Here is a 54,560-nt window from a genome sequence, read left to right as displayed (position 1 = left end):
ACTGAGGCATTGGACTGAGGCATTGGATCGTCAGACGCCAAGAAACAACTGCATCCGGTTCCGTTGAACCTCCCGATTTTGCACTTAGACCGGGATCGTAGTGACCCGCCCGGCGTTGAGAGGCGCGGCCTAGCCTACGGAAAGTTCAAATGACCCGCATCGCAACCTTCAATGTGAACGGCGTCAACGGCCGCCTGCCCGTGCTGCTCAAATGGCTGGGTGAAACCGCGTACGACATTGTCTGCCTTCAAGAGCTCAAGACATCCGACGACAAGTTCCCTGCCGACGCGATCAGGGGCGTCGGTTACGGCGCAATCTGGCACGGCCAGAAATCTTACAACGGGGTAGCTATTCTCGCTCGGGGGGCAGAACCACTGGAACGTCGGCGCGGGCTGCCCGGGGATCCAGACGACACGCACAGCCGCTACATCGAGGCCGAGGTGAATGGGCTTGTCGTGGGTTGTCTCTACCTGCCCAACGGCAACCCGGCGCCAGGTCCAAAATTCGACTACAAGCTCCGCTGGTTCGATCGCCTGATTAGCTACGGCCGGCTGCTGGTCACAGACGGCGCTAGCATTCTCTGCGGCGACTACAACGTCGTTCCAACCGCAATCGACGCCGTCGTGCCCCAACGATGGCTAGGGGACGCCGTGTACTTTCCGGAGAGCCGGCAAGCCTACGCCGAAATGCTCGGGAATGGTTGGATCGATGCCGTCCGGCGCATCCATCCCGAGAAGGGCATCTACACCTACTGGAACTTCTCATACCGGGGCGGCTACGATCGAAGCTCCGGCCTCCGAATGGACCATCTGCTCGTGAGCCCTTCCCTTTCGGACAAACTCCGCAATGCCGGTGTGGACGTCGAGTTGCGCGGGTGGGAGAAGCCAAGCGATCATGCGCCAGCTTGGATCGAGCTCGATTGAGTACTAAGGCAATTCCAGGAGAAGTGCGCTGCGCGCCACCACCCTCACGCTCCCGCCGGGCTCTTCACCGGCCGCCGTGCGCGCGTCGCCCGCTTTGCCTTCTTCGCACTCGCCAGCTCATGCATCGCATCGAGCTGCATCTGCTGCATCTCGGCCAGCCGCGTCCATTGGCGCGAGATGAGGTAGTCGAGTTTTTCGTGCAGGTGGCGCACTTCGAGCTCGGCCTTGAGGTTGACGCGGTAGTCGTTGAAGGAGCGCAGGCGGTCTTTCACCTCCTGGCGCTTCTGGCTCATCATGATGATCGGCGCCTGGATGGCGGCGATGCAGGAGAGCAGGAGGTTGAGCAGGATGAAGGGGTAGGGATCGAAGGCGCCGGTCGTGCCCTCGAACAGGTTGATGCCGATCCACACCAGAAGCACGCTGCCGAACGAGATCAGGAACCACCAGCTGCCGCCAAAGGCGGCCATGCCGTCGGACACGCGGTCGGCGAACGTCCGGTGCTCCTCGAATTCTTCTTCACTGTTTTCCGAAATCGTGTCTTGCCGGGCGATCGATTCCACCACCTGGCGGTCGAGCTCGGAGAATTCGCCGTGCTCCTGCTGCAGCAGCTCCTCCATGTAGCGCATGCGATATCGGCCGAGCTCCTCGCGGCTGATGCGCGCGCCCTTGGGTAGGTCCGGGTGGTCTGCATGGATGCGGTCGGCGAGGCTCGGGCGCAGCGTGTCGATGCGCACAAGGTCGCGCTTGCGGAACTTGCGGCCTGAGATCGCCGACGGCTTTTTCTTCGGCTTCAGCCGCGATGCGCCGGGGCCTGATGGTTCGGAGTCCGGCACTTCTGGCGTGTCGAAATGCTCGTCGGAAACCTCGTGCAAATCCTCCTGCGTGGTCGGCGACTCGAAATACTCGCCGCCGCTGTCGTTCTCATTGTCGGCCGACTTCTGCTCGGATGCCTTGGGAACGGTGCTCATGATGGGCTCCTGCTGTCGTGCTTGGTTTAGAATACGCCATGGCGGCGGGGCATATCCACTGTCGGATTTCTCAGCCTATGCCACGTCTTCCGCACGATTGCGTGACAGTCGCAAGACGATAGCCGGCTGCGGGTCTTTTGGATGACGAAGAGATGGGGAGGCCCCTCACCTCACTGCTGTTCGGCGAACATCAGCCTGGTCTTGGTGTCGGCCATGGTGGGCGACAGGCTGCGCTGGATCAGCGCTTCGACATGGTCGTTGCGCTGGCGGGCGCTGTCGGCGCCCATCACCACCACGATCAGCTGGCGGCCGTCGGCATCGTAGGAGGTGACGATGTTGAAGCCGGAAGCCCTGATGTAGCCGGTCTTGATGCCGTTGACGCCGCGCACGCGGCCGAGCATGTCGTTGTGGCCGCGCACCAGCCTGCCGCGGAACATGAAGTCGCTTTCGGAGAAATAGTGGAAATGCTGCGGGAAGCGCCGCTGCAACGACATGCCGAGCACCGCCATGTCGTGCGCGGTCGTCATCTGGCCGTCGTCGGGCAGGCCCGACGCATTGCGGAAGGTGGTGCTGCTCATGCCGAGCTGGCGCGCCTTGGATGTCATCATGGCGGCGAACTGGTCTTCCGAGCCGCCAAGATATTCGCCCACCGCCACCGCCACGTCATTGGCGGATTTGACGACGATGGCGCGGATGGCGGAATCGACATCGATCGTCTCGCCGCGCCGGAAACGCATCTTGGTCGGCGGCTGCGAGGCTGCGTGGTCGGAAACCGGGATCTGCGTCTCCTTGGTGACGCGGCCGGTTTCCATCGCCTCGAACAGCAGATAGAGCGTCATCATCTTGGTCAGCGAGGCCGGATAGCGCTGCGCCGTCGAGTTAACCTCGAACAGCTGCTTGCCGCTCCGTCCATCGACGACGATGGCCGCGTATTTCTGCGGCGGCGCCGGCACGGCCAGCACGGAGTCCGGCGGGGTTATGGTCGAGCAGCCGGCAGCCATGGCCGCCAGGGTGAGGACAGCCAGGATTTTCTGGAGGAGCGGAAAGAGACGCGGGAAGGACAAGGGCTGAACTGTTCTGGCGATGCTGTTGCTGAGATAAGGCGAAGCTAACGTAACGCGGCGGATGCGTCCATTTGGTTAATGGCGGTTAGCCCTGGTAATGTCGAGTGCCGGCGGGGCATGTTTCCTCGCCCCTGCCAAAGGCGGGAGGAAACCAAGCTTCAAAGGCCGCTCATTCGCCCCGAAATCGCCCCGTTTTCTGTCTTTCCTTGCCAAAGCCGCGTTTCCCGTGGGAAGGAGCGTGGCATCTGGGGCTTGGGGGCTTGCAAAATGGCTGACATTGGGGCTGGCGCCGCGCCGTCATTGATCAGGGCATCGCTCAGCCGCACCGGCAAATGGGCCGGCAGCATCGCTTTCATCGGCGGCGCCGTTTCCGACATCCTCAATCCGCTGGCGCCGTTCGCCGCTTATATCGCGCTGGTTGCCTCGATCGCGGCCGTCATCATCGCCATTGCCATCGTGCTCAGGCTCGTGCTGGCGGCCAAGGCTCTGCCGGCGCTGGTGTTCGCCACAAGTGCGGCGGCGGTTGCCGGCGGCATCTACGCCGTGCAGAAGGAGACCAATTCGCAGAACGGCATCATCGCCGGCCTGGTGCCGGCGATCGCGCAACTGCAGCAGTCGATGGGCATCGTCGCCGAAAAGGTGGCGAAGATCGAGCAGACGGTCACGCAAACGCAGAAGACCGTCGAAGAGGTCAAGAAATCGACCGACACGGTTGCCCGGAAATTCGATCAGATCGCGTCCGCCCAGCAGCAGCAGACCGCGCAAGGGGTCGAGACGCAGCAGACCGTTGAAGCGGTCAAGCAGACCACGGAAACGCTCGCAGCCGGCCAAAAACAGCAAGTGGCCCAGGCCGAAAAGCTGCTGGCGACGACCGAGCAGATCGCCGCCTCGATCGACACGATCGCAAAGGGGTTTGCCACCCTGGCCGCGCAAGGCGGCGCCATCGCCGAGCCGAAGCGGCCGGACGAGTTCTACCACAATGCCCGTGTCTATGAGCTGTCGGGCGACATGCTCAACGCGCGGCGCTCCTACCTCGCTTTTGCCGGCTTCGATGTCGATGCCATCGATCCCTACGCGCGCTTTGCCACGCTGCTCAGGGTCCAGGACGGCAAGGCCGGCGCCCGCGAAGTGTTCGGCCAACTGGCCGACAAGGGCAAGGCGCTGTCGATCAAGCTGGTGCACATCATGCAGTTCGACGATGCGCAGCGGCCCGATAAGCTCAGCGCCTTCATATCGGCCAATCCGGACTTCGCGCCGGCCTATTACCTCCAGGCGCAGGAGTTTTCGGAAGATCGGCTGGGCAGCCAGACGCTGGCCGACAAGCGCAGCGAAGCCCAGGCGCTGATCAAATTCGTCTCCTACGAAAAAGAAGGTGGGCTGCTCAAATATTTCGTCGACCAGACCCAGCTTGCCGACTGGCTGGAGCGCGGCCGCAGCCGGCTGGCGGCCCTTGGCGACGTGCTCGACCCCGCCCGCTTCGCGCCTTCGCTGACGCCGATGCGCTCCAACCAGGGCTGGTCGATGACGATTTCGCTGCCCGAGCCGGCGACCGCGATATCCTGGCGTCTTGGCGGCACCGGCCCCTTCACCGACACCGGCCTGCTGGCGCTCAACGACCAACGCACCGGCAAGCCGATGCCCAATCCGAGTTTTGAATTGCCCGACAGCACGGCGGCAACCACGATCGGGATCAAATATCTCGACATCAGGGGCCGCGAGACCGGCCCGTTCGACATCCGCTTCGATCCGGATGCCGCCCTGCAACAGGGCAACAAGCAGATCCTCGACCAGTTCTGGACGTCGTGGATCGCCTTCGACGCCAGCGGCAATCATGGGCTGGTCTATTTCACGCAGATGCTGTCCTACCGCTGCGCCATCAAGGAGGTGCATTACAGCCTGAACGGCGCCACGCTCGACAAGGCGCTTCCCATGCCGCCTTGCAATGCCAAGGATCCCTACGCCGTCCCCAGTGATTTCCGGCCCTATTTCAAGGTCGCCGACAGCGTGAAGTCGATGTCGGTGCAGGTGACCTATACCGACGGGACAAAATCGCCGGTACGGGACTACAAGCGGCAATAGGGCTGGCACCTTCGGCGTGTAGGAAGGTGGACGCAAATCTGATGCAAAATGCGCGCCCGCGCGCTTGCGCGGTGCGCCGAACGGGTTCTTGTTGGCACCGTCAGATTCGGGTGAGAACGCCATGGATACAGTCACGATCAACGCCAGGGGCATTTCGGTTTCGCTCGATCTCACGGTCGGCCACATCGCCGACATGACAATCGAGAGCGGCGGGCGCCAATTGCGGCCACTGCACCGCGCACCCTGGGTCGACGCAAACGAGACGCTGCCTCCAGACCTGCCGCAGGGCACCGTCCGGCTCTCTGGCGACTTTCTCTGCGCGCCGTTTTCGCGCAGCGATGTCGAGGAGGCGCCGCTGCATGGCTGGCCGGCCAACAGCGCCTGGGATGTGGTGGACAGCGGCGCCACGGCTGGCGGCTGGCGCGCCATCTTCCGCCTGCGGCACAAGGTGATGGGCGCCAGCGTCGACAAGATTCTCACGCTGCGCGACGACCATCCTTTCCTCTATCAGGAACATGTATTTTCCGGCGGATCCGGCGCGATCTCGGTCGCCCATCACCCGATGACGGCGATGAAAGGCGGCGGCAGGCTGGCTTTCTCGCCGAAGCGGTTTGCCGCCACGCCAGCCGATCCGCTGGAGCCGGACCCCGCGCGCGGCCGCTTTATGCTCGCGTATCCGGCGCGGTCGTCCGATCTCGACCATTTTCCTGCTGCCGGCGGCGGTACGCTCGATCTCACGGACTACCGCATGGAGGATCGGCGCGAGGACTTCCTCACCCTGGTCGAGGCCGACCATGGCGGCCCGGGCTGGACAGCACTTGCGCGCCACGCCGAAGACGATCTGGTGCTGGTGCTCAAGAACCCGGCCGAACTGCCGGTCACCATGCTGTGGTTCAGCAATGGCGGGCGCGACTACGCGCCGTGGAGCGGCCGCCATCTCGGCGTGCTCGGCATCGAGGATGGGCGCACCGCGATTGGCCACGCCGCCTCGCTCGGCGACAACTGGCTGAAGCGCGAGGGCGTGGCGACGGCATTCGCGCTCGGCGAGCGCCGCGGCGTCTCGTTCCGCCATGTCATCGGTGCGTTGCCGCTGTCGGGCGGCGAGCCCCCGCGGGAGATCACCACGGCGGATGGCCGCCTGCGGCTGGCTGGCGCCGCGGCATCGGAGGTCCCGTTCGACAGCGAATTCCTGCGTATCGGCCTGCCACCGGCAAGCTGAAGGGCAAAGCCGTAAGGGATTAATCGCACTCGCCAGCGCTGACTTCCACAATTGTTCGCTCTAAATCGTGCAAATCGCGATTTGAAATCTCGTGCGACTGCCGACAAGATGCGTCCAAATCCTGCGGAAGGAGCCAAAAAAATGTCCGAAATCGCCCACCTCGCCGCCACCATCTTCAAGCGCGCCGGCAAGGCGAAGCGCTTCATCGTCGCCATTGCCGGACCGCCGGGCGCCGGCAAGTCGACACTATCGGCAAGCCTGCATGACCTTTTGCCGGAAGGCGCGGTGGAAGTCGTGCCCATGGACGGCTTCCACTATGACGACATCGTGCTCAACGCGCGCGGCCTGCGCGCGCGAAAGGGCGCGCCCGAGACGTTCGACTTCGACGGCTTCGAGGCGCTTTTGAAGCGCATCCGCGCCGGCGAGGCCGAGATCGCCATTCCCGTCTTCGACCGCGGCATGGAATTGTCGCGCGCCGCCGCGGCGATCGTCGGTGCCGAGACCAAGTTCATCCTGGTCGAAGGCAATTACCTGCTGCTCGACGAGGAGCCGTGGTCGCGCCTGGCACCGCTGTTCGATTTCTCGATCTTCGTCGACGTGCCGCGCAATGAGCTCGAACGCCGCCTGATGGAACGCTGGCACGAGCATGGCCGTTCCGAGGCGGATGCGCGCGCCTGGATCGCCTCCAACGACATGCCCAACATCGAACGGGTGCTGGCACGGCGCCGGGCGGCCGACCTGGTCATTGGTGAACCCGGTTAAGCTCGATTAACCTGTTTAATTTTCAGTATTTTTCGGCGGGAACCTTAAGACTTACAAGACGTTATCCCGATCAGGCAATCATGCCAGAAGAGGGATTCCGTCCGATGGCAACCAAGGCAAAAAAGCCCAGGGGCAAGTCAGCCCAACCGAAGGCGCCGCAATCTACGGCCGGGGCCGGCCCGGCGGTCGCCCAGCGCTCCAAGGATACAAAGGCCTTCGGCAAGGCGCCGCCGAAAAAAGTCGTGCCAGGTAGCGCGTCGAAAGCGGCCGCCAAGTCCGCCCACCCGAAGAAGCCGGCCGCCAGCGGCGGCTCGAAGGTTCGCGCCGCAGCCAATGTTGCCGCCGGAGCGGTGGTGGCCACGGCCCGGGGTGTGGCGTCTCTTGCCGCCTCCGTGGTTGGCAGGGGCGGACCCAAGGCGAAAGCAAAGTAGAGACGCGCTTCCCCAAGGGCCCGAGGTTCAGCTCCGCGCCGGAATGGTCAGGCCCTTCTGCACCGCTGGCCGCGCCAGGCCGCGCTCGAGCCACGCTGCCAGATTGGCGAAATCATCGAAGCCGACCAGATCGCGCGCCTCGTAAAAGCCGATCAGGTTGCGCACCCAGCCGAGCAGCGAGATGTCGGCGATGGTATAGTCATTGTCCATGATCCACTTGCGGCCCTTCAGCCTGACGTCGAGAACGCCGAGCAGGCGGCGCGATTCGTCGCGGTAACGCTCCAGCGGCCGCTTGTCGGCGATTTCTCGGCCGGCGAATTTGTGGAAGAAACCGACCTGGCCGAACATCGGCCCGACCGCCGCCATCTGGAAGAAGACCCATTGGATCGTCTCGTAGCGCCGCGCTGCATCCGCTGGGATGAGCAGGCCGGTCTTTTCAGCGAGGTAGAGCAGGATCGCACCGGATTCGAACAGGCCGATCGGCTTGCCGTCCGGGCCGTTGGGATCGATGATCGCCGGAATCTTGCCGTTGGGATTGAGCGACAGGAATTCCGGCGTCCAGCTCTCGTTCTTGCCGATGTTGATCAGATGCGGCTCATAGGGCAGGCCGAGTTCCTCCAGCGCGATCGATATCTTCACTCCGTTCGGCGTCGTTGCCGAATAGAGCTGGATCTGGTCCGGATGCTTGGCCGGCCAACGGGTTGCGATCGGAAAGGCGGACAAATCGGCCATCGAGAACTCCTGAGGGGGATTTTCGCCAAGCGGCGCGGTGTCGGCGGGGTCGGGCAAGAATTAGGGCTGCGGCGCGGCCGGATCAATATGCGGCGACGCTTCACCATGCACGGACAGTCAATCGATCCGAACCGCCCGGGACGGTGGTAACCGCCCGAAGGTAGGTAATGACCGCCCGGATTAGATGGCCTTGAAGGCCAGCACCGCATTGGTGCCGCCGAAGGCAAAGCCGTTGCTGATGGCGGCGCGCACCTTGCGCTCGCGCGCGACATTCGGCGTCACGTCGAGATCGCAGTCGGGATCGGCCTCGCGGTAATTCGCCGTCGGCGGCACGACGCCTTCGCGGATCGCCATGACGCAGGCGATCATCTCCAGCCCGCCCGAGGCGCCGAGGCAATGCGCGTGCATCGACTTGGTCGAGGACACGGAGAGCGCCTGCGCATGATCGCCGAAGACGCGCTTGATCGCGAGGGTTTCGATCTGGTCGTTGGCCTTGGTGCCGGTGCCGTGCGCGTTGAGGTAATCGACATCCTCGGGATTGAGTCCGGCATCGGCCAGGCAGAAACGCATCGCGGCTTCCGGGCCCTCGACGGTCGGCGCGACGATATCGGAGGCATCGGCCGAAAGGCCCGCGCCGGCAATCTCGGCCAAAATGGTGGCGCCGCGCGCCATCGCGTGTTCGTAGCTTTCCAGAACCGCCATGCCGGCGCCTTCGCCCAGCACCAGCCCCTGGCGGTCGGCCGAGAACGGCCTGCACGTGTCGGGCGAAAGCACGCGCAGCGCCTCCCAGCCCTTCAGCACGCCCCACACCAGCGGCGCATCGGTGCCGCCGGCCACCATGACGTCGGCGCGGCCGAGCCTGATCTGGTCGACCGCCGAGGCGATGGCATGATTGGCCGACGAACAGGCCGAAGTGACGCCGAACACCGGTCCGCGCAAACCCAGATGCATGCTGACCTGGCCGGCGGCGGCACCCGGCATGACCCTGGGAACGGTGAAGATGCCGGCGCGATTCTTGCCCTCGATCAGGATGGCGCGATAGTTCTCCTCGACCGTCTCGAACCCGCAGACGCCAACACCGACAATGGTTCCCATCCGATAGGTATTGTCCGCATGCGGGATCAATCCGGACTGCCGCATGGCTTCTTTCGCCGCGATCACCGCCAAGAGGCTGAAGCGATCCATCGACACCAGTTGCTTGCGCTCGATGCCGTGATCCGGCAGCGCCTTGATTTCGCAGCCGGTCTTGACCTTCAGGTCGTGCAGGAAGGGATTGTCGATCGGGCCGATCGCCGACCGGCCGGCCCGCATCTCGGCCCAGATTGCCTGCGCATCGGTGCCCAATCCGCACAGCCCGCCGATGCCGGTAATGACGACGCGCTTCAGCATTCGGTCAGGCTTTTTTCGCGATCAGCGCGCGAACGGCCTCGACCATGTCGCCGACATTCTTCAGATTGCTCCAGGCATCGACCGTGTTCATCTCGATCTCGATGCCATATTGCTCCTCGAGGTCGAAGATAATCTCGGTCAGCTCCAGCGAATGGATGCCGAGCGCCGTCAATTCGGTCGTGGTGGTGATTTCCTCGCCGCCCGGCTCGGCATGGGCCTTGATCTTCTCGATGATGTCCGTTGCCAGCTGGTCAGCCATTCGGTTTCTTCCCCACTTGTCGTTTCCGACGCTGAACAGCGCCTTCTTGTCCTCGATATCAGGTCGCGATCTTCGCCTTCTACCCCCGCCAAGCGTCGCCTGACCGTACCAAGGTGGTTCCCTCTATAGAAACGGAAACGTCATCAAGCAACAAGCTATATGTCGACAAAAGCGCCACAGTGCTTAACCTGATGGCGTGGATACGATCGAAAATACGAAGTTCTCAGGTCAACCGGCCCAGCGCGCGGCGGGCAAGGCGCAGCTTGGTTGCGCCAGCATCGACGGACGCACGCGGCTGCGGCGCCTCTATCAGGACGGCTCCGCCAAGATAAGGCTGCCGGCCGTTCCAGCCGGCCCGCTGGAGGCCGTCCTAATCAACACCGCCGGCGGGCTGACCGGCGGCGACCGCATCGGCTGGGATGTCGATGTCGGCGCGAATGCCAGCGCCGCGATAACTACCCAGGCCTGCGAAAAAGTCTATCGCGCCGCGTCGGACCATGCCGAAGTGCGGGTCAAGCTGACCGTCGGTGCGAACGGCAGCATCGCCTGGCTGCCGCAGGAAACCATCGTCTTCGACCGCGCCGCCTTTGCCCGTACGCTTGATGTCGAACTCGCGGCCGGAGCCGAGGCGCTGGTGCTGGAAGCCACTGTCTTCGGCCGCCTGGCCATGGGCGAACGTGCCGCACAGGGCACTTTTCGCGACCGCTGGCGTGTTCGCAGGGAAGGAACCCTCATCCATGCCGAGGATTTCCGCATCGGACCTGCCATCGCCGACATCCTGGCCCGTCCGGCGATATCAGGTGGCGCGATCGCCGTGGCTACGCTGCTGCTGGTGTCGCCGCGCGCGGAAGCCGTGCTCGACCCGGTTCGGGAGATCATTGGCGACCGGGGTGGCGCCAGCGTCTGGACCGTGAAGACATCTGGCAAGCTTCTTGCGAGGCTTTACGCCAGGGACGGCTACCACCTGCGCCAGCGGCTGGTCCCGCTCGTCGAATTGCTCAACGGAAGGGCGGGGTTGCCCAAATTATGGTCACTGTGACTGTGTCGGCATCATTTCAGGAAGACGCATGAACCTGACGCCAAGGGAAAAGGACAAGCTGCTGATCGCCATGGCGGCGATCGTGGCGCGCAAGCGGCTCGAGCGCGGCGTCAAGCTCAACCATCCGGAAGCCATCGCGCTGATCACCGATTTCGTCGTCGAAGGCGCCCGCGATGGCCGCCCGGTGGCCGAGCTGATGGAGGCCGGCGCCCATGTCGTCAGCCGCGCGCAGGTGATGGAAGGCATTGCCGAGATGATCCATGACGTGCAGGTGGAAGCGACATTCCCCGACGGCACCAAGCTGGTGACCGTGCACGAACCGATCCGGTGAGGAGAGAGAAAAATGCTGGAGCTGCGCCCGAACTGCGAATGCTGCGACAAGGATCTGCCGCCCGAAGCGAAGGATGCGTTGATCTGCACCTTCGAGTGCACCTTCTGCGCGGGCTGTGTCGAAAACGTGCTTGGCGGCGTCTGCCCGAACTGCGGCGGCGATTTTACAGCCCGGCCGATCCGTCCCGCCGCGATGCTGAAGAAATATCCGGCTTCGACCAAGCGCGTGCTCAAGGCCGAGGGCTGCGGTCCGCGCAAGGCCGCCTGACACCGCAAAACGAAAGGCAAGATAAAATGGTCCCTGTCAAACGCCTGTGCCTCTCGGCGATGCTGCTCGTCGCGGCAGCCATGCCCGCCTACGCCCATGTCGGCATCGGCACGACCTCCTCCTTTATAGTCGGCTTCACGCATCCGCTATCGGGTCTCGACCATATGACAGTGATGCTCGCTGTTGGCCTTTGGGCGGCCCTCAAGGGCGGCAAGGCAATCTGGGCCTGGCCGGCGGCGTTCGTCGGCGTCATGCTGGCCGGCGGCGCATTTGGCATGCTGCACGTGCCGCTGCCCTTCGTTGAGCCTGGCATACTGGCCTCCGTCGTGGCGCTTGGGCTGCTGGTGGCGCTGGCGGTCGATCTCCCCGTTTCGGCCGGTGTCGCCATCATCGGCCTGTTCGCGCTGTTTCACGGCCATGCGCATGGCATGGAAGTGCCGGAAAATGCCGGCGGCCTCGAATATATGGCCGGCTTTGCCGTTGCCACCGTGCTGCTTCATGCAATCGGCATCGCCGCTGGTCTCGGCGTTGGCATGAGATTCCGTGGTGTGGCTCGCATCGCGGGTGCCGCCTGCGCGGCGATCGGCGTCGGCCTCGCCTTCGGCGTTGTGTGAGGTCCCATGATCCCCGGCGAAATCATTCCCGCCCAAGGCGACATCGAACTCAACAAGGGTCTGCCGACCGTCATCCTGAAAGTGGCCAACGGCGGCGACCGGCCGGTCCAGGTCGGCAGCCACTACCATTTCTACGAAACCAATGAGGCGCTGAAATTCGACCGCGAGAGCGCGCGCGGCATGCGCCTCGACATCGCCGCCGGCACCGCCACGCGCTTCGAACCGGGGCAGGAACGCGACGTCACGCTGGTACCGCTCGGCGGCAAGCGCGAGGTCTATGGATTCCAGCAGAAGGTGATGGGCAAGCTGTGAGGGTGTCTCATGCGTGGTGCGCAAGGCCGGCGAGCGGCTTCAGAGCAGGCATGAACGCAAGCACTGCGCGCCGCTCAGCCCGACGGCTTGGCGGCCGCATAGATGACGATCTTTCCGGGATCATCGAACTCCACGGCGAGCACATCATCGGCAAGCACGCGCCGCGACTCAATGGCATTGTAGAGCAGGGCGTTGGCCTCGATCTCCTTGCGCAGTTCCGCGACATCGTCCTGATGCTGCCTAACCTTGTTCTCGATGGCCGGCGGCGGGCCGCCCTCGCTGCGCGCCGCGTCGGTCAGGAACACGATATCGACCTTGTCGAGCTTGGACGTCTTGCGCACCGTGCTGATGTTTTCGCGCGTGCGGTCGATCGCCGAATTGACCTTTCCGATCTCAGCGGTCGTCTTGGCCTCTTCCTGGTTGACCTGCGAGCCGACAATCCGGTCGACAGTCTCCGGGCTTTGAAGGCCCTGCGCGTTCAGCGCGGCCTGGGGAACGCTCGCCGCGACAAACGCAGCCGCGGCAACGGCGTGCAGCCAACGGGCATCGGGCAAGGTGGTGTCGGTCATCGTCCACTTTCGCGGTTTGTTTCGACGCTCAGGAAACGAAACGACTCCGGCCCTGCCACGGTTCCCGTCATGATTCGGCAGGCGGACCGGATACCGGCCCGCCACGCCGGGTCCTTAACTCGCTTTCTTGGTGATCAGGGTCAGCGCGCCATTCGGCTCCATGCTGGCCGCGACCACCTGAGCCGAGGTCATTCCCTTGGCCTGGAGAGCGGATTTCACCTTGGGGGTGGCGTCGATCGAACTGCGCAGTTTCTGCAGGCCGGCGTCACCACGCTGCGCGATCACCTGGTTGACCTGCGTCTGCGTGTCCTTCGGCAACTCGCTGATGTCGACGACGTTGACGCTCTGGATCGCTGGCGCGGCCTGCTGACCGCCAGGGGCGGCTGGAGCCGGCGTGGTCGGAGCGGGCTGTTGCGCGGGCTGCTGCTGGGCACTGGCGGCACCAGCCAGCATCAGGCTGGCGGCGGTTGCAAGAACTATCGTTTTGCGCATGGATTTTCCTTCCATCGATTTGGCAAACGGTCGCTTTGGGGTGGCGTCCCAACCTCAACCGCCAAATGGGATCAGAAGGTGTCGCCCAGCGGGTCATTACGTGACCATTGGATGGCGACAATGTGCAGACGGGCTTCGATCATACCGCATTTCGGGAGCAATCGCTGATGGCCAGACTAACCCGTGCCGCTTACGCCCAGATGTACGGCCCGACTGTTGGCGACAGAGTGCGGCTTGCCGACACCGAGCTGATCATCGAGGTCGAGAAGGATTTCACCATTCATGGCGAGGAGGTGAAATTCGGCGGCGGCAAGGTCATTCGCGACGGCATGGGCCAGAGCCAGGTTTCCCGTGCCCAGGGCGCGGTCGACACCGTCATCACCAACGCGCTGGTGATCGATGCCAGTGCCGGCATCTTCAAGGCCGATATCGGCCTCAGGGATGGCCGTATCGCCGCAATAGGCAAGGCCGGCAATCCTGATACGCAGGATGGCGTCACTATCGTCATCGGTCCCGGCACCGAAATCATCGCCGGCGAGGGCAAGATACTCACCGCCGGCGGCTTCGACGCGCATATCCACTTCATCTGCCCACAGCAGATCGAGGAAGCGCTGATGTCGGGCATCACCACCATGCTCGGCGGCGGCACCGGCCCGGCGCATGGCACGCTGGCGACCACCTGCACGCCGGGGCCATGGCACATGGCGCGCATGATCCAGTCCTTCGACGCTTTCCCGATGAATATCGGCCTGTCGGGTAAAGGCAACGCCTCGCTGCCCGCCGCACTCGAGGAAATGGTGCTGGGCGGCGCTTGCTCGCTCAAACTGCACGAGGACTGGGGCACGACGCCGGCCGCGATCGACTGCTGCCTGTCGGTCGCCGACGACTACGACGTGCAGGTGATGATCCACACCGACACGCTCAACGAGAGCGGGTTTGTCGAGAACACGGTGGCGGCGATCAAGGGCCGCACCATCCATGCCTTCCACACCGAAGGTGCGGGTGGTGGCCATGCGCCTGACATCATCAAGGTCTGCGGCCTTCCCAACGTCATCCCGTCCTCGACCAACCCGACGCGGCCCTACACCGTCAACACGCTGGCCGAGCATCTCGACATGCTGATGGTCTGCCATCATCTGTCGCCGTCGATCCCCGAGGACATCGCTTTCGCCGAAAGCCGCATCCGCAAGGAGACCATCGCGGCGGAGGACATCCTGCACGACATCGGCGCCTTCTCGATCATCTCGTCCGACAGCCAGGCCATGGGCCGCGTCGGCGAGGTGGCGATCCGGACCTGGCAGACCGCCGACAAGATGAAGCGCCAGCGCGGGTCACTGCCGCAGGAGACCGGCGACAACGACAATTTCCGCGTCCGTCGCTATATCGCCAAATACACCATCAACCCGGCCATCGCCCACGGCCTCTCGAAGGAGATCGGCTCGATCGCGGTCGGCAAACGCGCCGACCTGGTGCTGTGGAACCCGGCCTTCTTCGGCGTCAAGCCGGACATGGTGCTGATCGGCGGCATGATCGCCGCCGCCCCGATGGGCGACCCCAACGCCTCGATCCCGACGCCGCAGCCGATGCACTACCGGCCGATGTTCGGCGCCTATGGCAAAGCCCGGACCAATTCGTCGGTGACCTTCGTTTCGAAGGCCGCGCTCGAATCAGGTTTGCGCGGCAGGCTTGGCGTCGACAAGCAGTTCGTCGCCGTCGAGAACACGCGCGGCGGCATCGGCAAGCACTCGATGGTGCTCAACGACGCCACGCCGCATATCGAGGTCGATCCGGAAACCTATGAAGTTCGCGCCGACGGCGAGTTGCTGACCTGCGAACCGGCGACGGTGCTGCCGATGGCACAACGGTATTTTCTGTTTTGAGCCTCACCGGTGCCCGCGCCAAGAAGCCGTTTAAACGCGACGCGCTTTAGGGCATTATGCGCATATGAACAGGATTGACCGTCTCAGGGCCATGACACCCTATGAAACAGACTACGCCCAGTGGTGCGCCGAGCAGGGTGCGTTGCTGCGCGAGGGTCGTCTCTCCGATCTCGACCGCGAGAACCTTGCCGAGGAGATAGAAAGCTTGGGGAGAAGTGACCGGAGAGAAATTCGCAGCCGGATGCGGGTGTTGATTGCACACCTCCTGAAATGGGAATTCCAGCCGGGCCACAGATGCCACAACTGGCAATCGTCGATTTCCGAGCAGCGTGTCTGGGTCGAAGGTATCCTCAAGGATAGTCCGAGTCTTCGTCGCTATCCCGCTCAAATCTTCGATCAGTCCTACAAAGACGCGTTGCCCATTGCCATTCAGGAAACCGGCCTGCGGAAATCGCAATTTCCAAGTGAGCCACCGTTCAATGCCAAGCAGGCGCTCGATGGGAGATTTTGGCCTGGCGGCCCTCTTTCAATGGATGTTTTCCTGCGAGACTAGCTGCCTCTTTTTCCCCACCAGCGTTTCTCCCAAGATCCATGGCCACCGAAATAGCCTCCGCCCACGACATCTTCCCGCATATCCGCATCGTCATGGGCATGGTGATCGGACTTGGCGTCGCCCGCCTGCTGTCGGGGGTGGCGCGCATCGTCCAGCATCCCGGCCAATACCGGCTCTATCCCGTGCATCTGGCCTGGGTCGCCTCGGTGCTGTTGATGCTGGTGCATTTCTGGTGGTGGGAGTTCGACCTCTACGCCATCGAAACTTGGACCTTTGGCAAATACCTTTTCATCATTTTCTACGCCATCACGCTGTTCCTGCTGTGCGCGCTGCTGTTTCCAGATTCGATGCTGGACTACACCAGCTACGAGGATTTCTTCTATTCGCGCCGCGCCTGGTTCTTTGGACTGCTGGCGGGGAGCTACCTGCTCGACGTCATCGACACCCTGTTGAAAGGTCCGGAGCATTTCGCCCGCTTCGGCAACGAATATCTGTTCCGCACGCCGGTCTTCGTCGCGCTCTGCATCGCCGCGATCCTGGTGCGCGACCGCCGCTTCCACATCGCCTTCGTCGCGGCCGCGCTCATCTACCAGATATCGTTCATCCTGCGGCTCTTCGACACGATCGTATGACACCTCCCGATGATCTAGTGTTCCGGGGAAAGGCAGGTTCAACGATGTACAAGGCCGTCGGATCGCGCGGATCCCGGGTCAGCCGCGTCCTCTGGATGCTCGAGGAACTCGGGGAGCCCTATGAATTCATCGAGGTCAAGCTCCGCTCGCCGGAAGCCTATGCGCTCAACCCGTCGGGCAAGGTTCCGATCCTCATCGATGGCGAGCTGACGGTGACGGATTCGGCGGCGATCTGCGTCTATCTGGCGGAGAAGCACGCCGACAAGGGGAAGGGCGCCAATCCCGGTCTCGCCGGCCGTGCCGAAATCGATTCCTGGATGCACTTCGCCCAGTCGGAGTTCGAAGCGCCGCTGTGGAACAAATTGCGCCACCGCTTCCTCCTGCCCAGGGAAGTTCGGGTCGATGTCGGTCCTGCCGCGGCCTATGACTTCGCCACGGAGGTCAAGGCGCTGGACCGCCGGCTCGGCGACAGGCTGTTCGCGCTGGGCGACCGGTTCTCGGCTGTCGACGTGCTGCTCGGCGACATGGGCGGCTGGGCGCGTGCCGGCCGGTTCCCGATCGACTCCGACCGCGTCAACGCCTATTTCGACCGCGTGTTGTCGCGGCCTGCCCGGGCGCGGGCGCAAGCTAACGGAGGCTCCATGAAATGAAGCTCAACCTCAACACCGACTTCACCAAATTTCCGCGCGCCGTCTCGGTGCTGCCTGCGGGCAGTGTTGGAGCCACCGCGCCATCCGGCCGTGCGGTTCTCGCCCATGACGAGCGGCATCTGCGCCGCCGCGCCATCGAACTTGCCGACGGCAGCAAGGTGCTGGTCGACTTGCGCGAGCCTGTTGCCCTCAACGATGGCGACCGGCTCGTGCTGGAGGATGGCGGCCATATCGAGATCGTCGCGGCGCCCGAAGCGGTCTATGACATCCGCGCCCGCGACGCCGTGCATCTGACCGAACTCGCCTGGCATATTGGCAACCGCCATCTCGCCGCCGGCATCGAGGCGAACCGCATCCTCATCCTTCGCGACCACGTCATCAAGGCGATGCTGGAGGGGCTCGGCGCCACGGTGCGCGACGTCTCGGAACCGTTCAAGCCGGTCCGCGGCGCCTATTCCGGTGGGCATGGCCACGCCCACGCCGAGGCGCACAGCCATGGCCACGGCGAATCCCATTCGCACAGCCACGCGCATTCGCATCACGATCATCATCATGACTGACCAGCCCTCCGGCATCGCCCTGCTGCGGCTGATGGCATGGCTGTCGCCGGCCTTTCCGGTCGGCGGCTTTGCCTATAGCCATGGCCTTGAGCGGGCGGTGCATGATGGGTTGGTGACCGATGCCGCTGGCCTTGCCGGCTGGCTGGAGACGCTGGTCGAGATGGGTTCGGGCTGGAACGATGCCGTGCTGTTCGCCGAGAGCTGGCGCCGCGCCCGCGAAGGCGGCGATCTGGCCGAAGTCGCAGCACTGGCCGAGGCATTGGCAGGCTCGCGCGAGCGCCACACCGAGACCATGCTGCAAGGTGCGGCCTTTCTTAAGGCCGCCGCCGCCTGGCCCAATCCAGTGCTGGAGCGCTTGCCGGCCGAATGCGCCTATTGCGTCGCTGTCGGCACTGTCGCCGGCGGCAACGGCATTGCGCTGCAGGACGCGCTGTCCGCCTTCCTGCAAGCCTTCTTCTCCAACCTCGTCCAGGCCGCGATCCGGCTCGGCGTCATCGGCCAGAACGAGGCCACGACGCTGCTGGCAGGGTTCGAGCCGCTGGCGCTCTCGACCGCTGCCCGCGCTGCCCGCTCGATACCGGACGATCTCGGCGGCTGCGCCTTCATCTCCGACATCGTGGCGATGAAGCACGAAACCCAGTACTCACGACTGTTCCGCTCATGATCCTCCTCGCCTTCGTCCTCTCATTCGTCCTGCTGCTGATCACGGCCCTGCATGTCTATTGGGGCATCGGCGGCATCTGGCCGGGCAGGGATGCGGCGTCCTGCGCCCACGCCGTCGTCGGTTTTCGCGGCGTCGACGAAATGCCGACGCCATTCGCCAGTTTCGCCGTTGCCGCTTGCCTTGGCCTGGCAACGCTGTGGCCGCTGGCGCTCATCGGTTTCTTTGCCTCGCCGTTTCCAAGGGAGGGGCTTGCCGCCACGTCGATGCTGATCGGTCTGGTGTTCCTGGGGCGCGGTATCGCCGGTTTCACGCCCTGGTGGCGCCGGCTGGCACCCGAACAGCCTTTTGCGCGGCTCGATACCAGCCTCTATTCGCCGCTGTGCCTGCTGATCGGGCTCGGCTTCGCGGTTCTTGCCATTATGGAGTTTCCGACATGACACAAGCGAACGGTCCTCTTCGTATCGGCATTGGCGGCCCCGTCGGTTCCGGCAAGACGACGCTCACCGAAAAACTCTGCAAGGCGCTGCGCCACGAGTTTTCCATCGCCGTCGTCACCAACGACATCTACACCAGGGAAGACGCCATGATGCTGGCCCGGCTGCAGGCGCTGCCGGAGGACCGCATCGTCGGTGTGGAGACCGGCGGTTGCCCGCACACCGCCATCCGCGAGGACGCCTCGATCAATTTGCAGGCTATCGCCGAGCTGAACCGCAAATTTCCCGATCTCGACATCATCTTCATCGAATCCGGCGGCGACAACCTGGCCGCCACCTTCTCGCCGGACCTTGCCGACCTGACGCTCTATGTCATCTCGGTTTGCCAGGGCGAAGAGATTCCGAGAAAGGGCGGCCCGGCGATCACGCGTTCCGATTTCCTCATCATCAACAAGAGCGACCTGGCGCCCTATGTGAACGTCAATCTCGACGTCATGGAGAGCGACGCCGGCCGCATGCGCGGCAAGCGGCCGTTCGGCTTCACCGATCTTTCGCGCGGCAAGGGCCTGCAGGAGGTGATCGATTTCATCGTCGAGCACGGCGGATTGCGGACTGTTGGCGCCGCAAGCACGGCGGCATAGCTGGCCTTCTGCACCAAGCGAAAGCGGTTGCGGGCACCAGCGGAGCACGGCATTCTTGCCGAAACCGGAGGAATTCTAGGATGAGCATTGCCCGCCTGCAGAAGGAAACGCTGACCAACCTGCCCTTCTACGAAGAGCGCGTCGATCTCGCATGCGCCTTCCGTTGGACGGCGCGGCTCAACATGCACGAAGCAGTGGCCAACCATTTCTCGCTGGCCGTCAACGACGACGGCACCAGATTCCTGATGAACCCGAACCAGGTGCATTTCTCGCGCGTCAAGGCGAGCGACCTGATCGAAATCGACGCCAACGACCCCGGCACGCTTTCAGGGCCGAATGCACCCGACCCGACGGCATGGGGGCTGCACGGAGCCGTCCATCGCAACGTGCCGCACGCGCGCTGCGTCATGCATGTCCATTCGATCCACGCCACCGTGCTGGCCTCGCTTGCCGACTCGACGCTGCCGCCGATCGACCAGAATTCGGCGATGTTCTTCAACCGTCACGTCGTCGACGCGCATTATGGCGGGCTGGCCTTCGAGGAAGAGGGCGAACGCTGCTCGCAGCTTCTCGCCGACCCCAAGGTCAAGGTAATGGTGATGGGCAACCATGGCGTGCTGGTTATCGGCGACACCGTCGCCGATGCTTTCAACCGCATGTTTTATTTCGAGCGCGCCGCCGAGACCTACATCAAGGCGCTGTGGACCGGCCGGCCGCTGCGCACGCTCTCCGACGCGATCGCCGAGAAGGCGGCGAGCGAGATGGACGACTATCCAGGCCAGGCCGAACGCCATCTCGCCGAGTTGAAGGCGATCCTCGACGAGCAGGAGCCGGTGTACCGGAACTGAGGGCTACAGTCCGAGCTGAGCCCGCAATTCCGCGGCGCTATTGATGACGACCGCGCCGGGCGGTCCTTCCATCGGCTTTTCAGGCCAGAAGATGGTCTTCATTCCCGCCGCCAGCCCCGCCATGGCGCCCGGCCAGCTGTCGTCGACCGCGACGGCGTGCGCAGGATCGACGTCCGCCAGATAGGCGGCGCGCAGGAAAGGCTCGGCGTGCGGCTTGCCTTCGCGCACGTCGTTGCGGCTGATCGTCTTCATGCCGGGGTAAGTCAGCCCCACCATGTGCAGGTTGGCGTCGACGATCATCCGGTCCGAATTGGAGACCACCGCCTGCTGCACACCGAGCGCGCGCAGTTCGTTGAAGACCTCGATGGCGCCTGGGCGCGGCTTCAGCCCCTCGACCAGCGGCAGGTAATGCTCATATTTGTGAACGATCCATTCGTCGAAGGGCAGTTGCAGCCCGAACTCGTCGCGCATCATTTCGTAGACCGGCCAGGCGGCGACGCCGAGCACGCGCTCATGCAGATCGTCAGGCGGCGTGAGGCCGGCATTGCGCATCGCTGCAATGAGGGCTGCTTCGTGCAGCGGTTCGCTGTCGACCAGCGTGCCGTCCATGTCCCAGAAAACCGCCTTCGGTGTCATGCAGCGCTCCTTTTTGCGATCCCTTAAAGGGTTTGCGACGGGAGATAAACCTTTAGCGGCCGCAGAACATGCCTTCTGATGAAAACGGAACCCGCCGCGCTTTCTCCAGCCGGATGATAGTGAAGAAAACTCCGCTGTATCGGTGTAAGCATTTGCTCTTGAGATTGACAATTGCGCAGGCGGTCATTCCCTGCGAAACTGATATGACCGCCTGATGATCGGCGGTTTCGGGAGGCAGGACGTGAATACCCGGCAGGATGGCGGCACCAACAGGCTGGACGACGCGGCGCGCGCCGGCTGGCTCTACTATGTTGCCGGCAACACGCAGGACCAGATCGCCGCCACGCTCGGCATATCGAGGCAGACGGCGCAGCGGCTGGTGTCGCTGGCGGTGTCGGAAGGCCTGATCAAGGTCCGCGTCGATCATCCGATCGCCAACTGCCTGGATCTTGCCGCGCGGCTGAAATCGCGCTTCGCGCTCGACCTTGTCGAGGTGGTGCCGAGTGACCCCAGTTCATCCTCCACGACCATCGGCATCGCCGAAGCGGCGGCCGCCGAGATCGAGCGGCGGCTTCGGTCGCCGATACCGCTCGTCATGGGCATCGGCACCGGACGCACGCTGAAGGCGGCGATCGAACAATTGCCGCCGATGGAATGCCCGCAGCACAAGGTGGTGTCCTTGACCGGCAACATCTCGCCGGACGGTTCGGCCGCCTTCTACAACGTCATCTTCACCATGGCCGACAGGGTCAAGGCGCGGTCCTTCCCGATGCCGCTCCCGGTCATCGCCTCCTCGCCGCAGGAGCGCGAGATGCTGCTCAACCAACCGATGATCCAGCCGACGCTGGCGCTTGCCGCCGAGGCCGATGTCACCTTCATCGGCATTGGCGACCTTGGGCCGAAGGCGCCGCTCTACGAGGATGGCTTCATTTCCGAAAGCGAGCTGAAAGCCCTGCAGAAGGCCGGCGGCGTCGCCGAAATCGTCGGCTGGGTGTTCGATCGCGAAGGCCGCATAATCGAGGGCATCACCAATGACCGGGTGTCGTCGGCGGCGCTGCCGTCGCGTGAGAAGTCGCTGGTCATTGCGCTTGCCATGGGCGAGCGCAAGCTGCCGGGCATCATGGCGGCCGTCAACCGCCGGCTGGTCAACGGGCTCATCACCGACGAGCGGACGGCGGCCGCCCTGCTGGCCAGCATTTGACGGCTTGGTGATAAAGCCAGCAAGGCTATTGGTGCCGGCCGAAAGGGTCGTTGCCGTCGAGAAAACCGAGGTCGCGCAGCAGATGCGGCGACAGGTCCCTGATATCAAGATGTGCCTTTTTTCTGGTCGCGAACCAGCCAAACCCGTCCACAAGCCACGAAATCCAGCGATGATCGGGAGCGGGAGTGCATTTTTGCTGCGCCATGGTCATGATCGTCAACCTTCGTTATCCTGAACCCGAATGACGGGTTGAGCATCAATGTCGGCCTTGCCGGCCGCCTTTGCCAATCGAACGTCGATAACGACCCATAAGGATGCCTTATGCCTGACCTCAGCGCGCCACAGCTTTCGCAACTCCCGCCGCTGCAGGCGATCCGGGTGTTCGAGGCGGTGGCGCGGCATCTTTCCTTCACCAAGGCCGCTGGTGAACTCGCCATGACGCAAGCGGCCGTCAGCTATCAGATCAAGGTGCTGGAAGAGCGCGTCGGCGCGCCGCTGTTCCTGCGCCGGCCGCGACAGATCGAACTCACGGAAGCCGGCCAACGCCTGGCGCCGGCCGTCAGCGAGGCCTTCGCCATTCTTAGCCAGGCCTATGCCGCCGCGCGCGGCGGTGCGGACGGGCTGCTATGTGTCACCACGGTGCTGACCTTTGCCTCCAACTGGCTGGCGCACCACCTCGGCGCGTTCCAGATCGCGCATCCGTCGCTTGCCGTACGGCTCGAGACGTCGAGCCGGCTGACGGATTTCGCCCGCGAGGATGTCGACCTTGCCATCCGTTCGGGCGGCGGCAAATGGCCGGGGCTGGAAGCCCACAAGCTGCTCGATGCCGATTTCACGCCGATGCTGAGCCCGAAGCTCGCGGCGAGCATCGGCGGCATCAACGAACCGACCGATCTGCTCAAGCTGCCGATCCTCGATCCCAGCGATATCTGGTGGACACAATGGTTCGAGGCCGCCGGCGTGCACAGCCATGACCTTGCCAGGCGTCCCGGCAGCAGCATGGGCGCGCAGGCCTATGAAGCCAACGCGGCCATATCGGGCCACGGGGTGGCGATCCTGACCAGGGCGCTGTTCAAGGCCGAACTCGCCGACGGCCGGCTCATCCAGCCGTTCGACCTGGTTGGCGACGACGGGCACGCCTACTGGCTGGTCTACCCCGAGGCGCGCCGCAACGTGCCCAAGATCCGCGCCTTCCGTGACTGGCTGCTGGCCGAGATCGCCTGCTGACCGGCGGACAAGTTGACTGGCAGACAAGCTGACCGGCAGACAAGCTACCGGCAGACCGGGCAAGAAAACCACATCTCGTTCAGGAGGCTTTCGGCCCTGCCGCCCGGATCCCAGGCGGGGACAATCCGAGCCCTGTTGCCGATCGTCCGCCGCCATGCGCCGGTCGCGTGCTGCGCTGCAGCATCGAATCCGGCTTGACATAATTCACACCAAGTGAGTAATTGCTCATAACCAAGGCAAATGCTCATCTTGGTTTATGGGAGGAATTTGATGAAACTTCGCACGCTCACCCTGGGCTTGTTGTCCGCCAGCGCGCTTGCGTTCGCCGCACACGCCGAATCCATCACCATCGCCACTGTCAACAATGGCGATATGGTCCGCATGCAGAAGCTGACCGACGACTTCACCAAGGCCAACCCCGACATTCAGCTCAACTGGGTCACGCTCGAAGAGAACGTGCTGCGCGAGCGCGTCACCACCGACATTGCCACCAAGGGCGGCCAGTATGACGTGATGACCATCGGCACCTACGAGGTTCCGATCTGGGCCAAGCAGAGCTGGCTCTTGCCGCTCGACAAGCTCGGCGACGACTACGACGCCAAGGACATCATCCCGGCCATCGCCGGCGGCCTCTCGGTCGATGGCAAGCTCTATGCCGCGCCCTTCTACGGCGAAAGCTCCTTCGTCATGTACCGCAAGGACCTGATGGAGAAGGCCGGCCTCAAGATGCCCGACGCGCCGACCTGGGACTTTATCAAGCAGGCCGCCGATAAGATGACCGATCGCGCCAGTGGCGTGAACGGCGTCTGCCTGCGCGGCAAGGCCGGCTGGGGCGAGAACATGGCCTTCCTGACCGCCATGTCGAACTCGTTCGGCGCCCGCTGGTTCGACGAGAACTGGAAGCCGCAGTTCGATCAGCCCGAGTGGAAGAAGACGCTGCAGTTCTATGTCGACCTGATGAAGGCCGACGGTCCCGAGGGCGCCTCGTCCAACGGCTTCAACGAGAACCTGGCGCTCTTCCAGCAGGGCAAGTGCGGCATGTGGATCGACGCCACCGTGGCGGCGTCCTTCGTCTCCGACCCGAAGAACTCGACCGTCGCCGACAAGGTCGGCTACGCCCTGGCGCCCGATAACGGCCTCGGCAAGCGCGGCAACTGGCTGTGGGCGTGGTCGCTCGCGATCCCGGCCGGCACGCAGAAGGCCGACGCCGCCGAGAAGTTCGTCTCCTGGGCCACCAGCAAGCACTATGCGGAGCTCGTCGCGTCGAAGGAAGGCTGGGCCAACGTACCTCCGGGCACGCGCTCCTCGCTCTATGCCAATCCCGAGTACCAGAAGGCGGCTCCGTTCGCCAAGATGACGCTGGACTCCATCAACGCCGCCGACCCGACGCATCCGACCGTCAAGCCGGTGCCCTATGTCGGCGTGCAGTTCGTCGCCATCCCCGAATTCCAGGGCCTTGGCACCACCGTCGGCCAGCTCTTCTCGGCGGCTCTTGCCGGTCAGTCGAGCGTCGACGATGCGCTGAAGCAGGCCCAGGACGCCGCGACCGCGGCGATGACCGAGGGCGGTTATATCAAGTAAGGCTCCTCCCGGTGCCGAATGCCGGCCGACGATCATGACCGGCAACGGCCGCCCGAAACCCAGTTCGGGCGGCCGCCTTCAACGCCTCTGATAATTCAGTTTGATCCTTGAAGGGTGACCGTCATGGCTACTCAGCAGACCCGTTCGCTTGCCCGATTCATGATGGCGCCATCCGTGGTGCTGCTGCTGGTCTGGATGGTTGTTCCGCTCGCTCTCACGCTGTGGTTCTCCTTCCAGCAGTACAATCCGCTTAATCCCATGCGCGATGGCTTCGTCGGCCTCTCGAATTACGCGCTGTTCTATTCCAACCCGGCTTTCCTGCAGTCGATCCTCAACACGCTTGTCCTGGTGGTCAGCGTGCTGCTGATCACGGTGATCGGCGGCATCCTGCTGGCGCTGCTCATCGATCAGCCGATGTGGGGCCAGGGGATCGTGCGCATTCTCGTCATTTCGCCGTTCTTCGTCATGCCGCCGGTGGCAGCGCTGGTGTGGAAGAACATGATCATGCACCCGCAATATGGCGTCTTCGCCGATATAGCCCGCTTCTTCGGGGCGCAACCGATCGACTGGTTCGGGCAGCATCCGATGACGGCGATCATCATCATCGTCGCCTGGCAGTGGTTGCCTTTCGCGACATTGATCCTCCTGACCTCGCTGCAGTCGCTCGACGGCGAGCAGAAGGAGGCCGCCGAGATGGATGGCGCCGGCTTCATCAGCCGCTTCATCTATCTGACGCTGCCGCACATGTCGCGGGCGATTACCGTGGTCATCCTGATCCAGACGATCTTCCTGCTCTCCGTCTATGCCGAGATCCTGGTCACCACCAATGGCGGCCCGGGCTATGCCTCCACGAACCTGCCCTTCCTTGTCTACCAGAAGGCGTTGCTGGAGTTCAAAATCGGCCAGGCATCCGCGGGCGGTGTGATCGCCGTCATTCTCGCCAACATCGTCGCCTTCTTCGCCATGCGCGCCGTCGGCAAGAACCTGGACAAGTAAGGGAGGTCAAGATGGCACGCGCAGTCACTACCCAGCACAAGACAATCGCGACCGTCGCCGCCTGGATCGTCGCCCTGCTGATCTTCTTCCCGATCCTCTATACGATCATCACCTCGTTCAAGTCGGAACAGGAGGCGATCCAGGGCTTCAACCTGATCCCATCGGGGACCTTCGAAAGCTATGCCGAAGTCCAGGCGCAGAGCGGCTATTTCAAGTTCTTCCTGAACTCGGTGCTGCTCTCCGTCGGCTCGACCATCCTGGCGCTGCTGGTCGCCATTCCGGCGGCTTGGTCGATGGCGTTTTCGCCGACCAAGCGGACCAAGGACATCCTGATGTGGATGCTGTCCACCAAGATGATGCCGGCGGTCGCCGTGCTGTTTCCGATCTACCTGATCTTCCGCAATCTCGGCCTGCTGGACTCGCGCATCGGCCTGATGGTCATGCTGATGCTGATCAACCTGCCGATCGTGGTGTGGATGCTCTACACCTACTTCCGCGAGATCCCCGGCGAGATCCTGGAAGCGGCCCGCATGGACGGGGCATCGCTGTGGAACGAGATCATCTACGTGCTGACGCCGATGGCGGTGCCGGGCATCGCCTCGACCATGCTGCTCAACATCATCCTGGCCTGGAACGAGGCATTCTGGACCATCCGGCTGACCACCACGGACGCTGCTCCGCTGACCGCCTTCATCAGCTCCTTCTCCAGCCCGCAAGGCCTGTTCTGGGCCAAGCTTTCGGCGGCCTCGACGCTGGCCATCGCGCCGATCCTGATCATGGGCTGGTTCAGCCAGAAGCAGCTGGTGCGCGGCCTGACCTTTGGTGCGGTGAAGTAACGGAAATTGCCTGAAGCAATCGGCGAAAAATAGCTCTCGGGGAGGAAACCATGGGAAACATCACGCTCAAGAACGTCTCCAAATCGTTTGGATCGACGTCCATCATCCCCGGTCTCGACCTGGTGATCGAGAATGGCGAGTTCGTCGTCTTCGTCGGCCCGTCGGGCTGCGGCAAGTCGACATTGCTGCGGCTGATCGCCGGCCTCGAGGACACCAGCGGCGGCACCATCAACATCGATGGCCGTGACGTCACCGGCGAGGCGCCGGCCAAGCGCAAGCTCGCCATGGTGTTCCAGTCCTATGCGCTTTATCCGCACATGACGGTTGCCAAGAACATCGCCTTTCCGCTGAAGATGGCAGGCGAGGACCAGGCGACCATCGACAGGAAGGTGAAGGACGCGGCGCGCGTGCTCAATCTCACCAACTATCTCGAACGCCGTCCCGGCCAGCTCTCCGGCGGTCAGCGCCAGCGCGTCGCCATTGGCCGCGCCATCGTGCGCCAGCCCTCGGCCTTCCTGTTCGACGAACCGCTGTCCAACCTCGACGCGGCACTGCGCGGCACCATGCGGCTCGAAATCAGCGAACTGCACCATCAGCTCAAGACGACAATGATCTACGTCACCCACGACCAGGTCGAGGCCATGACCATGGCCGACAAGATCGTCGTCTTGAACGCCGGCAACATCGAGCAGGTCGGCTCGCCGATGGAGCTCTACAAGACGCCGCGCAACCTGTTCGTCGCCGGCTTCATCGGCTCGCCGAAGATGAACCTGATCGAGGGCGCGCCGGCTGACAAATACCGCGCCAAGACGATCGGCATCCGGCCCGAACATATGCAGATCTCGACCACGGCGGGCGACTGGAAGGCGACGGTCGGCGTTGCCGAGCATCTGGGCTCCGACACGTTTCTGCATGTCCAGGCCGATGGCGTCGGACCGCTGACGGTGCGCGCCGACGGCGAACTGGCCGTGCATCATGGCGACACGATCTACCTTACACCCGACAAGGCCAAGCTGCATCGCTTCGGCGCTGACGGCAAGGCGATGGCCCAGTGAGGGTGGGGCAGTGAGGCTGAAAGGCAAATCGGCGCTGATCACCGGGTCGGCGCGCGGCATCGGCAGAGCCTTCGCCGAAGCCTATGTGCGCGAAGGCGCCACGGTGGCGATTGCCGATATCAACCGTGAAGCCGCCGAGAAGACGGCCGCCGCGATCGGCGACAACGCCTATGCCGTCAAGCTCGACGTCACCGACCAGGCATCCATCGATACCGCGGTCAAAGCGGTGGAGAGCAAAACCGGCGGTCTGGACATCCTGATCAACAACGCCGCTCTGTTCGACCTGGCGCCGATCGTGGAGATCTCTAGGGCGAGCTACGAAAAGCTTTTCTCCGTCAATGTCGCCGGCACGCTGTTCATGCTGCAGGCAGCCGCCCGCTCGATGATCGCGCGGGGGAAGGGCGGCAGGATCATCAACATGGCGAGCCAGGCCGGGCGTCGCGGCGAGCCGCTGGTCGCGGTCTACTGCGCCACCAAGGCCGCGGTCATCTCGCTGACGCAGTCGGCCGGGCTCGACCTGATCAAGCACCGCATCAATGTCAACGGCATCGCGCCCGGCGTCGTCGACAGCGATATGTGGGACGAGGTCGATGCCTTGTTCGCCAAATACGAGAACCGGCCGAAAGGCGAAAAGAAGCGGCTGGTCGGCGAGGGCGTGCCGTATGGCCGCATGGGCAAGCCGGAAGACCTCGCCGGCATGGCCGTGTTTCTCGCCAGTGACGAGGCCGAATACATCGTCGCACAGACCTACAATGTCGATGGCGGCCAATGGATGAGTTGAAAAGGACGAGTTGAGCGGGGAAGGCGCTTCTCTCTTTTCCTCCGGAGAAGGCGCCTCGGGGGCGGATGAGGGGCAGCATACTGGAAAACCAGGTGCGGCCCCTCATCCTCGCCCTCCCGAAGGAGGCGAAACAGTCGGGCTGCAAATCGGCCAAAGGGTAAAGCAGATGACCGTGAAACTCTCTTCCTCGAGCCTAGGCACGCTTCCGTCCAAGGTCGCAGGTCCGAATTATGACCGGTCGGCGTTGAAAGCCGGCATCGTGCATTTCGGCGTCGGCAATTTTCACCGCTCGCATCAGGCCGTCTATCTCGACGACCTGTTCGGTCAAGGCGTCGGTCATGATTGGGCGCTGGTCGGCGCTGGCGTATTTGATGGCGAGAAGATCGGCCGCGGCAAGCTTGAGGAGCAGGACTGGCTGACCACCGTGGTCGAGCAGGACGAAGGCCACATGAGTGCCCGCGTCACCGGCGCGATGATCGATTTCCTGATGCCGGGCGACGCCGCCGGCATCGTCGACCGGCTTGCCGACCCGGCAATCAAGATCGTATCGCTGACCATCACCGAAGGCGGCTATTTCATCGATCCGGCGTCCGGCGTCTTCAACCCGACCCATCCCGATATCGTCGCCGACGCACAGCCGGGCGCCACACCGAAAACGGTGTTTGGCATCATCCTGGCCGGGCTGGCGCGACGCCGCCAGGATGGCATCGTGCCGTTCACCGTCATGTCCTGCGACAACATTCCCCACAGCGGCCATGTCACGTCGGATGGGGTGATCGGTCTCGCCCGCCTGATCGATGAGGACCTGGCGAGCTGGGTCCGCGACCACGTCGCCTTTCCAAACGCCATGGTCGACCGCATCACACCGGCGACCACCGACCGTGAGCGCAAGATCCTTGCCGATGATTTCGGCCTCGAGGACAATTGGCCGGTGTTCTGCGAGCCGTTCCGGCAATGGGTGCTGGAAGACCATTTCACCGATGGCCGCCCGCCGCTGGAAAAGGTCGGCGTACAGTTCGTCAGGGACGTCGCCCCTTACGAGCTGATGAAGATCCGCATCCTCAATGGCGGCCACGCCGCCATCGCCTACCCGGCCGGGCTGATGGACATCCACTTCGTCCATGAGGCGATGCAGGAGCCGCTGGTGCGCGGTTTCCTCGACAAGCTCGAGCATGACGAGATCATCCCGACAGTGCCGCCGGTACCGGACACGGTGCTGGAAGACTACTACCAGCTCATCGAGAAGCGCTTCTCCAATCCCAAGATCGGCGACACGGTGCGCCGCCTCTGCCTCGACGGCTCCAATCGCCAGCCGAAATTCATCATCCCGACCATCGCCGACCGGCTGAAGGCGGGCAAAGGCGTTGCCGGTCTGGCGCTGGAATCGGCGCTGTGGTGCCGCTACTGCTTCGGCACGACGGACAGCGGGGCGGTCATCGAGCCCAACGACCCGAGCTGGGACCGGCTGCAGGCAACGGCAAAGGCGGCAAAGGACGCGCCCGCCGCCTGGCTTGCCATGGACGATATCTATGGCGATGTCGGCCGCGCCACCGCCTTCGTCGAGGCCTTCGCCCACGCGCTCAACGTGCTCTGGGCCAATGGCGCGCGCGCCACGCTGACGCGCTATCTCGCCGGCAAGCTCTGAGAGCCAGCCGGCATCATGACGCCTGAACTGGTCATCTTCGACTGCGACGGCGTGCTGGTCGACAGCGAGGCGCTCTCCGTCTCGGCGCTGCTCGGCATGATCGAACTTGCCGGCGGCCGCATCGGCGAAGACGCCGCCTACGAGCATTTCCTCGGCAAGAGCATGAAGAGCGTGCGCGAAATCCTTGGCCGCGACTTCGGCCTGGAGATCAGCGATCAGCATCTCACCGCCATGCGCGTCGACCTCATGCGAAAGTTCCGTGAGGAGCTGAAGCCGATCGCCGGCGTCAAGGCGATGCTGCCGAAGCTCGGCCTGCCGTACTGCGTCGCTTCTTCCGGCACGCTGGAACGCATTCGTTACGCGCTCGACGTCACCGGCCTGCTGACGCTGATGGAGCCGCATCTGTTCAGCGCTGCCATGGTTGCCAGGGGCAAGCCGGCACCGGACCTTTTCCTCCACGCGGCCGCCGCGATGCGGGCGCAACCGCGAAATTGCCTGGTCATCGAGGACAGCCCGGCCGGCGTCGCGGCCGCGCTCGCGGCCGATATGCGCGTCTTCGCCTTCACCGGTGGCGCACACGCCGGCAATCCGGGATTGAAAGCGCGGCTTGCGTCGACCGAACCGGACTTTATATTCGCTGACATGCTGCAATTGCCCGATCTGATTGCAGGCCTGGGAGCGAGAGTTAGAGCATCTTGACGAAACAGTTTGTTTGCGCAGTCGATGTCGGCACCGGGAGCGCTCGCGCGGGCATTCTCGACGCCAGTGGTACCTTGCTTGGCCGCGCCGAGCGGCCGATCGCCATGAACCAGCCAAAGCCAGATCATGCCGAGCATGATTCACGCGACATCTGGGCCGCCGTCTGCACCGCCGTGCGTGCCGCGCGGGAAAAGGCCGGCGTCGCCGCCGAGGATGTTGCCGGTATCTCCTTCGATGCCACCTGTTCGCTGGTCGTGCGTGACAGGCAGGGCGGCCAGCTCAGTGTGTCGACCAGCGGCGACAAGCGCTGGGACACCATTGTCTGGCTCGATCACCGTGCCATCGCCGAAGCCGACGAATGCACCGCGAGCGGCCACGAGGTGCTGAATTACATCGGCGGCGTCATGTCGCCCGAGATGGCGACGCCGAAGCTGATGTGGTTGAAGCGCAATCTGCCGAAGACGTGGAACGAAGCCGGCTATTTATTCGACCTGACCGATTTCCTGACCTGGCAGGCGACGGGCTCGCTGGCCCGCTCGCAATGCACGCTGACAGCGAAGTGGACTTATCTGGCGCACCAGGATACCGCGTGGCAGCGCGATTTCTTCGAACTCGTCGGCCTCGACGATCTTTTTGAGCACGGCAATCTGCCGGAGCGGGCCAGTCCGGTCGGCGCCGATATCGGTCCGTTGACGGCGCAGGCAGCGGCAGAACTCGGCCTGACCGAAAACTGCCGCGTCGGCGCGGGCGTCATCGATGCCTATGCCGGGGCGCTTGGCGTGCTCGGTGGCTTTGCCGGCGACGATCAGAATATCGGTCGCCATCTGGCGCTGATCGCCGGCACCTCATCCTGCGTCATGGCAATGTCGCCCGACCCGCAGCCTTTCGCCGGTGTCTGGGGCCCTTACTATGGAGCGGCACTGCCGAAGCTGTGGCTGTCGGAGGGTGGCCAGTCGGCGACCGGCGCGCTGCTCGACCACATCATCCGCTGGCACGGCGCCGGCGGCGAGCCGAACGCGGCCATGCATGCCAGGATCGCCGCGCGCGTCGCCGAACTGCGCGCCGCCGAGGGCGAGAGCCTTGCCGACCGGCTGCATGTGCTGCCGGATTTCCACGGCAACCGCTCGCCGCTTGCCGACCCACATGCCGTTGGCGTCGTCAGCGGGCTGACGCTGGATTCGTCTTTCGACAGTCTGTGCAAGCTTTACTGGCGCACCGCCGTCGGCATCGCGCTCGGCGTGCGCCATGTGCTGGAGGCTCTGAACGAGAACGGCTATCTGATCGACACGCTGCATGTCACCGGCGGCCACACCAAGAACCCGCTGCTGATGGAGCTCTATGCCGACGCCACCGGCTGCACGGTGGTCGAGCCGCTGGCCGACGAGGCGGTGCTGCTCGGCACCGGCATGGTGGCGGCGACCGCCGCCGGGCTTTTCCCCGATCTCAACGCTGCCTGCCTTGCCATGCAGCAGGGCGGCAGGACACGCGCCGCCAACCCAGCGGCCGGCGCCCGCTTCGATCGCGACTACCGGATTTTCCTGGAAATGCACCGGCAGCGGCAGATGCTTGACGCGATCCGGTAGGCTTTTGCGCTATTGCCTGCGCAGGGACGCGCCCGATGTCGCGTCGAACAGGTGAATGTCATTCTCCTCGAAAGTAAAGCGGACGGGAGCATGCAGTACCGGGCAGTCGCGTGCCGGAACCAGTGCGCTGATCTCCTTGCCGCCGGAGCCGAATGTCACCAGCGCGTCATTGCCGTGGAATTCGATGAGATCGGCAGTGCCTTGCAATAGGCCGGCGGCGCCGGCACCGGCCGTCTTCAGGTCCGGGGGCCGGATGCCCAGCACGGCGCGATCGCCCGGCTGGAGATGAAAGCCTGCCCCGTCTATCGAAAGCACGGTTCCGGCGCCGGTCAGCGTCCAGCGGTTCCCGGCCCGGCCGACCGTCACATCGACAAAGTTCATGTTCGGCGTGCCGATGAAGCCGGCCACGAACATATTGCGCGGCCGCCCGTAGATTTCCGCCGGCGAGCCGATCTGCTCGATGATGCCATCCTTGAGCAGCACGATACGGTCGGCGAGCGTCATCGCCTCCAGCTGGTCGTGCGTGACATAGACGGTGGTGGTCTTCAGCGACTGGTGCAGCCGCGCGATCTCGACGCGCATATGGTTGCGCAATTTGGCGTCGAGATTGGACAACGGCTCGTCGAACAGGAACACCTTGGGCGTCTTGATCATGGCCCGGGCGATCGCCACGCGCTGCTGCTGGCCGCCGGAGAGTTCGGCTGGCTTGCGGCCGAGATAGGGATCGAGCCCAAGCGTCCTCGACACCGCTTCGACCCGCTTGCGGATCTCGGGCGCCGGGACCTTCTGGCGCCGCAGCCCGAAGGCGATGTTGTCGAAAATGCTCATGTGCGGATAGAGCGCGTAGTTCTGGAACACCATGGCGATGCCGCGGTCGCCCGGATCAAGGTCGTTGACCACCTTGCCGCCGATCGAGACCTTGCCGCCGCTGATGTCCTCCAGCCCCGCCAGCATCCTCAGCAAGGTGGACTTGCCGCAGCCGGACGGGCCGAGGAACACGATGAATTCGTGCTCCTCGATCGAGAGATTGAGATCGCGGATCACCGTGGTGGCGCCATAGGCCTTGTCGACATGGGAGCAAACGATCGCGGACATTGGTCAGCCCTTTTCTCCGGTAAGCAGGATCTGCAGCTTGACGTCCTGCGGGTTGCCTTCGGCCGCCCGTTCGAACGCCTCGATGCTGTCGGCGAAATCATAGGTTCCGGTGATCAGCGGCTTGAGGTCGACCTTGCCGGAGGCGATGAGCTGCAGGGCGCGGTCGAAGATGTTGGCATAGCGGAACACCGTCTCGATGCGGACTTCCTTCGAGATCGCCGCCGGCACGTTGAGGGCCACCGGCTCCACCGGCAGCCCGACCAGCACCACCGCGCCGCCTGGCCGCACGACGTCGAACAGATCGGCGAAAGCCTTGGGGCTGCCGCTCGCCTCGAAGACGATGTCGGCACCCCAATTGTCGGTCGCTGCCGCGACGGCATCGACCAGCGACTGCTCGCCGACATTGACCGGCACGATGCCGGCATATTGCGCGGCGATCTTCAGCTTGGGCGCGGAAAAATCGGAAATCAGCACTTTCGAACTGCCGCCGGCAAGGGCGGCAAGCGCGATCATGATGCCGATCGGGCCGCAGCCGACGACGACGGCGACATCGCCCGGGACGATGCGGGCACGGCTAGCCGCCTGCATCCCGATGGCGAAGGGCTCGACCATGGCGCCCTCGGCGAAGGAGACATTGTCCGGCAGCTTGTAGGTGAAAGCGGCCGGGTGCACCGCATAGGGAGCAAGGATGCCATGCACCGGCGGGGTCGCCCAGAAAGTGACGTCGGGGTCGACATTGTAGATGCCGAGCTTTGTCGCGCGCGACGACAGGTTCGGCACGCCGGGCTCCATGCAGACGCGGTCGCCGACCTTGAGACTCCTGACATTGGCGCCGACCTCGACGATTGTGCCCGCGGCCTCGTGGCCGAGCACCATCGGCGCCCGCACGACATAGCTGCCGATGGCGCCGTGCGTGTAATAATGCACGTCGCTGCCGCAGACGCCGACCGTGTGGATGGCGATCCTGACATCGTCGGGTCCGACATCGAGCGGCAACGCGATCTCGCGCAGCGACAATTCACCTTTTTTCTCAAGCACCAATGCCCGCATCGGGTAAGTCCTCACTTCAAGTCTTTTTTTGCCGGAAAACAGAATTCAGGAAGCCGCTGAGCACGCCGAGGAACAGCAACGGCGGCAGCGACAGGAGCACGACCGAGGCGTTGAGAATGCCCCACGGCACGTTCATGCCTTGCTGGGAGAGTTCGGAGGCGACGATCGGCAAGGTCTTGGCGTTGGAACTCGACAGCATCAGCGCGATCAGGAATTCGTTCCAGACCAGCACGAAGCTGAAGGCGACCGCGCCGATCAGCGAGCGCGCAGCCACCGGCAGCGCGATCCGCCAGAACACTGCATAGGCGCCGTAGCCATCGACGAAGGCGGCTTCCTCGATCTCCTTCGGCACGCCTTGGAAGGCTGGAATGGCGAGCCACATGATCACCGAGATGGTGAGCAGCGAATAGGTGACGATCAGCGCCGGCAGCGTATCGTAGAGACCGAGCTGCAGCCAGATCACCATAAGCGGGATCGCCACCGCCACCGGCGGCAGGAAGCGTAGCGACAGCACGAAGAACTGGATGTCGCCGGCCCAGCGGTTGGGATAACGCGCCACCGCGTAAGCCGCGGGCAGGCCGAGCACGACGCCGATCAGCACGGCTGTGCCGCAAGCGACGACCGAATTGTAGAGGCCGGTAATGACGCTGTCGCGGCCGAGGATGTAGCTGATGTTGGCAAGCGTCGGCGTGAACACCAGGCGGGGAACGCGGGTGATGATATCCACGCTGTTCTTCAGCGAATTGAGCGCTGTCCACAGCAGCGGAAACACCGCGACGAAGCCGGCGAAGGCCAGGACCGCCTTGGCGATGATGCGGCCGAGCCTCATGCCTGCACCCGCTTCCACAGCATGGTGAAGGTGATGACGGTGGCAATCATCATCAGCACGGCCATGGCCGAGGCATAGGAGACCTTGCCGGATTCGATGAAGCCTTGCGAGAAGGCGTACATGTCGAGCGTTTCGGTCGCCACCCCCGGCCCGCCGCGGGTCATCACATAGATCAGGTCGAAGGAGCGCAGCGACTCGATCATCTTGACGAACATCAGGCTGATCAGCGGCGCCTTCAGCATCGGCAAGGTGACATAGGCGTGGATCTGCCAGCGCTTGGCGTGGTCGAGCCGGGCGGCCTCGATCGGTTGCGGCGGCAAGGTTTCCAAGAGCTTCAGCACGATGACGGCGAAGAACAGGCCCCACTGCCAGACATCGACCGAAGCGACGGCGAACAAAGCCGTCGACGGCTTGGACAGCGGGTCGAAGATCAGCCCGCCGGTCAGCAGCCGGTAGGGGTAGGTGGCGATGCCGTAGAGCGGATGATAGGCGAACTTCCAGACGAAGGCCGCCGAGACGCGCGGCAGCAGCACCGGGATGATGAACAGCAGACAGTAGAGGTTGCGCAGGCGCGGCGAGGCGACCTCGAACATCAGCACGCCGAGCCCGATCGCCACCACCATTGTTGCGACGACGGTGACGACCTCCCACTTCACCGACACCCAGACGGCGTTGAGGAAGCGGCGGTCGGAGAACAGGTCGACAAAATTAGAGAACCAGACCCAGGAATAGGCAGCCGAGCTCAGCTCGCGGTTCTGCAGGGCGATGATAATCGCGTAGAGCGTCGGCACCATCGACAGGATCAGCAGAATGACCAGTGTCGGCACGACAAAGGTGACCGGCAGGGATGAACGTCGAGGCATTGGTCTCAGGCCTTGCAGTGTCTCTGATATCTGGACATGGCGGAACCCGCGCGCGGGACAGGGCAGGCCCTCCTGCGACGCACAGGTCCCGGCATTCGCAGGAATGCCGCGAACCGCGCGCCGCAAGAGGGAGGGGCCTATTTCTTCACCAGCTCATTGGCGTAGGCCTCGAGTTCGTTGAGGCTGCCCTTGACGTCGGAGCGTGTGCCGGCAATCAATTCCTCGAGGATGATGCCCCAGCGGTCGCCGAGATCCGGCCAGCGCGGATCCTGCCAGAAGTTCACCGCCGTGACCTTGCCGGTTTCGGCAAGCGCCTGGCCGAGATCGGCGCCGTAGATGTCGGCGAACTCCTTGCTGGACAGGATGCTGGTGCGGTTCAGCTCACCAAACTGGTGGGCGTCGAGCCGGCGCTTCTCATTTTCCTTCGAGGTTGCCCAGGCGATGAACAGGCCGGCGCATTTCTTCGAAGCGTCGTCGGCATTGGCCTTCGCCGCGATGGCGAGGCCGTGGCCGTAACCGCCGCCGGGAAGCGGCGAGGGCGGAGGCAGGAAGCCGATCTTGCCGACCACTTGCGAGGTCTTCGGGTCGACCGCCATGCCCGAAAGCGGCGTCGATTCGACGAGGATCGCGACCTGGCCCGACAGGAAGGCGCCGGTCGATTCATCCCAGCTGCCGGTCTGCGTGCCGGGTGCCGAATCCTTGAAAAGCTTCAGATAGGCCTCGGTCGCCTTGACGGCCGCGTCCGAATTGAAGGCCGGCTTGTCGCCGTCGAACCACTTGCCGCCATAGGCCTTGAAGAACGGCATCCAGCGCCAGACATTGGCGCCCGACCCGCGCGCGCCGCGCAGCGCGATGCCATACATGCCCTTGTCGGCGTTGGTCAGCTTCGGCACGTCGGCGATCAACTCGTCCAGCGTCTTGGGCGGCTGGATGCCGGCGGCTTCCAGCACGTCCTTGCGGTAGACCATCAGGTCGCCGCCGCCGGTCAGCGGCGCGAACCAGACCTTGCCGTCATAGGTGGCGACCTTCTGGCGGCCCGGATCGAAGTCGGCATAGTCGTAGTCAGCCGGATAATAATCGGCCAGCGGCACGATCCACTTCGACGAGGCGAAAAGCGCCACATTGGCTTCATCGACATAGTAGACGTTGTAATTGCCGACGGTGGACGCGTCGGCGCGCGACTTGGCGCGGCGGTCGTTTTCGTTCAGATAATCGATCTTGAAGCTCGCGCCGGAGAGCTTCTCGAACTCGGCCTTGGAGTCCTCCAGAAGCGTCAGGCCATCGCGGGGCTGCGCCAGCACCTTGACCGGTGCCGAGCAGACCGGCGCCTGCGCCAGGGCTAGGGTTGAAACGGTAGTGGAAAGCACGAAAGCTGCGCCAAGGCTGGCCGCGAGCCGAACTGGTTTCATGATCTTTTCTCCTCCAGGAATACGTCGCAGGAAGCGCAGGTCCTCGGGTTACGCGATCCTCACCATCGCCCGAACGACATGCCACCCATCGCCAAAATGGGCAGTTGCGTTGGGCGACGCTAGAAGCCCCGTTGCAGCTGACCTGTACTTTTATGCATTGTGCAGCGCAAAAACCGGCGCACCCGTATGGAGCGCGTCACATGAGTATCGATCTGGTCCAAACGATGATTCAGGATGCGCTTATGCGCGCATCGCCAGACGCTGCCGCGACAGCTTGCGATAGGATGACGGCGTCATCTTGTGCTTGCGCAGGAAGGCGCGGTTGAAGTTGGAGATGTTCATGTAGCCGACCTGGAAACAGATGTCGGTGATCGGGATATCGGTGTCGGCCAGGAGCTTGCACGCCTGCCACAGCCTGAGCTTGGCAAGATGGTCGCTGAAGGAGTTGCCGGTGTTCTTCTGGAAGAAGCGCGAGAAGGTGCTTTCGCTCATGCCGGCCAGCTCGGCCACCTCAGGCAGCTTCAGATCTTCGGCGAAATGCTGGAACAGATAGGTCAGCGTGCGCTGGACGATGTCGAGCGAGGCGGCGTCGAGAACCGGCTGGAAGTCCGGCGATGACAACAGCTCATACTCGTCGGTCCTGGCCAGCAGATCGACCAGTTCGAGGAACAGGCAGAACCGGGTCAGCCCTTGCACCGTGCCCATCCGCTCCATGAGCGCGGCGCCTTCAAGCGCGGTTCCGCCGTGGAAGACGATGCCGCGCAGAGACCGTTCCAGGAACGGCTCCAGTTCGCGCAGTTCGGGTAGCATGTCAGCCGACCCGCGCAGCCGCTCGGGATCGAATTGCAGCACGATGTCGCGGCCATCGATCAATTCGCCCGGCTGCACCGCGGTGACCCAGTCATGCGGCAGGCCGCCGCCGACGATGGTGAGGTAGCCCGGCCCGAACTCGCCGATATGGTCACCGACGAGGACCACGCCGGAGGATTTCCGCAGCAGATGGATCTCGTACTCCGGGTGGAAGTTCCAGACATTGCGCTCCCAGGGATAGTCGTCCAGCCGCCACAGGAAACTGTCGCTCGCCTCGGTGACGATATGCTCGAAGGAAGGCGCCGTGCGCGGGATCGCTGCCGTGTTTTTTCTGCGTCTGAACGCCATCCTGCCTCCCACAATTCCCCGGTCGCCGGTGTTGGATCCGTAGCAGTCCCTGGCCGGCAAGGGAACGAGGCGGCGGTTCCCGGGCAAGGTGCTGGCTCAATCTGTTCTGGCGCCTCCTCCCTTGCCTTCATGTCGCATTTCGTTCAATAGACGGCGCAAACGGCGCCATTTCGTGCCGTTGCTGTGCGGCTTCCGGGCGTGGCCCGACGCGCCGTGTTCTGAAAGAGCAGGACAATGTCTGCGATCGAAGCCGGCGCTCGCGCGCCGGAAAATCTTTGGCGTCGGGAAATCAGGGCGACGCTGGCGCTGGCCTGGCCGATGGTGCTGACCAATCTCGGGCAGACGGCGATGACCGCCACCGACGTCATGATGATGGGACGCCTCGGCGCGGACGCGCTGGCCAGCGGCGCGCTTGGCGCCAACCTCTATTTCATGCCGCTGATCTTCGGCCTCGGCCTGATGCTGGCGACTTCGCCGATGATCGCCACCGAGCTTGGCCGCCGCCGCCATTCCGTGCGCGATCTGCGCCGCACCGTGCGTCAGGGCCTGTGGCTGGCGATCCTGATCGCGATCCCGATCTGGCTCGTGCTTTGGCACGGCGAGGCCATTCTGCTGGCCATGGGCCAGGAGCCCGCGCTGGCGCATCAGGCCGGCATCTACCTGCGCTGGCTGGAATGGGCGGTGCTGCCTTTCTACGGCTATATCGTGCTGCGTTCGTTCATCTCGGCGCTGGAGCGGCCGGGCTGGGCGCTGATCATCGTTTTCGTCGCCGTCGCCTGCAACGCCTTCTTCAACTGGCTGTTCATGTTCGGCAATCTCGGGGTTCCGGCCATGGGCATCGCCGGCTCTGGTCTTGCCACCTCGCTGTCCAGCACGCTGATGTTCGTCGGCATGGCTGTCGTGGTGATTCTGGAGAAGAAATTCCGGCGCTACCATCTGTTCGGCCGTTTCTGGCGGTCCGACTGGCCGCGCTTCAAGGGCCTGCTGCGGCTCGGATTGCCGATCGCCGGCATCCTTGCCTTCGAGGTGACGATCTTCAACGCGGCAGCCCTGCTGATGGGCCTGATCGACGCGGATTCTCTGGCCGCGCACGCGATCGCCATCCAGATCGCCTCGATCTCCTTCATGGTCCCGCTCGGCCTCAACCAGGCGGTGACGGTGCGGGTCGGGCTCGCGCATGGCGCCGGCAATCCCGAGGGCGTCTCGCGCGCCGGCTGGACCGCCTTCGTCATCGGCGTCTCGTTCATGGCGCTGATGGGACTGGTGATGGTGCTTTGGCCGCATCTCCTGATCAGCGCCTTCATCGACCTCGGCAATCCGGCCAATGCCAGGGTGATCGCGCTTGCCGTGTCGTTCCTGGTGTTTGCCGCCCTGTTCCAGGTCTTCGACGGCGCGCAGGCGGTTGCCGCCGGCATGCTGCGCGGCCTGCACGACACCAAGGTGCCGATGATCTACGCCGCGATAGGCTATTGGGGCGTCGGCCTGCCGCTCGGTGTGCTGCTCGCGTTCCATTTCGGCTTCCATGGCGTCGGCATCTGGATTGGCCTGTCGTCGGGGCTGGCCGTGGTGGCGGCCCTGCTCCTGGCCCGCTGGCTGCGCCGCGACCGCATCGCGCCATCGCTGGCGCTCGGGCACTGAACGCAAGACGGCCGTCGGTTCGGCGGTCGCTCGTCCCAACATTGAGGCGCATCAAATGGCGCCTTCAGAACGGCCGCGAAACGACCGCTGGGCACAATGAGCCGACGCTTAGAACCGAGGCACGTCTCAATAGGGGCCGTGAGCAGACCCGTCTGTTTTCGGGATGGCGGGACTCAAAAGCGGAAGAGCTGTTGCTGCGACCGACACGCCGGGAACAACGACGCCTGGCAGCATCTATCTGCGCAAAAGCCTGGATTGCATGGTTGTTGGTAGCATTTGGTGAGGCGGGCTTCCGGACCCTGGCCGCCAATGCGGGGCACCTGAGCCTCGCGCTGCTCAAGGTCACGTCGGCGGCTGGACGAGCAGCGGCAGGACTTCGGTTCAGGCTGAGTCTCCGCGCCCTTTGCGTCCAAACTGCATTTCCGGAATAGAATTCCGCCTTTCGACGCAGGCGGGCAACCTTTCCTGCACGATGACGTTTCGAGAGATGATCGTTGCATACGATCGACGTAAATCGTGAGGAGATGAAAATGACCTTCAAAATGCTCACTATGGGCGCGATGGCGCTCGCAATGATGACTGGCTCGGCGCTGGCTGGATCTGCTGGCGGCACCTCCGCGCTCGACGATCCGGCAAAGATGTCGCCGTTCTTCACCGATGCCGGCATGAAAACACTCAGGTCGGAAGCGGATTTCAAGACAGCATGGATGTCCATGAAGCCAGATGAACAGAAGGCGGTGTTGAAAGACTGCGGCGACACCACGATCAACAAGTCGCATGCGGATTTCTGCGCGATGGCCAAGAAGATGGGTGGCTGAATTTGCGGGAAAGGCGGCCGTTTCGCGCCGCCTTTTGGCCACAGACGCCGTTTGAAGGTACCGGTAAGAGCGCCTATGGTGCCCTGAATGGAGGCGGCGAATGGCGTTCACCGTTATTTGGTATGGAAGACAGGGCATCATTGACAAGGTGATCTTTGACGCCGAAAAGGTGGCAAAAGATCACGCAATTTCCATGTTTCAGACCCGAAGGGGTGACGAGGGGATCATTTGCGTTGAAGTTCGCAAGGACAATGGAACTGTCGTCTTCAGCCATGCTGAAAATTAGGATGGCTACTTACGCTCTAACAGCACACAGCTTCCCAGCTTGCGGTCGCGTCGATGTTGGTCAACACAACATGCTTTCGGCTCAGTGCGCCGCCGCCCGCTTCTCCAGCCGCCGCGCATATTGCGTCAGCGGGAAGCACATGACGAAGAAGATCAGCGCCACCAGCCCGTAGACCTTGAATGGTTCGAAGGTGGCGTTGTTGATGGCATTCGAAGTCCGCACCAATTCCTCGAAGCCGATGATCGAGGTCAGCGCGGTCGATTTGATCAGCTGCACCAGGAAGCCGACCGTCGGCGCGCGTGTGATCGCGAACGCCTGCGGCAGGATGATCAGCCTGAGCTCCTGCAGATAGTGCAGGCCGAGGCTGGCTCCGGCGTCCCATTGACCAAGCGGCAGCGCGTCGACACCGCTGCGCCAGATTTCGGCGAGATAGGCGCTGGCGAAGAAGGTCAGGCCGAGCACCGCCGCGGTCCAGGGCTCGATGCGCAGGCCGAGCATCGGCAGGCCGAAGAACATCAGGAAGAGCTGCATCAGAAGCGGCGTTCCCTGGAACAGGGCGATGTAGCCGGAGGCAAGGCGCCGGCTCCATTTGTTCTTGGCGATCCTGAAGAAGAGCACCGCCATTCCGACCAGCGCGCCGCCGACGAAGGCGGCCAGCGACAAAAGCACCGTCCAGCGCGCGGCAAGCAGAAGGTTGCGCACGATGTCCCAGAGCGTGAACTCGATCATGACACGCCCGCTCCGAGCGCCCTGCGTCCGCCTGACACCAGCAGCCGCCGCAAGGCCATTGACATCAAGAGATAGACCAGCGTCACGACGAAATAGGTCTCGAACGAGCGAAAAGTGCGCGCCTGCAGCATGTCGGCCTCATAGGTCAGTTCGCGCACCGCGATCTGCGACACCACGGCGGATTCCAGCATCATGATGACGATCTGGCTGGTCAGCGCGGGATAGATGATCTTGAGCGCCTGCGGCAGCACGATCTTGATGAACACCTGGCGCGGCCTCAGCCCGAGCGCCAGGGCCGCTTCCGTCTGCCCGTGCGGCACCGCGTCGAGCCCGGCGCCGACGATCTCGATCGTGTAGGCCGCCATGTTGAGCGTCATCGCCAGCATGGCGGCCAGGATCGGGTCAAGCCTGATGCCGAGGCTCGGCAGGCCGAAGAAGATGAAGAACAGCTGCACAAGGAACGGCGTGTTGCGCATCACCTCGACATACCAGGCGATGGCCCGGCGCAGCAGCGCGGGGCCGTTTCGCCGCCCGGCGGCACCGAGGATGCTGAGCAGCGTTCCCGCCAGCGTGGTGACGGCGATCAAAAGGATCGTCGTCGCGGCGCCGTGCGCGATGTCGCCCACGGCACCTGGAAGCCAGCCGAAGGCCACGTCAACTCAATCCTTGAGGTTGTCGGGGTTGAGCGGCGTCTTCAGCCAGGTCTTCGAGCTTTCGTCCAGCTTGCCGTCGGCCAACATCTTGGCGACGGCGTCGTTGACCGCCTTCTTGAGGCCGTCCTCATTCTTGTTGAGGCCGATATGCGAGGGCGAGGTCAGAAGCTGGAACTTCTGCTCGGGCTTGAGCACGTCCTGCTTGGCCAGCACCTGCGCGCCGACGTCGTTGCCGACGACCATCAGCTGGGTCTGGCCGGAGATGAAGGCCTGGATCACCGAATTGTAGTTGTCGAAGCGCTTGATGTCGGCCGATGCGGGTGCTGCCTCGGTGAGCGAGGTATCTTCCAGCGTACCGCGATTGACGGCGATCGACTTGCCGGCGAGGTCTTCCTTGCCTTTGACCGACATCGCCGCCGGGCCGATGACCGCGATGTAATAGGGCGCGTAGGCGGCGGCGAAGTCGATGACCTGCTCGCGCTCCTTCGAGTAGCCGACGCTCATCAGGATGTCGACGCGGTGATCGTTCAAATAGGGGATGCGGTTCTGGCCGGTGACGGCGATCGGATTGAGCTTCACCTTGAGCGTGTCGGCGATGTACTGCGCGACGTCCATGTCATAGCCCTTGAGGCTCATGTCGGCGCTGGCCGAGGAGAAGGGCGGGAAATCGGCGAAGACGCCGACGTTGATGGTGCCGGCCTTGGTGATATCGGCCAGCGCGTCAGCCTTGGCCGCCTGTGTGCCAAGGCCGAAACCTGCCGCGCCCAGGACCAGGACGGCGGCGATGGATGATTTGAATGTCGAGCGGATTGTCATTGTCATTCCCCTTCTGGAAGCTTTTTGATTGTTTGGGTCGGCCGCCGGCTCCAGCGCGGCGGCCGCCTTGGCTTTGATCGTCAGGCGCCCTTGCCTGTGATTGCCGGGCTGAACACCATCAGGCTCAGGATCTCGAACAGCACCTGGGCGCCGGCATGCGCGGTGTTGGTGGTCGCGTCATATTGCGGCGCCACCTCGACGACGTCGCCGCCGACGATGTTGAGGCCCTTGAGGCCGCGCAGCAGTTCAAGCACTTCGCGCGTTGTCAGCCCGCCGACTTCCGGCGTGCCCGTGCCCGGCGCGAAGGCCGGGTCGACGCTGTCGATGTCGAAAGACACATAGGTCGGGCCATCGCCGACTATTCTGCGCGCCTTCTCGATGATGGCGGGAATGCCGAGCCCGGTCACCTCCTCGGCATGGACCACGGTCATGCCGGATTCGTAGGTGAATTCCCACAAATATTCGGCCGAGCCGCGGATGCCGATCTGGATGGTGCGCGTCGGATCGAGCACACCATCGAGCACCGCGTTGCGGAACGGGCCGCCATGGTGGAATTTGGTCAGGTCGAACAGGCCGCTGGTGTCGCAATGGGCGTCGATGTGGATCAGCCCGACCGGCGCCTTCTTGCCGACCGCCTTCAGGATCGGGTGCGTGATCGAGTGGTCGCCGCCGACCGACAGCGGAATGACACCGGCGTCGACGATCTGGTTGATGCGCCGCTCGATATCCTCATGGCTGGTCTCCAGCCTGTAGCGGCTCTGGAACGGAACGTCGCCGATGTCGGCCACCCTGAGCTCATGCGTCGGCGCGCATTCCAGCACATGGTTGTAGGGGCCGATGCGCTCGATGGCCCGCAATGCGCGCGGCCCGAAGCGCGAGCCCGGCCGGTTGGTGACGCCAAGATCCATCGGCACGCCTGTTATCGCCACCTGCAGATCGCCGAAGTCCGGATTCTCGGCGGCGACTTCGCGGTAGGGCGCGGTGAGGAAAGTCGGGATGCCGGAATAGGGCGCCAGCCGCGTGCCGCTCTTGGAAAAAATCTTATCCGCGACCTTGCGGAATTTCGGGTCGAACATCTCGCCGCCATGGCTCTCGCCATATTTGCGACGCAGCGCGTCGAGCTTGCCGCGATCGTATCCCATATCCGCTCCTCCTCAGCTGATGCAGTGTTGCCGGTCGGTGACCTCGGGCGAACCGACCGTCATCCGGCCGGGCCGTTGTCCCGCTGGCTGTCCGCAGATTTCACGTCTTGATGTTGTCTTGGGGCAAAGTGTCTGGCAGCCGCTTTGAAAAAGCAATTGATATTGTTAGGGTGTTTTCTGTGAGAAAATCTCACAATGAAGCCGAGCATCCATGGCCAAGCGCTTGCCACCTCTCAACCCGCTGCGCGCCTTCGAGGCAACGGCGCGCCATGCCTCGTTGACCAAGGCGGCGAGCGAACTGAATGTCACCCATGGCGCCGTCAGCCACCAGATCAAGGCGCTGGAGCAATCGCTTGGCGTCAAGCTTTTCGAACGCGTCGGCCAGCGGGTCAAATTGACCCCGCACGGCGCCGAGCTCTTGCCTGCGGTATCGGTTGCGTTCGACGGCATCGCCGCCGCCACGCAACGGCTGACCCGGCCGGCAAGCAGCGGCGCGCTGTCGGTGTCCTGCGTGCCGGCGGTGCTGCTTTTGTGGATGACTCCGAGGCTGGGCAGCTTCACCGCGCAATATCCCGACATCCAGCTGACGCTCATTCCCTCCAACGATCCCAGGGATATCCGGGCGCCGCATATCGATGTCTGCGTGCACTATGGCGATGGCAGCTGGGCCGATTGCTGGATGCGCAAATGGTCGGGCCTCGAACTGTTTCCCGTGGCCAGCCCGACGCTGGTCAACAACCGGCCGATCCGTAACGTTCGCGACCTCGCCGACCACGTCTTGCTGCATGGTGACGACGGCCGCGAGTGGCACACCTGGCTGGCCGCCGCCGACGCGCTGGACCTCGAGCGCGGCCGGCGCCATCATCTCGGCGATGCGCGCATGACGGCGGAAGCCGCCGTGCACGGCCATGGCGTGGCGCTGGGCGACTCGGTGACGGCAAGCGCGCTGCTCGCCAGGGGCATGCTGGTCGCGCCGTTCAGCCTGTCGGTACCGGCGGTCGACGACTTCTATGTCGTTTGCCGCAACGAGATGCGGGCGACGCCGATCGTGCAGGTGTTCATGGACTGGCTGTTCGCCGAGAAGGCCGGGGATGACGGCCGCGCCGACGCCCCGGTGGCGGGCCGCCTCGTCACCCGCCGCAAACGTCCCGCGCTCAAGGTGATGGGCGGCAAATCCTCGTAGCCGCACGCAGGACTTTCTTTTTGTCGGGCCAGCCTGAAAGCGGGCAGCGTTTTGGTCAATTCGATGCTATGAGGCCTGTCGCTATTGTGGTGGCAGGGCAGCGAAGGCGGTAACGAGACATGGCCAAGACCGATATTGCGCGGCGCGTCTACAACCACACCTGGAAGCTCGACCCGATCGTGCGCAGCCTGCTCGACACCGACTTCTACAAGCTTTTGATGCTGCAGATGATCTGGGGCATGTATCCCAAGGTCGACGCCACCTTCTCCCTGATCAACCGCACCACCTCGGTGCGGCTCGCCGACGAGATCGACGAGGGCGAATTGCGTGAACAGCTCGACCATGCCCGCACGTTGCGCTTCTCCAAGAAGGAGATGATCTGGCTGGGTGGCAACAATTTCTACGGCCGCAAGCAGATTTTCGATCCGGAATTCCTCGCCTGGCTGGAAGGTTTTCGGCTGCCCGACTATGAGCTTTCCAAGCACGACGGACAATACGAACTAACGTTCTCCGGCCCCTGGATGTACACGACGCTGTGGGAAATCCCCGCGCTCGCCATCATCAACGAACTCCGATCTCGCGCGGCCATGCGGGCCTATGGGCCCTTCGCGCTCGACGTGCTCTACGCCCGCGCCAAGGCCAAGATGTGGGCCAAGACCGAACGGCTGAAGGCGCTGCCCGGCATCCGCATCTCCGACTTCGGCACGCGCCGGCGCCATTCCTTCCTGTGGCAACGCTGGTGCGTGGAGGCGCTGAAGGAAGGCATCGGCGAAGCGTTCACCGGTACCTCAAATGTGCTGCTGGCCATGGACAACGACCTCGAAGCGCTCGGCACCAACGCGCATGAACTGCCGATGGTGTTCGCGGCACTCGCCAATTCGGAAAAAGAGCTGAAGCAGTCGCCCTACAAGGTGCTGCAGGACTGGCAGCGCTACTATGGCGGCAATCTGCTTATCGTGCTGCCCGACGCCTTCGGCACCGCCTCCTTCCTGCGCGACGCGCCGGACTGGGTGGCCGACTGGACGGGCTTTCGCCCCGACAGCGCGCCGCCGATCGAGGGCGGTGAAAAGATCCTGTCCTGGTGGCGCGAGAAGGGCAAGGACCCCAGGCAGAAGCTGCTGATCTTCTCCGACGGGCTCGAGGTCGAAACCATCGAGGAGACCTACCGCCACTTCAAGGGCAAGGTGCGCATGTCCTTCGGCTGGGGCACCAATTTGACCAATGATTTCGAAGGCTGCGCGCCGACAGAGACCAAGAGCCTCGACGCCATATCGCTGGTCTGCAAGGTCACCGAGGCCAATGGCCGGCTGGCGGTGAAGCTTTCCGACAATCCAGCCAAGGCGACCGGCGATCTCAAGGAGATCGAGCGGTATTTGAGGATTTTTGGGCAGAAGGATCGCGTGGAGCAATTGGTCAAGGTTTGAGGTTGAGGCTCGCGGGGGATGGGAAACCCGGATAGGTCGAGTTTCGTCGCGCCCCCCTCTGTCCTGCCGGACCCGGCCCTCCGCTGTCGCTCCGGGCGTTCGTCGTTCGGAAAGCCAAGCAGTTGGCTTCCCGTCCGCTGCGCGGACCACTCCTCACCCCCCTCCTGGGAGGAGATTGGACTTTATCTCCGCTTTCGCCAATCGCCGACGTTGCAAGAAAAGCGCCGACGGCACGGCCCGCCAATCTCCCCCCTAGAGGGGGAGATGTCCGGCAGGACAGAGGGGGGCGCCGTAGAGTTCCGTCGTCCGCCGTTGGCCGTATTCCTTGCAGCCTTCTGCGCCTCACCCTCCCCAGCCTTCGCGCACGCCTCCGACCGTGGCCATGTCCTGCTCCTCCCCACCGGCTACTACCTGATCGGCGGCGCGTTCGCCGTGGCTGTCAGCTTCCTCGTGCTAGCCCTGCTGCCGGCAAATTGGCTCGGCCTCCTTTGGCGCCGCCGCCTGCCGCTATTCGCCTTCGGCGACAGCGCCCGCGCCATCATCAGCCTGATATCCTTTGCCGGCTTTGCAATTCTCATCGCCGCCGGCTTGCTCGGCAGCCGCGACCCCCTCTCCAACCCGCTGCCATTGGTGATCTGGACGCTGCTATGGGCCGGCCTGACCCTGCTGCAAGGCCTGCTCGGCGATCTGTGGTCGTGGCTCAACCCCTGGTGCGGCCCGTGGCGGCTGCTGTCGCGCGGCAGAAGTGATGAAGCGCAACTTCCGCAGTGGCTCGGCTGCTGGCCGGCCGTCGTCCTGTTCTTCGCCTTTGCCTGGTTCGAACTCGTCGACCCGGCGCCCGACGATCCGGCGCGGCTAGCCTTTGCCGCCGGCGTCTATTGGCTGCTCACCTTCATTGCCATGCGGGTGTTCGGCTACGACAAGTGGAGCCGCAGCGGTGAATTCCTCGGCATCTTCTTCTCGATGGTTGCCCGCTTCGCGCCGGTCGAGCGCGACGACAAAGGTCGTCTTGCGCTGTGCTGGCCGGGTGCCAGGCTGCTCACGGCCGAGCCATTGCCCGCCAGCGGCATCGCCTTCCTGCTGCTCGCTTTGTCCTCGGTTTCCTTCGACGGCCTGTCGAAGACCTTCTTCTGGCTCGGCCTGTTCGGCATCAACCCGCTCGAATTTCCAGGCCGTACGGCGGTGATTGACAGCGGCAGCCTTGGCCTTGTCCTGGCATTCGTGCTGCTCGCGGGAGTGTTCCTGGTTGCGGTAATCCTCGGTCAGCGCCTTGGCGGCAGCGATAAGCCGCTCGCCCAGGCGGCGGGCCTGCTGGTGTGGTCGATCGTGCCGATCGCGCTCGCCTACCATGTCGCGCACTATCTGACGGTGCTGCTGGTCGACGGCCAGTATGCATTGGCCTCCCTGTCCGATCCGTTCGCGCTGCGCTGGAATCTGTTCGGCACCGCCGACATGCAAGTCGAAGCCGGCGTCGTTGCCGGCGCGGGTTCCGCGTGGTGGCTGTGGAATGTCCAGGCCGGCGCCATCATCCTTGGCCACGTGCTCGCGGTACTCGTCGCCCACGGCCTTGCCTGGCGCCTGCATCCGCAGCCTGCCCGCGCCGCGCTCAGCCAGTTTCCGCTCACCGTCTTGATGATCGCCTACACCATTTTCGGTCTCTGGCTGCTTGCCACGCCGACGGTCGGATGAGACTAGCCATTTCCCATGGGTCATGCCCTGACGGAAAGCTCGCTTGCCAGGCCAAGCCTTTGGTGATTTAGTTTGTACACATGCAATTTTGCATCCTCTTGCCGAGGATGTTCGAGCCGCCCTATCGTTGGTCAAAACGCAAAAACAGGGGAACGAACGTGACTGACAAGAACGGATTTTTCGACCTCTCCAAAACCACTGTCACCCGCCGCACCGCGCTGAAGGGGCTCGCCGCTGGTGCCGGCCTCGCCATGGCGCCCGGTTTCGTCCGTTATTCCCAGGCGCAAAGCTCCGCGCCGATCAAGATTGGCTTCCAGTCGCACCGCACCGGTATCGGCGCCGCCTATGGCCGCTGGTACGAGAAGACCACCGCCGCCGCCATCAAGGCGATCAATGCCGCCGGCGGCATCAACGGCCGCCAGGTCGAGGTGATCATCGAGGATGACGGCACGGATCCCGGTCGCGGCGCCGAGGTGGTCGGCAAGTTCGCCACGCAGCACAAGACCGACATCGTCTTCGGCACGCTGTTCTCGCACGTCGTCATCGGCTCGGCTCCGGCCGCCGGCGAAGCCAAGATGCCCTATTTCGTCGTCAGCGAAGGGCATCACGTCGCCTCGACCAAGCTCAACCGCTACGTCTTCCAGCCCGGCATCACCGACGTGAAGAGCCAGATCAAGTCGATGGCGCCGTGGATCGCGGCCAATGCCGGCAAGAAGGTGACGCAGATATTCCCCGATTTCGCCTTCGGCTACGACCATCGCGATTACCTGCCGCCGGCGCTGAAGGCGCAAGGCGCCGAGGTGATCGCGCAAATCGCCATTCCGCCGACGGAGAGTTCCTTCACCAAATACTTCCCGCAGATACCGGCCGAGACCGAGGTGATTTACCACGTCATGGTCGGTCCGGCGGTGCTCACCTTCGTCAAGGAGCTCGGCGAGTTCTACGGTTCGAACCGGCCGCAGCTGTTCGGCTTCATCGATTCGCTCGAAGCCGTCGACATCAACAGCCCAGGCCTTGAATTCCTCGACGGCAGCCATTTCTGGGAAGGCTCGCCGCGCTACGCCCAGCCGGATGACACCGAAGCGCAGAAAGCCTATCGCGCCGCCGTCGGCATCGACGACAATGGCGCCGCCGTCGGCGACCCCAAGGACGTCTCCACCGCCGCCCACATGTTCGGTTGCTGGGAAACGCTCTACGTCGTCAAGAAGGCGATGGAAGACGCCGGCTACAAGGGACCGGAAGACCGCGCCAAGCTGGTCGAGGCGACCGAAGCGCTGAAGGAATTCGCCGAAGGGCCGGAGCATCCGCAAGGACCAAAGACCTTCAACGGCAAGATCCACCAGTGCTTTGGCATCCAGAACATCTCCAAGGTCGAAGGCGGCAAGCTGAAGGTCGTCCACAAGACCAAGATCGAGGACGGGCTTTACGAAGCCGAAGGGGATTACACGACGCAGGCGCTGTGAGCTTGGTTCTTTAAGCCCAGTGCCCTTCGGCCTACCCCCCCTCTGTCCTGCCGGGTCCGGCAGGACAGAGGGGGCGCTTCGCGCCACCCTATCGAGCGTGTAATCAATGCACTTCGGCCCCCACCTCCTCCTCGCCGCCCTCGAAGGCCTCGTCACCTCGGCCGTGCTGGCGCTGACCGCGCTTGGCTTGTCGCTGGTGTTCGGCGTCATGCGTGTCGTCAACGTCGCCCATGGCGAGTTCTTCATGCTGGGCGCCGTGCTTGCCTGGGCGATCACCACGGCAATCGGCGGCCACCCGGCCCTCGGCTTCCTGGCGGCGCTTGTGATTGCGCCGCTGATCGTCGGCGCCATCGCGCTGATTGCCGAACGGCTGGTGCTGCGCCGGCTCAATTACAATCCGGAAGCCACCATCGTCGCCACCATCGGTATGCTCTACATCATCCAGCAGCTGGCGCTGACTTTCTATGGTCCCGAAGCACGACCCGTCGAGCCGCCCTTCAGCTACCGCATCCTTTTGCCGTGGTTCGGCTATTCCGGCTACAAGCTGTCTGTTATCGCCGCATCCGCTCTCTTGTTGATCGCGACATGGCTGGTGCTGACGCGCACGAAAATTGGTCTCATCATGCGTGCCACGCAATATGACAGCGAGACGGCGCAGGCCTTCGGCATCCCTGTCGGCCGTGTCTATGGCGGCGTCTTCGCGCTCGGCGCCATGCTGGCGGCGATCGCCGCGGTGCTGATCGTGCCGATCAGCCAGGCGCACTACCTGATGGGGCAGGACCCGCTGCTGCTGTCCTTCATCGTGGTCATCATCGGCGGACTCGGCTCGCTGCGCGGCACCGTCGTCGCCGCCGTGCTGATCGGCCTGTCCGACGGCATCATCTCGATGTTCTTCTCGCCGACGCTGGCCAAGATCATCGCCACGCTGCTGGTCGCCATGGTGCTGGTGTTCCGGCCGCAAGGCCTGTTCGGGACGGCATCGCGATGAGCGAAGCTTCGCCGGCAAAGGCCTACGCGCTGCACCTCGGCGCGATTGCCCTGCTCTTCGTGCTGAGCTTCCTGCTGCCGGAGTATTATCACGGCCTGCTCGCCCGCATCATGGTGCTGGCGGTCTTCGCGATGGGCTACAACATGCTGTTCGGCTATGTCGGCCTGCTCAGCCTCGGCCATGCCATGTTCTTTGGCGCCGGGCTTTATGGTGCCGGCCTTGCCATCATCCAGCTCGGCTGGAGCGTGCCGGCGGCATTCACCGCGGGTCTTGGCTGCGGGGCGGTTCTTTCGCTGATCATCGGTCTCCTGGCGCTGCGCAGCACGGGCGTCGCCTTCATGATCGTCACCATGATGTTCGCCCAGGTGTTTTATCTCGCCATCCTTTATTTCGCGGCCTGGACCGGGGGCGACCAGGGCATGGTCGTGCCGCAGCCGGCGCGTGTCCTCACTTTCGGCGGAACCTCGCTCGACCTCACCAATCCGACCGTGCGCTACATGAGCGCGCTGGCGCTGTTCTCGCTCGTGCTTCTGATGATGCTCGCCATCGTCCGCTCACGCTTTGGCCGCGTGCTGGTCGCCATCCGTGAAAACGAAGAGCGCACGAAGATGCTGGGCTACGACACCTTCTCCAACAAGCTCGCAGCCGTCGTCGTCTCCGGCACGATCTGCGCGGCGTCCGGCGCCGCCTACGCGCTGCTGTTCGGCTATGTCGGCTCGAGCTTCGCCTCGGTGCAGTATTCGATCCTGCCGCTGCTGTGGGTCCTGCTCGGAGGTGCTGCCACAACGCTTGGACCGCTGGTCGGCACGCTGTTCATGTACTATGTCATCGACGTCACCAGCGGTTACACATCGGCTTATCTGCTGATCGTCGGCATCGCGTTGATCCTGCTTGTGCTGTTCTTCCCGAGGGGCATTCTCGGCAGCATCCGCCAGCGCTGGCTCGGGTGGTTGCCATGACGCCGCTTTTGACCACCAAGGGTCTGTCGCGCAATTTCGGCGGCCTGCGCGCCGTCGACAACGTCGACTTCACTTTGATGCCCGGAGAAATCCGCGCCGTCATCGGCCCCAACGGGGCGGGCAAGACCACCTTCGTCAGCCTGGTCAGCGGCCGCATCCAGCCCTCTTCGGGGGCGATCCTCTTCGACGGCGCCGACATCACCGGCCTGCCGGCCTATGTCAGGGTCCGCCAGGGCATCGCCTACACATTCCAGATCACCAGCGTCTTCGCCAACCTCAGCGCCTATGACAATGTCGCGCTGCCGGTGCAGCGCACGCTGAGCGACGGCCGCTCGAAGGGTGCGGTACGCGCCGGCGTCATGTCGGCACTCGAACGCACCGGGCTGGCCGGCCGCGCCCATATGCCGGCCGGGCAATTGTCCTACGGCCATCAGCGATTGCTGGAAGTGGCGATGGGCCTGGCGCTGAAGCCGCGCCTGCTGATCCTCGACGAGCCGACGCAAGGCCTGGCCGATAGCGAGATCGATAATTTCATCGAGCTGGTGCGCGACATCGCCAAGAACGCCACCGTGCTGCTGATCGAGCACAACATGCCTGTCGTCATGCAACTCGCCGACCGCATCACCGTCTTCAACGCCGGCAGGATCCTGGCCGAGGGCACGCCGGAAGCGATCCGCGACAACGCCGCGGTACAGGACGCCTATCTGGGGACGGCCCCATGAGGGAGACGAGCAAGACCGATGCACTGGTGATCTCGGGGCTGGACTGCTTCTATGGCGAGGTCCAGGTGCTCTACGGGCTCGATCTCGTGCTGAACAAGGGCGAGGTGCTGTGCCTGTTCGGCCGCAACGGCGCCGGCAAGACGACGACGCTGAAGGCGATCATGGGCCTGGTTCCGGCGAGTGCCGGTTCGATCAGGCTCGCCGGCCGGGAATTGACCGGCCTGCCGGCGCATGAAGTGCCGAAGGCCGGCGTCGCATACGTGCCGCAGGGAAGGCGGCTGTTCGCCGAGATGACTGTGGCGGAGAACATCGAGATCGGCCTGATGGCGCGCGGCAAGGGCAAGGCGACGCGCGAGAACGTCCTCGATCTCTTCCCGCTGCTGCGCCAGCGGCTGCGGCAGCGCTCGGGCACCTTGTCCGGCGGCGAGCAGCAGATGCTGGCCATGGCGCGTGCGCTCTGCCTCGAGCCGCAGGTGCTTTTGCTCGACGAGCCGACCGAAGGGTTGATGCCGTCGATGATCGCCAAGATCCGCGAGACGGTGTCGAAGCTGCGCGAGATGGATGTCTCCACCATCCTGGTCGAGCAGCGGGTCGACGCCGTGCTGTCGGTCGCCGATCGGGTTTGCTTCATCGAAAACGGCCGCAACCGCGAGACGGTCGATGTCGAGACCCTGCGCGCCGACCCGTCGGCGGTCAGGCGTTATGTCGGTGTCGGCTGACGGGAGCAATTCCAGGAAAAGTGTGCAGCGGTTTTTCCGGGAAAAGCGTGTAGCGCTTTCCCTTGGGAATTGCGTCGAATGGATCTAGGGCGTAGTGACGATTTAACTACCTGAGCCAGATAGCGATAGCGGCAAGTTTGACAAAGCNCATGAAGTTGGCGAGCAACTTGTCGTATCGTGTTGCGACGCGGCGGAACTGTTTGAGTTTGTTGAAGAAACGCTCGATGATGTTGCGCTCCTTGTAGAGATCAGCGTCGTAGGGACGCTGATGTTTTCGATTGCGCTTGGGCGGGATGACGACGTCGGCGCCTATTTCTGCGATCTTTTCAAGCAAATGGTCGGCGTCATAGCCCTTGTCGGCGATCGCTGCGCCGG

60 protein-coding genes are annotated in these 54,560 nt (G+C 63.7%); 40 read left to right on the top strand and 20 right to left on the bottom strand.

Annotated features, from left to right (window positions below; genetic code table 11):
- Window positions 1–149 precede the first annotated feature (149 nt).
- Window positions 150–923 (top strand): exodeoxyribonuclease III, encoded by a 774-nt coding sequence (xth, locus tag M653_RS0122895; protein ID WP_027145441.1) that lies wholly within the window; start codon window positions 150–152, stop codon window positions 921–923.
- A 44-nt stretch (window positions 924–967) separates the two neighbouring features.
- Here xth and M653_RS0122890 read toward each other — a convergent pair whose 3' ends face one another.
- Together M653_RS0122890 and M653_RS0122885 are read right to left on the bottom strand one after the other, a co-directional pair.
- A complete protein-coding gene (locus M653_RS0122890; RefSeq protein WP_027145440.1) occupies window positions 968–1,891 on the bottom strand; it encodes a DUF1003 domain-containing protein in 924 nt (307 codons plus the stop codon).
- Window positions 1,892–2,061: 170 nt separating this feature from the next.
- Window positions 2,062–2,955, bottom strand: a complete 894-nt coding sequence (locus M653_RS0122885) for a D-alanyl-D-alanine carboxypeptidase family protein (protein WP_027145439.1) — start codon at window positions 2,953–2,955, stop codon at window positions 2,062–2,064.
- 267 nt (window positions 2,956–3,222) lie between these two features.
- Here M653_RS0122885 and M653_RS0122880 point away from each other — a divergent pair, with 267 nt between their 5' ends.
- The 4 genes from M653_RS0122880 to M653_RS0122865 all read left to right on the top strand — a co-directional run bounded on the left by M653_RS0122880 (window position 3,223) and on the right by M653_RS0122865 (window position 7,446).
- Window positions 3,223–5,034: a chemotaxis protein gene (locus M653_RS0122880; RefSeq protein ID WP_027145438.1), complete on the top strand. Its 1,812-nt coding sequence runs from the start codon at window positions 3,223–3,225 to the stop codon at window positions 5,032–5,034.
- Window positions 5,035–5,155: 121 nt separating this feature from the next.
- Entirely contained in the window at window positions 5,156–6,253 is a 1,098-nt protein-coding gene (locus tag M653_RS0122875) for a hypothetical protein (protein ID WP_027145437.1), read from the top strand.
- 141 nt (window positions 6,254–6,394) lie between these two features.
- Window positions 6,395–7,015: a nucleoside triphosphate hydrolase gene (locus M653_RS0122870; RefSeq protein WP_027145436.1), complete on the top strand. Its 621-nt coding sequence runs from the start codon at window positions 6,395–6,397 to the stop codon at window positions 7,013–7,015.
- Window positions 7,016–7,119: 104 nt separating this feature from the next.
- Entirely contained in the window at window positions 7,120–7,446 is a 327-nt protein-coding gene (locus M653_RS0122865; RefSeq protein WP_027145435.1) for a hypothetical protein, read from the top strand.
- A 27-nt stretch (window positions 7,447–7,473) separates the two neighbouring features.
- Here M653_RS0122865 and M653_RS0122860 read toward each other — a convergent pair whose 3' ends face one another.
- The 3 genes from M653_RS0122860 to M653_RS0122850 all read right to left on the bottom strand — a co-directional run bounded on the left by M653_RS0122860 (window position 7,474) and on the right by M653_RS0122850 (window position 9,826).
- On the bottom strand, window positions 7,474–8,178 hold the full coding sequence (locus M653_RS0122860; RefSeq protein WP_027145434.1) for a glutathione S-transferase N-terminal domain-containing protein: 705 nt from the start codon (window positions 8,176–8,178) through the stop codon (window positions 7,474–7,476).
- A 180-nt stretch (window positions 8,179–8,358) separates the two neighbouring features.
- Window positions 8,359–9,567 carry a beta-ketoacyl-[acyl-carrier-protein] synthase family protein gene (locus M653_RS0122855; protein ID WP_027145433.1) on the bottom strand — a complete coding sequence of 403 codons (1,209 nt, stop codon included), beginning with the start codon at window positions 9,565–9,567 and terminating at the stop codon, window positions 8,359–8,361.
- Between the two features lie 4 nt (window positions 9,568–9,571).
- On the bottom strand, window positions 9,572–9,826 hold the full coding sequence (locus M653_RS0122850; RefSeq protein WP_027145432.1) for an acyl carrier protein: 255 nt from the start codon (window positions 9,824–9,826) through the stop codon (window positions 9,572–9,574).
- 196 nt (window positions 9,827–10,022) lie between these two features.
- Here M653_RS0122850 and M653_RS0122845 point away from each other — a divergent pair, with 196 nt between their 5' ends.
- The 5 genes from M653_RS0122845 to M653_RS0122825 are packed head-to-tail and all read left to right on the top strand — an operon-like array spanning window position 10,023 to window position 12,389.
- Window positions 10,023–10,865 carry an urease accessory protein UreD gene (locus tag M653_RS0122845; protein WP_027145431.1) on the top strand — a complete coding sequence of 281 codons (843 nt, stop codon included), beginning with the start codon at window positions 10,023–10,025 and terminating at the stop codon, window positions 10,863–10,865.
- Between the two features lie 28 nt (window positions 10,866–10,893).
- On the top strand, window positions 10,894–11,196 hold the full coding sequence (locus M653_RS0122840) for an urease subunit gamma (protein WP_015314510.1): 303 nt from the start codon (window positions 10,894–10,896) through the stop codon (window positions 11,194–11,196).
- A 12-nt stretch (window positions 11,197–11,208) separates the two neighbouring features.
- On the top strand, window positions 11,209–11,463 hold the full coding sequence (locus M653_RS0122835) for a DUF1272 domain-containing protein (protein ID WP_027145430.1): 255 nt from the start codon (window positions 11,209–11,211) through the stop codon (window positions 11,461–11,463).
- 26 nt (window positions 11,464–11,489) lie between these two features.
- Complete coding sequence (locus M653_RS0122830; protein ID WP_027145429.1) at window positions 11,490–12,077, top strand: HupE/UreJ family protein; 588 nt, start codon at window positions 11,490–11,492, stop codon at window positions 12,075–12,077.
- A 6-nt stretch (window positions 12,078–12,083) separates the two neighbouring features.
- Complete coding sequence (locus M653_RS0122825; protein ID WP_027145428.1) at window positions 12,084–12,389, top strand: urease subunit beta; 306 nt, start codon at window positions 12,084–12,086, stop codon at window positions 12,387–12,389.
- Window positions 12,390–12,463: 74 nt separating this feature from the next.
- Here the strand turns inward: M653_RS0122825 and M653_RS0122820 are convergent, their stop codons facing one another.
- Window positions 12,464–12,958, bottom strand: coding sequence for a hypothetical protein (locus M653_RS0122820; protein ID WP_027145427.1), 495 nt, complete (start codon window positions 12,956–12,958; stop codon window positions 12,464–12,466).
- Between the two features lie 114 nt (window positions 12,959–13,072).
- Entirely contained in the window at window positions 13,073–13,450 is a 378-nt protein-coding gene (locus M653_RS0122815; protein WP_027145426.1) for a hypothetical protein, read from the bottom strand.
- Between the two features lie 164 nt (window positions 13,451–13,614).
- Between M653_RS0122815 and ureC the strand changes: the two genes are divergently transcribed.
- The 9 genes from ureC to M653_RS0122770 all read left to right on the top strand — a co-directional run bounded on the left by ureC (window position 13,615) and on the right by M653_RS0122770 (window position 20,312).
- The gene (ureC, locus tag M653_RS0122810) at window positions 13,615–15,330 is read left to right on the top strand and encodes an urease subunit alpha (protein WP_198028822.1); all 1,716 of its coding nucleotides are present in this window, start codon (window positions 13,615–13,617) and stop codon (window positions 15,328–15,330) included.
- Between the two features lie 64 nt (window positions 15,331–15,394).
- Complete coding sequence (locus tag M653_RS0122805; RefSeq protein ID WP_027145424.1) at window positions 15,395–15,883, top strand: DUF29 domain-containing protein; 489 nt, start codon at window positions 15,395–15,397, stop codon at window positions 15,881–15,883.
- A gap of 38 nt (window positions 15,884–15,921) precedes the next feature.
- Window positions 15,922–16,515, top strand: a complete 594-nt coding sequence (locus M653_RS0122800) for a hypothetical protein (protein WP_027145423.1) — start codon at window positions 15,922–15,924, stop codon at window positions 16,513–16,515.
- Between the two features lie 44 nt (window positions 16,516–16,559).
- Window positions 16,560–17,165 (top strand): glutathione S-transferase family protein, encoded by a 606-nt coding sequence (locus tag M653_RS0122795; protein WP_027145422.1) that lies wholly within the window; start codon window positions 16,560–16,562, stop codon window positions 17,163–17,165.
- Window positions 17,162–17,725: an urease accessory protein UreE gene (locus M653_RS0122790; protein ID WP_027145421.1), complete on the top strand. Its 564-nt coding sequence runs from the start codon at window positions 17,162–17,164 to the stop codon at window positions 17,723–17,725. The genes M653_RS0122795 and M653_RS0122790 overlap by 4 nt, the downstream gene beginning before the upstream one ends.
- Window positions 17,718–18,389, top strand: coding sequence for an urease accessory protein UreF (locus tag M653_RS0122785; protein WP_032935838.1), 672 nt, complete (start codon window positions 17,718–17,720; stop codon window positions 18,387–18,389). Before M653_RS0122790 ends, M653_RS0122785 begins: the two co-directional genes overlap by 8 nt.
- Window positions 18,386–18,826 (top strand): DUF3995 domain-containing protein, encoded by a 441-nt coding sequence (locus M653_RS0122780; RefSeq protein ID WP_027145419.1) that lies wholly within the window; start codon window positions 18,386–18,388, stop codon window positions 18,824–18,826. Before M653_RS0122785 ends, M653_RS0122780 begins: the two co-directional genes overlap by 4 nt.
- A complete protein-coding gene (gene ureG, locus M653_RS0122775; protein WP_027145418.1) occupies window positions 18,823–19,464 on the top strand; it encodes an urease accessory protein UreG in 642 nt (213 codons plus the stop codon). Before M653_RS0122780 ends, ureG begins: the two co-directional genes overlap by 4 nt.
- Before the next feature lie 80 nt (window positions 19,465–19,544).
- Complete coding sequence (locus tag M653_RS0122770) at window positions 19,545–20,312, top strand: class II aldolase and adducin N-terminal domain-containing protein (protein ID WP_027145417.1); 768 nt, start codon at window positions 19,545–19,547, stop codon at window positions 20,310–20,312.
- 3 nt (window positions 20,313–20,315) lie between these two features.
- Here the strand turns inward: M653_RS0122770 and M653_RS0122765 are convergent, their stop codons facing one another.
- Entirely contained in the window at window positions 20,316–20,948 is a 633-nt protein-coding gene (locus M653_RS0122765; RefSeq protein WP_027145416.1) for an HAD family phosphatase, read from the bottom strand.
- Between the two features lie 241 nt (window positions 20,949–21,189).
- Between M653_RS0122765 and M653_RS0122760 the strand changes: the two genes are divergently transcribed.
- On the top strand, window positions 21,190–22,149 hold the full coding sequence (locus M653_RS0122760) for a sugar-binding transcriptional regulator (RefSeq protein ID WP_027145415.1): 960 nt from the start codon (window positions 21,190–21,192) through the stop codon (window positions 22,147–22,149).
- A gap of 25 nt (window positions 22,150–22,174) precedes the next feature.
- Here the strand turns inward: M653_RS0122760 and M653_RS0122755 are convergent, their stop codons facing one another.
- Window positions 22,175–22,360 carry a hypothetical protein gene (locus tag M653_RS0122755; RefSeq protein ID WP_027145414.1) on the bottom strand — a complete coding sequence of 62 codons (186 nt, stop codon included), beginning with the start codon at window positions 22,358–22,360 and terminating at the stop codon, window positions 22,175–22,177.
- A 110-nt stretch (window positions 22,361–22,470) separates the two neighbouring features.
- Here M653_RS0122755 and gcvA (M653_RS0122750) point away from each other — a divergent pair, with 110 nt between their 5' ends.
- From gcvA (M653_RS0122750) to M653_RS0122705, 9 genes are all read left to right on the top strand, one after another.
- Window positions 22,471–23,376 carry a transcriptional regulator GcvA gene (gene gcvA, locus M653_RS0122750; protein ID WP_027145413.1) on the top strand — a complete coding sequence of 302 codons (906 nt, stop codon included), beginning with the start codon at window positions 22,471–22,473 and terminating at the stop codon, window positions 23,374–23,376.
- 270 nt (window positions 23,377–23,646) lie between these two features.
- A complete protein-coding gene (locus tag M653_RS0122745; RefSeq protein WP_027145412.1) occupies window positions 23,647–24,957 on the top strand; it encodes a sugar ABC transporter substrate-binding protein in 1,311 nt (436 codons plus the stop codon).
- A 123-nt stretch (window positions 24,958–25,080) separates the two neighbouring features.
- Window positions 25,081–25,953 (top strand): sugar ABC transporter permease, encoded by an 873-nt coding sequence (locus M653_RS0122740; protein ID WP_027145411.1) that lies wholly within the window; start codon window positions 25,081–25,083, stop codon window positions 25,951–25,953.
- 11 nt (window positions 25,954–25,964) lie between these two features.
- Entirely contained in the window at window positions 25,965–26,789 is an 825-nt protein-coding gene (locus M653_RS0122735; protein WP_027145410.1) for a carbohydrate ABC transporter permease, read from the top strand.
- Between the two features lie 50 nt (window positions 26,790–26,839).
- On the top strand, window positions 26,840–27,844 hold the full coding sequence (locus M653_RS0122730) for an ABC transporter ATP-binding protein (RefSeq protein WP_027145409.1): 1,005 nt from the start codon (window positions 26,840–26,842) through the stop codon (window positions 27,842–27,844).
- A gap of 10 nt (window positions 27,845–27,854) precedes the next feature.
- On the top strand, window positions 27,855–28,625 hold the full coding sequence (locus M653_RS0122725; RefSeq protein WP_027145408.1) for an L-iditol 2-dehydrogenase: 771 nt from the start codon (window positions 27,855–27,857) through the stop codon (window positions 28,623–28,625).
- Window positions 28,626–28,791: 166 nt separating this feature from the next.
- Window positions 28,792–30,270, top strand: coding sequence for a mannitol dehydrogenase family protein (locus M653_RS0122715; RefSeq protein ID WP_027145407.1), 1,479 nt, complete (start codon window positions 28,792–28,794; stop codon window positions 30,268–30,270).
- A 15-nt stretch (window positions 30,271–30,285) separates the two neighbouring features.
- Window positions 30,286–30,969, top strand: coding sequence for an HAD family hydrolase (locus M653_RS0122710; RefSeq protein ID WP_027145406.1), 684 nt, complete (start codon window positions 30,286–30,288; stop codon window positions 30,967–30,969).
- Window positions 30,966–32,552, top strand: coding sequence for an FGGY-family carbohydrate kinase (locus tag M653_RS0122705; RefSeq protein ID WP_027145405.1), 1,587 nt, complete (start codon window positions 30,966–30,968; stop codon window positions 32,550–32,552). The genes M653_RS0122710 and M653_RS0122705 overlap by 4 nt, the downstream gene beginning before the upstream one ends.
- A 9-nt stretch (window positions 32,553–32,561) precedes the next feature.
- Here M653_RS0122705 and ugpC read toward each other — a convergent pair whose 3' ends face one another.
- The 6 genes from ugpC to M653_RS0122675 form a co-directional block, all read right to left on the bottom strand.
- Complete coding sequence (ugpC, locus tag M653_RS0122700; protein WP_027145404.1) at window positions 32,562–33,647, bottom strand: sn-glycerol-3-phosphate ABC transporter ATP-binding protein UgpC; 1,086 nt, start codon at window positions 33,645–33,647, stop codon at window positions 32,562–32,564.
- Window positions 33,648–33,650: 3 nt separating this feature from the next.
- Window positions 33,651–34,697 (bottom strand): NAD(P)-dependent alcohol dehydrogenase, encoded by a 1,047-nt coding sequence (locus tag M653_RS0122695; RefSeq protein ID WP_027145403.1) that lies wholly within the window; start codon window positions 34,695–34,697, stop codon window positions 33,651–33,653.
- 16 nt (window positions 34,698–34,713) lie between these two features.
- A complete protein-coding gene (locus tag M653_RS0122690; RefSeq protein WP_027145402.1) occupies window positions 34,714–35,526 on the bottom strand; it encodes a carbohydrate ABC transporter permease in 813 nt (270 codons plus the stop codon).
- Entirely contained in the window at window positions 35,523–36,389 is an 867-nt protein-coding gene (locus M653_RS0122685; RefSeq protein WP_027145401.1) for a sugar ABC transporter permease, read from the bottom strand. The genes M653_RS0122690 and M653_RS0122685 overlap by 4 nt, the downstream gene beginning before the upstream one ends.
- A gap of 137 nt (window positions 36,390–36,526) precedes the next feature.
- Window positions 36,527–37,798 carry an extracellular solute-binding protein gene (locus M653_RS0122680; RefSeq protein ID WP_027145400.1) on the bottom strand — a complete coding sequence of 424 codons (1,272 nt, stop codon included), beginning with the start codon at window positions 37,796–37,798 and terminating at the stop codon, window positions 36,527–36,529.
- Window positions 37,799–38,038: 240 nt separating this feature from the next.
- On the bottom strand, window positions 38,039–38,956 hold the full coding sequence (locus tag M653_RS0122675) for an AraC family transcriptional regulator (protein ID WP_032935832.1): 918 nt from the start codon (window positions 38,954–38,956) through the stop codon (window positions 38,039–38,041).
- Window positions 38,957–39,190: 234 nt separating this feature from the next.
- On the opposite strand from M653_RS0122675, the gene M653_RS0122670 reads away from it, so the two are divergent.
- From M653_RS0122670 to M653_RS0122660, 3 genes are all read left to right on the top strand, one after another.
- Complete coding sequence (locus M653_RS0122670; protein ID WP_027145398.1) at window positions 39,191–40,594, top strand: MATE family efflux transporter; 1,404 nt, start codon at window positions 39,191–39,193, stop codon at window positions 40,592–40,594.
- 530 nt (window positions 40,595–41,124) lie between these two features.
- The gene (locus M653_RS0122665; protein ID WP_027145397.1) at window positions 41,125–41,412 is read left to right on the top strand and encodes a hypothetical protein; all 288 of its coding nucleotides are present in this window, start codon (window positions 41,125–41,127) and stop codon (window positions 41,410–41,412) included.
- A 100-nt stretch (window positions 41,413–41,512) separates the two neighbouring features.
- Window positions 41,513–41,698, top strand: coding sequence for a hypothetical protein (locus M653_RS0122660; RefSeq protein WP_023781604.1), 186 nt, complete (start codon window positions 41,513–41,515; stop codon window positions 41,696–41,698).
- An 81-nt stretch (window positions 41,699–41,779) separates the two neighbouring features.
- Here the strand turns inward: M653_RS0122660 and M653_RS0122655 are convergent, their stop codons facing one another.
- The 4 genes from M653_RS0122655 to speB form a co-directional block, all read right to left on the bottom strand.
- Window positions 41,780–42,427, bottom strand: a complete 648-nt coding sequence (locus tag M653_RS0122655; RefSeq protein WP_027145396.1) for an amino acid ABC transporter permease — start codon at window positions 42,425–42,427, stop codon at window positions 41,780–41,782.
- The gene (locus tag M653_RS0122650) at window positions 42,424–43,080 is read right to left on the bottom strand and encodes an amino acid ABC transporter permease (protein ID WP_027145395.1); all 657 of its coding nucleotides are present in this window, start codon (window positions 43,078–43,080) and stop codon (window positions 42,424–42,426) included. The genes M653_RS0122655 and M653_RS0122650 overlap by 4 nt, the downstream gene beginning before the upstream one ends.
- 6 nt (window positions 43,081–43,086) lie before the next feature.
- Window positions 43,087–43,896, bottom strand: a complete 810-nt coding sequence (locus tag M653_RS0122645) for a transporter substrate-binding domain-containing protein (protein WP_027145394.1) — start codon at window positions 43,894–43,896, stop codon at window positions 43,087–43,089.
- Window positions 43,897–43,976: 80 nt separating this feature from the next.
- Window positions 43,977–45,038, bottom strand: a complete 1,062-nt coding sequence (gene speB, locus M653_RS0122640) for an agmatinase (RefSeq protein WP_027145393.1) — start codon at window positions 45,036–45,038, stop codon at window positions 43,977–43,979.
- A gap of 211 nt (window positions 45,039–45,249) precedes the next feature.
- Between speB and gcvA (M653_RS0122635) the strand changes: the two genes are divergently transcribed.
- The 8 genes from gcvA (M653_RS0122635) (at window position 45,250) to M653_RS0122600 (ending at window position 54,185) form a co-directional block, all read left to right on the top strand.
- Complete coding sequence (gene gcvA, locus M653_RS0122635) at window positions 45,250–46,221, top strand: transcriptional regulator GcvA (RefSeq protein ID WP_027145392.1); 972 nt, start codon at window positions 45,250–45,252, stop codon at window positions 46,219–46,221.
- Window positions 46,222–46,340: 119 nt separating this feature from the next.
- Window positions 46,341–47,645, top strand: coding sequence for a nicotinate phosphoribosyltransferase (pncB, locus tag M653_RS0122630; protein WP_027145391.1), 1,305 nt, complete (start codon window positions 46,341–46,343; stop codon window positions 47,643–47,645).
- A 264-nt stretch (window positions 47,646–47,909) separates the two neighbouring features.
- Complete coding sequence (locus M653_RS0122625; RefSeq protein WP_027145390.1) at window positions 47,910–49,334, top strand: hypothetical protein; 1,425 nt, start codon at window positions 47,910–47,912, stop codon at window positions 49,332–49,334.
- Window positions 49,335–49,492: 158 nt separating this feature from the next.
- The gene (locus tag M653_RS0122620; RefSeq protein WP_027145389.1) at window positions 49,493–50,797 is read left to right on the top strand and encodes an ABC transporter substrate-binding protein; all 1,305 of its coding nucleotides are present in this window, start codon (window positions 49,493–49,495) and stop codon (window positions 50,795–50,797) included.
- 106 nt (window positions 50,798–50,903) lie between these two features.
- Window positions 50,904–51,785 (top strand): branched-chain amino acid ABC transporter permease, encoded by an 882-nt coding sequence (locus tag M653_RS0122615; RefSeq protein WP_027145388.1) that lies wholly within the window; start codon window positions 50,904–50,906, stop codon window positions 51,783–51,785.
- Window positions 51,782–52,744: a branched-chain amino acid ABC transporter permease gene (locus M653_RS0122610; RefSeq protein ID WP_027145387.1), complete on the top strand. Its 963-nt coding sequence runs from the start codon at window positions 51,782–51,784 to the stop codon at window positions 52,742–52,744. The genes M653_RS0122615 and M653_RS0122610 overlap by 4 nt, the downstream gene beginning before the upstream one ends.
- A complete protein-coding gene (locus tag M653_RS0122605; protein ID WP_027145386.1) occupies window positions 52,741–53,466 on the top strand; it encodes an ABC transporter ATP-binding protein in 726 nt (241 codons plus the stop codon). Before M653_RS0122610 ends, M653_RS0122605 begins: the two co-directional genes overlap by 4 nt.
- Window positions 53,463–54,185: an ABC transporter ATP-binding protein gene (locus tag M653_RS0122600; RefSeq protein WP_027145385.1), complete on the top strand. Its 723-nt coding sequence runs from the start codon at window positions 53,463–53,465 to the stop codon at window positions 54,183–54,185. Before M653_RS0122605 ends, M653_RS0122600 begins: the two co-directional genes overlap by 4 nt.
- A 106-nt stretch (window positions 54,186–54,291) precedes the next feature.
- Here M653_RS0122600 and M653_RS0122595 read toward each other — a convergent pair.
- A partial coding sequence (locus tag M653_RS0122595) for an IS5 family transposase (RefSeq protein ID WP_027145384.1) occupies window positions 54,292–54,560 on the bottom strand: 269 nt, incomplete at its 5' end.

Origin of the sequence: Mesorhizobium sp. WSM3626 (genome assembly GCF_000513935.1) — a bacterium.
Taxonomy (GTDB): Bacteria; Pseudomonadota; Alphaproteobacteria; order Rhizobiales; family Rhizobiaceae; genus Mesorhizobium; species Mesorhizobium salmacidum.
This window is presented reverse-complemented; position numbering and strand designations above follow the sequence as displayed.

Excerpts from the sequence above, each read along its gene's own strand:
- xth (WP_027145441.1), top strand. The coding sequence starts at position 150 with ATGACCCGCATCGCAACCTTCAATGTGAACGGCGTCAACGGCCGCCTG.
- M653_RS0122890 (WP_027145440.1), bottom strand. The coding sequence starts at position 1,891 with ATGAGCACCGTTCCCAAGGCATCCGAGCAGAAGTCGGCCGACAATGAG.
- M653_RS0122880 (WP_027145438.1), top strand. The coding sequence starts at position 3,223 with ATGGCTGACATTGGGGCTGGCGCCGCGCCGTCATTGATCAGGGCATCG.
- M653_RS0122875 (WP_027145437.1), top strand. The coding sequence starts at position 5,156 with ATGGATACAGTCACGATCAACGCCAGGGGCATTTCGGTTTCGCTCGAT.
- M653_RS0122870 (WP_027145436.1), top strand. The coding sequence starts at position 6,395 with ATGTCCGAAATCGCCCACCTCGCCGCCACCATCTTCAAGCGCGCCGGC.
- M653_RS0122865 (WP_027145435.1), top strand. The coding sequence starts at position 7,120 with ATGGCAACCAAGGCAAAAAAGCCCAGGGGCAAGTCAGCCCAACCGAAG.
- M653_RS0122860 (WP_027145434.1), bottom strand. The coding sequence starts at position 8,178 with ATGGCCGATTTGTCCGCCTTTCCGATCGCAACCCGTTGGCCGGCCAAG.
- M653_RS0122855 (WP_027145433.1), bottom strand. The coding sequence starts at position 9,567 with ATGCTGAAGCGCGTCGTCATTACCGGCATCGGCGGGCTGTGCGGATTG.
- M653_RS0122850 (WP_027145432.1), bottom strand. The coding sequence starts at position 9,826 with ATGGCTGACCAGCTGGCAACGGACATCATCGAGAAGATCAAGGCCCAT.
- M653_RS0122840 (WP_015314510.1), top strand. The coding sequence starts at position 10,894 with ATGAACCTGACGCCAAGGGAAAAGGACAAGCTGCTGATCGCCATGGCG.
- M653_RS0122835 (WP_027145430.1), top strand. The coding sequence starts at position 11,209 with ATGCTGGAGCTGCGCCCGAACTGCGAATGCTGCGACAAGGATCTGCCG.
- M653_RS0122830 (WP_027145429.1), top strand. The coding sequence starts at position 11,490 with ATGGTCCCTGTCAAACGCCTGTGCCTCTCGGCGATGCTGCTCGTCGCG.
- M653_RS0122825 (WP_027145428.1), top strand. The coding sequence starts at position 12,084 with ATGATCCCCGGCGAAATCATTCCCGCCCAAGGCGACATCGAACTCAAC.
- M653_RS0122820 (WP_027145427.1), bottom strand. The coding sequence starts at position 12,958 with ATGACCGACACCACCTTGCCCGATGCCCGTTGGCTGCACGCCGTTGCC.
- M653_RS0122815 (WP_027145426.1), bottom strand. The coding sequence starts at position 13,450 with ATGCGCAAAACGATAGTTCTTGCAACCGCCGCCAGCCTGATGCTGGCT.
- M653_RS0122805 (WP_027145424.1), top strand. The coding sequence starts at position 15,395 with ATGAACAGGATTGACCGTCTCAGGGCCATGACACCCTATGAAACAGAC.
- M653_RS0122800 (WP_027145423.1), top strand. The coding sequence starts at position 15,922 with ATGGCCACCGAAATAGCCTCCGCCCACGACATCTTCCCGCATATCCGC.
- M653_RS0122795 (WP_027145422.1), top strand. The coding sequence starts at position 16,560 with ATGTACAAGGCCGTCGGATCGCGCGGATCCCGGGTCAGCCGCGTCCTC.
- M653_RS0122790 (WP_027145421.1), top strand. The coding sequence starts at position 17,162 with ATGAAGCTCAACCTCAACACCGACTTCACCAAATTTCCGCGCGCCGTC.
- M653_RS0122785 (WP_032935838.1), top strand. The coding sequence starts at position 17,718 with ATGACTGACCAGCCCTCCGGCATCGCCCTGCTGCGGCTGATGGCATGG.
- M653_RS0122780 (WP_027145419.1), top strand. The coding sequence starts at position 18,386 with ATGATCCTCCTCGCCTTCGTCCTCTCATTCGTCCTGCTGCTGATCACG.
- ureG (WP_027145418.1), top strand. The coding sequence starts at position 18,823 with ATGACACAAGCGAACGGTCCTCTTCGTATCGGCATTGGCGGCCCCGTC.
- M653_RS0122770 (WP_027145417.1), top strand. The coding sequence starts at position 19,545 with ATGAGCATTGCCCGCCTGCAGAAGGAAACGCTGACCAACCTGCCCTTC.
- M653_RS0122765 (WP_027145416.1), bottom strand. The coding sequence starts at position 20,948 with ATGACACCGAAGGCGGTTTTCTGGGACATGGACGGCACGCTGGTCGAC.
- M653_RS0122755 (WP_027145414.1), bottom strand. The coding sequence starts at position 22,360 with ATGACCATGGCGCAGCAAAAATGCACTCCCGCTCCCGATCATCGCTGG.
- gcvA (WP_027145413.1), top strand. The coding sequence starts at position 22,471 with ATGCCTGACCTCAGCGCGCCACAGCTTTCGCAACTCCCGCCGCTGCAG.
- M653_RS0122745 (WP_027145412.1), top strand. The coding sequence starts at position 23,647 with ATGAAACTTCGCACGCTCACCCTGGGCTTGTTGTCCGCCAGCGCGCTT.
- M653_RS0122740 (WP_027145411.1), top strand. The coding sequence starts at position 25,081 with ATGGCTACTCAGCAGACCCGTTCGCTTGCCCGATTCATGATGGCGCCA.
- M653_RS0122735 (WP_027145410.1), top strand. The coding sequence starts at position 25,965 with ATGGCACGCGCAGTCACTACCCAGCACAAGACAATCGCGACCGTCGCC.
- M653_RS0122730 (WP_027145409.1), top strand. The coding sequence starts at position 26,840 with ATGGGAAACATCACGCTCAAGAACGTCTCCAAATCGTTTGGATCGACG.
- M653_RS0122715 (WP_027145407.1), top strand. The coding sequence starts at position 28,792 with ATGACCGTGAAACTCTCTTCCTCGAGCCTAGGCACGCTTCCGTCCAAG.
- M653_RS0122710 (WP_027145406.1), top strand. The coding sequence starts at position 30,286 with ATGACGCCTGAACTGGTCATCTTCGACTGCGACGGCGTGCTGGTCGAC.
- ugpC (WP_027145404.1), bottom strand. The coding sequence starts at position 33,647 with ATGTCCGCGATCGTTTGCTCCCATGTCGACAAGGCCTATGGCGCCACC.
- M653_RS0122695 (WP_027145403.1), bottom strand. The coding sequence starts at position 34,697 with ATGCGGGCATTGGTGCTTGAGAAAAAAGGTGAATTGTCGCTGCGCGAG.
- M653_RS0122690 (WP_027145402.1), bottom strand. The coding sequence starts at position 35,526 with ATGAGGCTCGGCCGCATCATCGCCAAGGCGGTCCTGGCCTTCGCCGGC.
- M653_RS0122685 (WP_027145401.1), bottom strand. The coding sequence starts at position 36,389 with ATGCCTCGACGTTCATCCCTGCCGGTCACCTTTGTCGTGCCGACACTG.
- M653_RS0122680 (WP_027145400.1), bottom strand. The coding sequence starts at position 37,798 with ATGAAACCAGTTCGGCTCGCGGCCAGCCTTGGCGCAGCTTTCGTGCTT.
- M653_RS0122675 (WP_032935832.1), bottom strand. The coding sequence starts at position 38,956 with ATGGCGTTCAGACGCAGAAAAAACACGGCAGCGATCCCGCGCACGGCG.
- M653_RS0122670 (WP_027145398.1), top strand. The coding sequence starts at position 39,191 with ATGTCTGCGATCGAAGCCGGCGCTCGCGCGCCGGAAAATCTTTGGCGT.
- M653_RS0122665 (WP_027145397.1), top strand. The coding sequence starts at position 41,125 with ATGACCTTCAAAATGCTCACTATGGGCGCGATGGCGCTCGCAATGATG.
- M653_RS0122660 (WP_023781604.1), top strand. The coding sequence starts at position 41,513 with ATGGCGTTCACCGTTATTTGGTATGGAAGACAGGGCATCATTGACAAG.
- M653_RS0122655 (WP_027145396.1), bottom strand. The coding sequence starts at position 42,427 with ATGATCGAGTTCACGCTCTGGGACATCGTGCGCAACCTTCTGCTTGCC.
- M653_RS0122645 (WP_027145394.1), bottom strand. The coding sequence starts at position 43,896 with ATGACAATCCGCTCGACATTCAAATCATCCATCGCCGCCGTCCTGGTC.
- speB (WP_027145393.1), bottom strand. The coding sequence starts at position 45,038 with ATGGGATACGATCGCGGCAAGCTCGACGCGCTGCGTCGCAAATATGGC.
- gcvA (WP_027145392.1), top strand. The coding sequence starts at position 45,250 with ATGGCCAAGCGCTTGCCACCTCTCAACCCGCTGCGCGCCTTCGAGGCA.
- pncB (WP_027145391.1), top strand. The coding sequence starts at position 46,341 with ATGGCCAAGACCGATATTGCGCGGCGCGTCTACAACCACACCTGGAAG.
- M653_RS0122625 (WP_027145390.1), top strand. The coding sequence starts at position 47,910 with ATGTCCGGCAGGACAGAGGGGGGCGCCGTAGAGTTCCGTCGTCCGCCG.
- M653_RS0122615 (WP_027145388.1), top strand. The coding sequence starts at position 50,904 with ATGCACTTCGGCCCCCACCTCCTCCTCGCCGCCCTCGAAGGCCTCGTC.
- M653_RS0122610 (WP_027145387.1), top strand. The coding sequence starts at position 51,782 with ATGAGCGAAGCTTCGCCGGCAAAGGCCTACGCGCTGCACCTCGGCGCG.
- M653_RS0122605 (WP_027145386.1), top strand. The coding sequence starts at position 52,741 with ATGACGCCGCTTTTGACCACCAAGGGTCTGTCGCGCAATTTCGGCGGC.
- M653_RS0122600 (WP_027145385.1), top strand. The coding sequence starts at position 53,463 with ATGAGGGAGACGAGCAAGACCGATGCACTGGTGATCTCGGGGCTGGAC.